Consider the following 56,418-nt stretch of genomic DNA (forward strand, 5'->3'; position numbering starts at 1 on the left):
GACCAGCATGATCGTGGACGGGCAGGCCATCGCGATCGACGAAGCCGTGATGCGCATGACCGGCATTTCCGGTGAAAGCACAGTGACCGGCACCGATCTGCGCACATCAGCCCAGACCATGACCGCAGCGGCGCTGGACTATGTGCTGGACATGGCCAACCCCGAGGATCCCACGGGCCGCATTTCGCTGACCGGCGGCCTGAAGAACATCGGCTTCGACGGCACCCTCAGCGTGCCGGCCGAAGCGGATATGAACGATCTGCCCGCAGCCATGCGCGCGGGCTTTGCCGTGGACGGCGGCTACACCTACGAGGGCGGCTCCTCAGACATTTCCGTCACCGGACAGGGCCAGACATTCGAAGCCAACACCAGCTCCGACGCGGGTCGCCTGACCGTGAAGATGGACGGAACCCAGATTGCCTATTCCGGCGAAGCAACTGGCGTCGCCATGAACTATTCCGGGTCCGAAATCCCGCTGCCGATCACGCTGGGCATGGGCAAGGCCGGGTTCAACATGCTCTTCCCCATAAGCCAGACCGAAGAGCCCACCGATTTCGGCCTCGGCCTGACGCTGGCCGATGTCACGGTGTCCGATGCGATCTGGGGCATGGTCGATCCCGCCGGGCAACTGCCGCGCGATCCGGCCACCATCGACATCAACCTCACCGGCAAGGCCCGCGTGACGCAGGACATCATGGATGAACAGGCGATGATGGCCGCAACCACACCGCCCGGAGAATTGCACGCCCTGACGGTCAACGTGCTCACGCTGGCCATTGCCGGGGCGCGGCTGACCGGGCAGGGCGATTTCACCTTCGACAACACCGACCTGACCACCTTCGACGGCATGCCCCGTCCCGAAGGCGCGCTTGATCTGGAACTGACAGGCGGCAATACCCTGCTCGACACGCTGGTCGCCATGGGCCTCCTGCCCGAGGAACAGGCCATGGGCGCGCGCATGATGCTGGGCCTCTTCGCCCGGCCCGGCACCGGCCCGGACAGCCTGACCTCGCGGATCGAGATCAACGGCGAGGGTCAGGTTCTGGCCAACGGTCAACGCCTGCGCTGATCCGACATCGCAATCCGACAAGACCGGGGCCGCAGGCATATCGCTGGCGGCCCCGGTTGCGTGTCAGCCAGACTGCGACGGCTGCGCCCTTGCGTATCCCGGCCCCTCGGCCTACCTCACACCCAGCAAGGAGACCCATTCATGACCACCGCCCCTCTGGAAACCCTGACCGCCGCCCTGCTGGATGCGGCGCGCCGCGCAGGGGCCGATGCCGCCGATGCGATGGCGGTGCAGGGCACCTCGGTCGCCATCGACATCCGCGGCGGTGTGCTGGAACAGGCCGAACGCGCCGAAGGGATCGACCTTGGGCTGCGCGTCATGGTGGGACAGCGGCAGGCCAATGTCTCGGCCTCGGACACCAACCCTGCCACGCTGGCCGCCATGGCGGAACGCGCCGTGGCGATGGCGCGCGAGGCACCGCTTGATCCCACGATCGGACTGGCCGAACCGTCACAGCTCGCCCGCGACTGGAACATCGCCGCGCTGGAAATGTGCGACCCCACGCCTGAACCCGACCCCGCCACGCTGCAAGAAGACGCCGCCCGCGCCGAAGCGGCCGCCCTGTCCGTGCAAGGCGTCAGCAAGGTGGATTCCGCCAGTGCCGCCTACGGTCTGCGTCATGTGCATCTGGCCGCCACCAACGGCTTCTCGGCAGGCTATTCCCGCTCGGACAGGGCCATAAGCTGTGTCGCCATCACCGGCAGCGGCACCGGAATGGAACGCGACTATGATGGCGACATGCGGATCTTCCAGTCCGATCTGCGCAGCCCCGAGGATGTGGGACAGACCGCCGGACAACGCGCCGTGGAACGTATCGGGTCGCGCCGCCCCAAGACAGGCACCTATCCGGTGATCTTTGACGAGCGGATCTCCTCGTCCCTCATCGGGCATCTGCTGGCCGCGATCAACGGCAATTCCATCGCGCGCGGCGCGTCATGGCTGCTGAATGCTTTGGGCCAGCCCGTCCTGCCCGACCATCTGTCGCTGATCGAGGATCCGCTGCGCCCCCGCGCCACCGCCTCGCGTCCCTTCGATGCCGAAGGTCTGCCCACCCAGCGCCGCGCCATCGTTGAAAACGGCATCCTGACCGGCTGGACGCTGGATCTGGCCACCGCCCGCAAGCTGGGGATGCAATCCACCGCCAACGCCGCGCGCGGCACCTCCGCGCCGCCCTCGCCCTCGAACTGGAACGTGGCGCTGACACCGGGCAGCGCCAGTCGCGCCGATCTGATCCGCGACATGGGCACCGGGCTTCTGGTCACCTCGATGATCGGCTCGACGATCAACCCCAATACGGGCGACTATTCCCGCGGGGCCTCCGGCCTCTGGATCGAGAACGGGCAGATCGCCTATCCGGTCAACGAATGCACCATAGCGGGAAACCTGCGCGACATGCTGCGCCGGATCATCCCGGCCAATGACGCGCGAGCGCATCTCAGCCGCGTCGTGCCCTCGCTTCTGGTCGAAGGGATGACCCTTGCCGGCGACTGATCTCGATCTTCTGATCAGCGCCGCGCAAGATGCGGGCCGGCTTGCCACAAGCTACAGCGGCCCCACCGCCCAGCGCTGGGACAAGGCTGGCGAGGCTGGCCCCGTGACCGAGGCCGATCTGGCCGTCGACGCCATGCTGCGCGAACGCCTCACCTCCGCCCGCCCCGACTACGGCTGGCTGTCCGAGGAAACGCCCGACACCGCCGACCGCCTGACCCGCCGCCGCACCTTCATCGTGGACCCGATCGACGGCACCCGCAGCTTCATCGAAGGCGCCCCCACATGGGCCCATTCGCTGGCCGTGGCCGAAGATGGCGTGATCACCGCCGCCGTCGTGTTCCTGCCGCTCAAGCACAAGCTCTACAGCGCCGCCGCAGGCATGGGTGCCCATCTCAACGACAGCCCGATCCGCGTGTCGGATCAGCAGACCCTGGCAGGGGCCACCGTGCTGGCCACCAAGCCTGTCTACGATCCCGTAAACTGGCGCGGCCGCGACGTGCCGCATCTGGTGCGCCATCACCGTCCCTCGCTGGCCTACCGCCTGTCTCTGGTGGCCGAGGGCCGCTTCGACGCGATGGTCACCCTGCGGCCCAGCTGGGAATGGGACATCGCCGCAGGCGCCCTGATCCTGTCCGAGGCCGGGGCCCACACCACCGACCGCACCGGCACCGCCCTGCGTTTCAACAACCCGCACCCGCAGGTCAACGGCGTGCTGGCAGCAGGTGCCGCGCTGCACAAGGCCCTCTCCGGCCGCCTCGCGCCCTGGCCCGTCTAGCCGCCCGCAGCACAGGCGGACAGCGGCGTCGCGGCTTGCGGCCATGGGGCAGACACCTTACCTTGCGCGCAAACCCCGAAGGGAGAAACCGATGACCCAACGCCTGCATCTTGTCTTTGGCGGAGAGCTGACCCATTCCGGCTCGACCGAATTCCGTGACACCGCCAACCTGCATATCGTCGGCATCTTCGCCGACTACGCCAGCGCCTACCGCGCCTGGAAGGCCGAAGCGCAGCGCACCGTCGATGACGCCCATATGCGCTATTTCATCACCCATCTGCACCGGATGCTGGACGAGCAATCCGAAACCTCGCCGACGCGGGAGATCGGCTAGGACCCCATGCCGCGCTCTGTCAGCCTTTCTGCCTACCTGACCCTGGCCCGCAGCGCGCCGGGCCAAAGCCGCGCCGCCACACCCGTGGCGCGCACAGCGCCCCCCCGCCCGGAGGGAGAGCTGATCTGGGGCCACGCCACCACCGAAAGCCGCGCCGCCGCCTTGATCCAGATCACCACCCGCCTGCGCGCCCATCGCCCCGATCTGCATCTGCTCCTGACCCTTCCGCCCGATCTGCCCGCACCCGACGCAGTCAAACCCTTCATCATCCCGGTCACCGCCCCCGACGAAACGCCCCCGCTGATCGCGGCCTTTCTGGACCACTGGTCACCGGACCTCTGCCTCTGGGCCGGCGGACAACTGCGCCACGCGCTGATCAACGCCGCCGCAGACCGCAAGATGCCGATGTATCTGATCGACGCCGATGAATCAGGCTTCGACACCAGCCGCTGGCGCTGGCTGCCCGACCTGACCAAGGTCACGCTGCGCCGGTTCGACAAGGTTCTGGCCAGCACCGGCAACGCCGCCAATCGCCTGCTGAAGCTGGGGGTTGCGGCGGCGGACATCACGATCACCGGCCCCCTGATGGAAGGCTGCGCCGCGCTGCCCTGCAATGACAAGGCCCGCGACAGGATGGCGCAAATGCTGGATGGGCGCCCGGTCTGGCTGGCCGCCATGGTGCAACCCGCCGAGGTGCCGATCGTGGTCGCCGCCCACCGCGCCGCCCTGCGCAGCGCGCATCGCCGCCTGCTGATCCTCGTGCCGGACGATCCCGCCGAAGGCACGCCAATGACCGACGCCCTCCGGGCCGAGGGCTGGCGCGTGGCGCAATGGTCCAGGGACGAGACCCCGGACGAAGCCTGCCAGATCCTTGTCGCGGACACGCAGGGCGACATGGGGCTCTGGTATCGGCTGGCCTCGATCACCTTCATGGCCAGTTCGCTGGTCGCCGGGCATGGTGGCCAGGACCCGTTCGAACCCGCCGGGCTTGGCTCTGCCATCCTCTATGGCCCGAATGTCAGCCGCCACATGATCACCTATACACGCCTGTCCAGCGCCGGCGCCGCCCGCCTCGTGCGCGATGCCGACACGATGGCCGCGGCCGTGACCCTGCTCACCGCCCCCGATCAGGCCGCCGCAATGGCCCATGCCGCATGGGACGTGACCACCGCCGGGGCCGAAGTCACCGACCGCGTGCTGGAACTGATTCAGGACACACTCGACCTCAAGGCCGCGTCGTGATGCGCGCGCCCGGTTTCTGGTTCACCCCGCCCCAGCGGCCCGCGCTGGCCGCCCGGCTGCTGGCCCCCTTGGGCGCGCTCTATGCGCGCGGCACGGCGCGGCGTCTGGCGCAGGGCCACCCGGCGCGACTGTCCGTGCCGGTGATCTGTGTCGGCAACCTGAACGCTGGCGGCACCGGCAAGACCCCCACGGTGATCGCCCTGATCCAACTGCTGCGCGACCTGCATCTGGAACCGCATGTCGTCTCGCGCGGCTATGGGGGCAGTCTCGATGGCCCGGTCGAGGTGGACCCAAGACGGCACAGGGCCGCGCAAACCGGGGACGAGCCGCTTCTGCTCGCCGCCTTTGCCCATACATGGATCGCCCGCGACCGCGTGGCCGGCGCACAGGCCGCAGCGGTGGCGGGCGCGGATGTGATCCTGCTGGATGACGGGTTTCAGGACCCGTCCCTGCACAAGGATCTGTCGATCATCGTGGTCGATGCTGCCCGTGGTTTCGGCAATGGCCGCTGCCTGCCCGCAGGTCCGCTGCGCGAACCCGTCGCTGTGGGCATGGCCCGCGCCGATCTGGTGCTGTCCATCGGCACCATGCCCGCCCAAACAGCCTTCGCCGCCACCTGGGGCAACGCGATCACGGTCCCCCACCTGACCGGCGAACTGGCGCCCCTGCAAACCGGCATGACATGGACGGACACGCCCTTTCTGGCCTTCGCAGGCATCGGCCATCCCGAGAAATTCTTCACCACCCTGCGCGGCCTTGGCGCGACCCTCGTCCGGGCCGAGGCGCTCGAGGATCATCAACCCCTCACCACCGCCCTGATGACCCGGCTCGAGAACGAGGCCAAACTGCGCGGCGCCCAACTTGTCACCACCGAAAAAGACGCCGTCCGCCTTCCTCCCGCCTTCCGCGCGAAAGTCATCACCCTGCCGGTGCGCCTGACACTCGACCAGCCCGACACGCTGCGGGACCGACTTCGATCCTTGCAGACCTCATCCGGGTAGAGGGCACTCCGATGCCAGCAGACCCTGACGATACAGACCATACCGATCATTGGGCCGCCCTTGTGCCGGAACTCTTGGTCACCGACCTTGACCGCTCCCTTGCCTTTTATGTGGATCTCTGCGGCTTTCGCATCCGCATCTCCCGCCCCGGGGATGGCTTTGCCTATCTCGAACACGGGCAGGCCCAGATCATGCTGGAAGAACTGTCAGACGAGGCGTGGCAAACCGCCGACCTATCCGCGCCCTTTGGCCGTGGCATCAATCTGCAGATCGAAGTCACCGATGTCACAGCCCTGCATGCCCGCGTGACCCAAGCCGAATGGCCGCTCTTCCAACCCCTGACGACACAGTGGTACCGCGACGGCGCTATCAAACACGGCCAGACCGAATTTCTGCTGCAAGACCCCGACGGCTACCTGCTGCGCTTCATGCAGCATCTGGGACAACGCCCTTCGCCCCCCTGAACCACCCACCGCATTCATCTTGCCAAAAATACTCAAACCATAGCCTGAAACGATCAGGCTCGACCCAAACGGACGCCATGCCCCTCAGACCAGCCACGCTCGCGGACGCCTCCAGCATCGCCGCGCTCTCGATTGAAACATGGCTCAACACCTATCTCAAACACGGCGTCAGCCCCTTCTTCGCGGATTACGTCTTGGACACATTCACCACGGCCAAGACCGAACAGCTTATCTCGGACCCGGCGCAATACATTCTGCTGTCTGAAAACGCCGATGGGCCGGACGGGTTCATCCGACTCACCTTAGGTGCCGCAGCACCCGTCGCGGGTTGCTCCGACACGGAAATCGCAACGCTCTATGTGCAGCCCCGCCACCATGGCAAAGGGATTGGCAAGGCCCTGCTGCAAGCCGCCGTCGATCACGCCCGCGCAAGGGGGATTGCGTCCCTGTGGCTGACCACGAATGCCGAAAACCTGCCCGCCATCGCCTTTTATCGCGCCCAAGGCTTCACCCATATCGGTGACACCCATTTTCGCATCGGCGCGCAGGGCTATCTCAACCACGTCTACGGCAAAAATCTGTGATCCCTCCGGGCCACCCTGCCGGGCAGGGCACAGGATCACCCTTCATCATCACCCTTCATCTTGCCAAAAATACTCAAAGTCCCGCGCTGAAATGCAGGCCACAAACAGCAGGCATAAAAGCCCACCCCGCCAGAAGTGGTTAAAATGTGGTAAACACGGGCGCGTAACCCATTGATATTCCACAGGGCAGAAAATGTCCCACGGTGGGACAACACCTCAGCACGCGTTATCCTGCCCCAGCTTGGGCGCGGGCCGGTCCAGCGCCAGCTCGGCCTCGGAAAAGCGGATCGGCCCCCGCACGCCCGGAATGCCGCCGGGTTCAATCCTCATCCCCCGCGCAATGACCTGCGGGTCGGCAAAGACCTCGGCCATGTCATTGATCGGCCCCGCCGGGATCCCGCTGGCCTCACAGCCCGCCAGCAGATCGGCCTTGCTACGCCGGGCGGTCTCGCCGCTCAGCAGCGCGATCATCTCGGGCCGGTTCGCCACCCGGTCGGCATTCTTCAGGAACTTCGGATCAGTCGCCATCCAGTCCAGCCCCAAAAGCTGGCACAGCCGCTGATACTGCCCGTCATTGCCCGTGGCGATGATGATATGCCCGTCCTTGCAATCAAACACCTGATAGGGCGTCAGGTTCGGATGATAATTCCCCGTCCGCCCCGGCGGCGTCCCGGTGGTCAGATAGTTCATCGCCTGATTGGCCGTGACCGACACGGCCACATCCATCAGCGCCATGTCGATCTGCTGCCCCCGCCCCGTCCGGCTGCGCTGGTAGAGCGCGGCAAGGATACCGGCCACGGAATAGACCCCCGTGAAGATATCCGTCACCGCCACGCCCACCCGCTGCGGCTGCCCGTCCGGCTCGCCTGTGATCGACATAAGCCCGGACATGCCCTGAATGATATAGTCATACCCCGCCCGGTGCGCGTAAGGGCCAGTCTGCCCGAACCCGGTGATCGAGCAATAAATGAGCCCCGGATTGATCGCCGACAGGCTGGCATAGTCCAGCCCGTATTTGACCAGACCGCCCAGCTTGAAATTCTCGATCAGGATATCGGCACCGCGCACCAGGTCGCGGACCTGCTCCTGCCCCTCGGGGGTGCGGAAATCCACCGTGACGCTGGATTTGCCCCTGTTGCAGGAATGAAAATACGAGGCGGACCTGTCCCCGTCCCGCTCGATGAAGGGTGGTCCCCATTGCCGGGTGTCATCGCCTTCGGGGGCTTCGACCTTGATCACCTCGGCCCCAAGATCGGCCAGCGTCTGACCGGCCCAGGGGCCAGCCAGAATACGGGCCAGTTCAACGACCTTCAGGCCGGCAAGCGGGGCTTCCATCATTCACCCAGTTTTTCGTCCAGAATGGCCTTGAGATCGGCATAGGGCATGTTGGAATGCTTTTCGCCGTCGATGATCAGGGTGGGGGTGGAGTTCACGTCATCCGCTTCGGCATTGGCCTGATACCATGCGACCATCGCCTGCGCGGTCTCGTTATCGGCGAGGCACGCCTCAAGCTGCTCATTCTCAAGCCCGGCGACGCGCCCGATGCGGCGCAGGTTCTCGGCGATCAGGGCGGGATCGCCGCCGCCTGCAATCCATTCGGACTGCTGCTCGTAAAGCAGGTCGGCGATACCGAAGAACTTGGACGGCTCGCAGCGCGCGACCATCGCGGCCCAGAGGCCGAAGCGGTCGAAATAGACATCACGGTAGATGAACCGCACCTTGCCTGTATCGACATACTCGGCCTTCAACTGCTTGAGCGGGCCTTTGTGGAAGGTCGCGCAATGCGGACAGGTGAAGGAGGCGTATTCGATCATCGTGATCGGCGCATCCTCGGACCCCATGACCATCTCGACGATGCCCGAGGTGTCGATCTCGGCGGTCTGTGCATTGGCCATGCCCAGATCCGGCATGGCTCCGGTCGAGGGCCGCGTCAGCGACCAGCCGCCAGCGGCGAGAGCAAGGGCGGAAATGCCGACAAGGGCGGTTCTGCGGTTCATGTGTCTTACCTTTCCTTCACGGCTGACACGGCACTGCGGCCGGGCAAACCTAATGTTTCGACTTGGATAGAACGTTCCGGGCCAGTGATTCAATCGCTGCCCGCAGTTTTTCGTCACCCACCCCTTCGGCCACGGCTGCGGCGCTGCGGGTGATCACAGGATCAGAGGCGGGGTCGTGGCGTGGTTTCGGCGCATGGCTGAAATCGGCCTGACCATCGGCAAAGCCGGTGGGCGCGGTCTGGGTGATGCGGATGCGCGCAATGGCGTTGTAGCCGTAGACGGCATTCACCTTCTCGCGCAGGCGTTCCTTCTGCATTTCCAGCATCGGCGCCTGCGCGCCGGTGGTCAGCACGGACAGCGTGGCCCCCATGCCCTGCCGCCCATAAGAGACGTCGATGGGCCGCGCGATGCGGGCGATATCCTCGCCCACGATTTCGGGCCAATGGGTCAGAAGGCGCGTGACAGCGAAACCGCGCGATTCCCCGGCACGCCGGATCTGGCCCTGAAGCAGGGTTGCCGCGCGGGTGAACTGATATGCTGTCGGTCGCCGGGCGGCCATGTCTTGCATCCTTGAAGCTTGCCCTATTCTAGTAGGCATATGGCCCGATGCCAGCCAATAAGCGGATCAAGGGGGATAAAGATTGCGTGACGCGACTCAGCCGGATGCAACGGACGGACACCTGCCGGCCAGCCTGCTGGATTGGTATGATCGCCATGCCCGCGCCCTGCCGTGGCGTGTACCACCCGAAGACAGCCGTGCCGGTGTCCGCCCCGATCCCTATCGCATCTGGTTGTCCGAGGTGATGTTGCAGCAAACCACCGTCGCGGCGGTGAAGGCCTATTTCCACCGTTTCACCACACGCTGGCCGACAGTCGCCGATCTGGCGGCAGCCGACGATGGCGAGGTCATGGGAGAATGGGCGGGGCTTGGGTATTATGCCCGCGCCCGCAACCTTCTGAAATGCGCGCGCGCGGTTGTCGCGGATCATGGCGGCCAGTTTCCTGCCACACGCGATGGGTTGCTGACCCTGCCGGGCATCGGGCCCTATACGGCTTCTGCCATTGCGTCGATTGCCTTTGGGCGGGCGGAAACCGTGGTCGATGGCAATGTGGAACGCGTCATGGCACGACTGCATGACATCCACACGCCCTTGCCCGCCGCGAAGCCCGCATTGACCGCCGCCGCCGCTGCGTTGACCCCGGCGGCGCGACCGGGCGATTACGCGCAGGCGGTGATGGACCTTGGCGCCACGATCTGCACCCCGCGCAATCCGGCCTGCGGGATATGCCCATGGCGTGGTCCCTGCCGCGCGCGGGCCGCAGGCACCGCCGCAGACCTGCCGCGCAAGACACCGAAAAAGACGCAACCTGTGCGGCGCGGCATCGCTTATGTCGCGCGGCGGACCGATGGGGCGTGGCTGCTGGAGCGCCGCCCGGATCGGGGGCTTCTTGGGGGGATGCTGGGTTGGCCCGGTAGCGACTGGATCGAAGGGACGCCCTCTGCGATTCCGCCGATGGTGGCGGACTGGACCACGCTTGATGCCGAGGCGCGGCATACCTTCACTCATTTCCATCTGCTGCTGGAGATCAGGATCGCGACCGTCGGGACAGGCAGTGACCCTGAAACCGGTGAATTCCTTGATCCTGCCGCCTTTCGGCCTTCCGATCTACCGACGGTCATGCGAAAGGTCTTTGACCTTGCACGACCCGCCTTCGACGCTGTTATGTAACCCGTGAATGTTTTGACAGAGCCGCCCATGTCCCAGTTCATCCCCGCCGATCATGTCACCCGCATCAGCCGCGCGCTGCCCTTCTGGTTGTCGCTGGGATTGATTCCGGTCGCATGGCTGGGCGCGGTGCAGGGTGGCTGGACGGTTATCCTGCTGCCAATCCTGACATGGTATTTCTTCACGCTGCTGGATGCTGTGCTGGGGTTGAACACCGAGAACGCCGACCCGGCGACCGAAGAGAGCAGGCTGACTTGGTATCGCGCCATCACGCTGATCTGGGCACCGGTGCAGTTTGTCACGCTGTTCGGCCTGATCTGGTACGTGAGCCATACCGGGCATCTGTCCAGTCTGGAAAAGATTGTGCTGTTCTTTGGCGTGGGGGTCATTACCGGCACGATCGGCATCAATTACAGCCACGAGCTGATGCACCAGAAGAACAACACCGAACGCAGGCTGGCCGATCTGCTGCTGGCGATGGTGATGTATTCGCATTTCCGGTCCGAACATCTGCTGGTGCATCACCGTCATGTCGGCACCCCGCGCGATCCGGTCACGGCGCGCTATAACGAGGGGTTCCATCGGTTTTTCCCGCGCGTGCTACGGCAATCGCTTGTCTCGGCCTTCGTGGCGGAAAGGGACATGCTGGCGCGGCGGAATCTGCCGTGGACGCATCTGTCCAACCCGTTTTTCCGCTATTGGGCGTTGCAGGGCGCAATGCTGCTTTTGGCTTTTGTTCTGGGCGGGTGGGCCGGGCTGGCGCTGTTCCTGTGGCAGGCATGGATCGCGATCTGGCAGCTTGAATTGGTGAACTACATCGAACATTACGGATTGACCCGGAAGCATCTGGGCGATGGCAAGTATGAGCATGTCAAACCGCAGCATTCCTGGAATGCCGCGCAGAAGGCGTCCAACTGGTTGTTGATCAATCTGCAACGCCATTCGGATCATCATTACAAACCCGACAGGCGATTTCCCCTGCTGCAAAACTATACGGATGCAGAGGCGCCGCAGCTTCCTTATGGCTATCCCCTGATGACGATGGCGGCGATGATGCCGCCGGTCTGGCGGCGCGTGATGAACCCGCGCGTGCAGCGTTGGCGCGAGATGTATTACCCCGAGGTCACCGACTGGAAACCCTATAACAAGGCGCTGAACCCACCGCCGCGATGACGGCAGAAGGGTCGGCGTGAAAGGCAAAAAAGCTCCGCCGAAATATGGCGGAGCAGTGTGGTGTTCATGATGTCAGGCCATGAACACCGGCGGTGTTCGGGTAAGCCTTTGGATCAACTGGGGCCGTTTTCCATCTCGGCGCGGATCTGCTGGCGCAGAAGGTCGATCGGGATGGTCTGACCATCGCGACGGAAGCACCAATAGGTCCAGCCATTGCAGCTGGGTGCGCCTTCCAGATGGGCGCCGACCTGATGGATCGAGCCTTTGATATCGTCCCCGATCAGCGTGCCATCGGCACGAACCTTGACCTTGAAGCGGCCATTCATGGACCACAACTCTTCGCCCGGTCGCAGCATGCCGCGCTCGACCAGCTGGCCAAAGGGGATGCGCGGTTCGGCGCGTTTCGAGGTCGAGACCTGCAATGCCTCGCGGTCGAACTTGCGGGTGTTCGACAGGCGCTTTTCGGCGACGCGGCGATACGCCTCTTCGCGTTCGATCCCGATATACTCGCGGCCCAGCATCTTGGCGACAGCCCCGGTCGTGCCTGTGCCGAAGAACGGGTCCAGCACCACATCGCCCGGATTGGTCGAACCGACGATCACGCGGTGCAACAGGCTTTCGGGTTTCTGCGTCGGATGGGCCTTGTCGCCGTTGTCGTCCTTGAGCCGCTCATGCCCGGTGCAGATCGGCAGGACCCAGTCGCTGCGCATCTGCACGCCGTCATTGAGAGATTTCAGCGCCTCGTAATTGAAGGTGTATTTTGCACCTTCCGACTTGCTGGCCCAGATCATCGTCTCATGCGCGTTGGTAAATCGCTTGCCGCGGAAATTGGGCATCGGGTTCGACTTGCGCCAGACCACATCGTTCAGCAACCAGAACCCGGCGTTCTGCATCGCGGCCCCGACGCGGAAGATGTTGTGATAGGACCCGATCACCCAGATCGCGCCATTCGGCTTGAGCAGGCGACGCGCCACTGTCAGCCAGTCGCGGGTGAACTTGTCATAAGCAGCAAAGCTGTCGAACTGGTCCCAGTGATCGTCCACCGCATCAACCAGCGAGTTGTCAGGCCGATGCAGGTCGCCCTTGAGTTGCAGGTTATAGGGGGGATCCGCGAAGATCAGATCCACCGAGCCTTCGGGAAGGCTGTTCATCACCTCGATGCAATCACCGCCAAGGATCGTGTTAAGGGGCAGCGTGGCTGCACCCTTCGCGTCTGTTTTTATCGTCATTCTCTGCCTCTGCCCCGGCGCTTTTTGCGCTCTGTGGTTGAGGTCAAAGATGAGTCAAAGGCGATTCGCGGTCAATTTCTTTTTTGAATCAGTCACTTATATTTTTATGTTGATACAAGATATTGTGCACGGGTTTGAACGAACGCCTATGGTGAGGGGTCAGCCCAAGATCTTGCAACGCCAACCTGTGACTTTTTGATGGATAGCCCGCGTTCGTCTCCCAGCCATAGCCGGGGAACTGTTGCGCCAAATCCCACATGATCTTGTCGCGGGTGATTTTCGCCACGATCGACGCGGCGGCAATCGACAGGCTGCGCGCGTCGCCCTTGACGATGGCTGTCGCGGGCAACTGCAGACCGCGCGGGATCAGGTTACCGTCGATCAGCACATGATCGGGCTGGCGGGGCAGACCGGCGACGGCACGTTCCATGGCCAGATGGCTGGCGCGCAGGATGTTCAGGCTGTCGATTTCCTCGACGCTGGCATGTGCGACCGAGACCGCAGCGCTGTCAATGATCGCCTGCAACAGCCCTTCGCGTCGCTTGGGGCTGAGTGCCTTTGAGTCGTTCAGCCCTTCGGGCAGGCGCGCGGGATCAAGCACGACCGCTGCCGCCGTGACCGGCCCCGCCAGCGGGCCGCGACCGACCTCATCCACGCCTGCGATGCAGGACAGGTCTTGCGCCAGCAGCGCGGCTTCGAAACTGAAATCAGGCATGGTCATGACCAGCCAGAAACCGCAGATCGCCTCTGTTGGCAATGGAAAAGGGGGCCGCTTGCGCTGCCCCCTGTCCGGTGCCGGGAGCGTTGCCCGGACCCTCTGCTCGCCTCAGTAGCGGGCGATGCTGTAGCCTGCGCGGGACAGGCAATTGGCGTCATAGGCGCTGCGCCAGCCCCGGTTCGACCGGATGTCCACTGCGCAGGACTGCGGCAGGTTGCGGGCGCCACGGAAGTTGTTTTCAAGGCAGCGCTGGCCAAGGATGTTGACCGCACGCCCACGCCTGTCCTCGACCGTTTGCAGGCAGGCTGCCGGCAGCGCCCTGCGCGCCACACGGTCAGGCAGGGGGCGCGGTTTCACGAAATGCTGGCCGCCATAGCCATACTGTTGCTCACCATAGCCATATTGCGGAACATTGCGCTGAGGAGCCAGGATCTGACCCAGTGTGTTCCGACTGGAATAGGTCTCTGTATTGCGGTCGCGCTGCTTGTTGAGCTGATTGGCGATGATCGCCACGGCCGCGATGCCGGCGGCGGCTCCGGCCAGATCGCGGATATCCGTGGCCTGCGCCGGGGCTGCGTTGAGGCCGGTGACAATGACGGCGGCCGTCAGAATTGAAGCGATGAATTTCCGGGCCATGCTGTTTCCTTTCCGGATGTGACATGTGGTTGAACGGGACTAAGGCATCCACCCGTCGGCGGGTGGTCTGCCCAAGACTGTCGGCACCAATGCGAGACAGGCAATATCGCCGCCCGGTTATCCGATAACAGAGGGGCCAAACCCCCATGGATATTGAATAGCTCTGCAGGGCGGCGCATTCTTGCCGACATGAAACACATGCGCCCCTTGCTGGTGACAGCCATGCTTCTCTGCCTTGCCTCGACGGCAAGCGCTGCCGAGTGTTTTGCCGACTACAAGGCAAAGCGCGACAATCCGCTGCGGTTGCACTATGGTGTGGTGCAGGTCGCCGGTCCCTGCAATGCTGCCGACGCGCGCGCCGAGATCGCGGCGCGCCTGGAACGGAATGGCTGGACCCTTCTGAACGTTGTATCCCTGTTCGACAGATCCGGGCTTGAGGAAAGACAGCGCAGTGCAGGACAATATTTCCTCCGCTTCTGAGGCGCGGCGCGCGGGCAACCGGATCGTCACGCTGGGGCTGGCCGGGATCGTTGCGATCCTTGCGGTCACGGCCGTGTTGTTGTTCCGGAACCTTCCAGATGCCAATGCCTTCAACATGAAGGTTGAGCGGTTGTTCGTAGAGAATGACGACCTGACCACAGAGGCCGAGATCAAGCTGCTTGAGATACTGGCGCAGAGCGGGACCGCCTTTTCGGAAACGCTCGCCTCATACCGTGTTGCGATTTTCGTGCTGCTGGTCTTTGCCAGTGCGCTTTTGGTGGCGGCGCTGCTGCTACTGGCCATGCTGGTGGGTCTGAACCGCCGCATGGCGCAGATCGAGAGTTCGGGAATACAGGTCTCGTCCTTGCTGATCAGCCGCGAAGAGAACACCGTCTATCTGAACAACATGGGCTTCAAACTGACGGATGCCGCGATGGAAACCCTCTCGGTTCTGGCCGAGGCGCGGCTTGATGACGATGTGCTGTCGGGCGCCGAGATCGAGGCGATCGTGTCGGGCCGCAGTGCCGCCGACTGTGACGAGGCGGCGGGCGCCACCCGGATCAAGCGTCTGCGTGACACGCTGGGCAACCAGATGGTGAGCGAGCTTCTGGTCAAGAACATCGCGCGGCGCGGCTATATGCTGGCGGTGGACAAGGACGTGATCAAGGTGCTGTGATCGGCCCTGCTTCTCCTTGCCATAAATATCCAAAAGCTGACACCGCCACATCGCAGGGCGTCAGATCGCATCGCGCCGCCACCCGGGCAACCACTCGACCCGGTCGCATCCGGCGAAACGGGCGATGCGCTGCAGTTCCGCCTCAAGCCGGGCCTGACGGCCCTTGCCCCATCCCACCCCTGCTTCGGGCCACAGGGCCGTGACGCGCAGAACACCCTCGTTGCGATGGGCCTTCATGTCGATCCGTCCCACCAGACGCGCGCCCTCCAGCAAAGGAAAGACATAGTATCCGAACTGTCGCTTTGCGGCCGGGGTGAACACTTCGATCCGGTAGCGAAAGCCGAACAGTCGCTCGGCCCGGTTACGATCCCTGATCGCGGGGTCGAAGGGGCTGAGGACACGCAGTCGCCCGGTCGGCTCGGGCGCGGCGGTCGCGGCCTCAAGCACATCGGGCCGGGCAAAGGCGTGGCGATGGCTATCATCCGCGCCCTGGACCGCCACTTCGACCAGACGACCCGCGCGCGCCTCGTCATGGCACCAAGCGCGCGCTTCGGCGGGGGTGATCGTCGCCCAGAAGGCGGCCAATTCGCCCGGTGTGGCAAAGCCCAGCCGGTCAAGGGCTGCCGTGCAGCACCAATCGACGGTCTGGGCCGGATCAGGCTGCATCGCCCGCTGGGCATCGGGGATCACACGCTCGGCCAGATCGTAGAATTTCTGAAACCCTTCCCGTTTGGTCACCGCCAGATCCCCGCAGCGCCAGAGGTACTCGAGCGCGGTCTTGTCCGGGTGCCAATCCCACCAACCGCCCGCCTTGCGCGGCGTATCCCCGCGCAGGTCGGCGGAACAGACCGGGCCATGGCGCGCGATGTGATCGCGCACCGCCGTGGTCCGCTGCAGAAAATCATGCCGCTGCCAGCGTTGCCACGGCCCGCGCAGGTTCTGCGCATCGCGGGCGAAGCGCAGTTTCCAATGCGGATAGAAGTCCATCGGGATCACGGCGGCATCATGGGTCCAATGCTCGAAGAGTGCCCGTTTGCGTTCCAGCAGATGATCCAGATTGGCAGGCCGGTAGGAGGGGCGCCGTGCGAACAGGATCATGTGATGCGCCCGTTCGACCGTGGCGATACTGTCCAGTTGCACGAATCCCAGCCGGGTGATCAGTGCGGCAAGCCCCTCGCTGCCGGGGGCAGAGGCGGTGCCACTCAGGGCATGGCGCTCAAGAAAAACACGGCGCGCCAATGCGTTGGACAGAAGGGGAACGCTCATCCGTCAGGGTTGGCGCAGGGTGTCGCCATGGCTGATCTGGGGCTTCAGCACCACGGAGGTCTCAACCATCTCACCGCGCGTGCGTGCGACGATGATCTCGGCCGCACGGCGACCGATCTCGGCCCGGCAGGCATCCATCGTGGCCAGTCGGCGCGGCAAGCCCTGCAAAAGCTCGACCCCGTTGAACCCGGCCAGACCGATGCGGTTGGGGATGTCGTAGCCCTGCTCCAGCAGCCACAAAAGGCCACCTGCCCCGATCATATCATTGGAATAATACAGGAAATCCAGATCAGGGCTGCGCGCCATCATGGCCTGAGTCATCTCGCGTCCCTTGGCGAGGGCCGAGCCGCCGGAATAGAATTCATGATCCGCCATCTCGACTCCGCCCTTGGCCAAAGCCTGGGTGAAGCCTTCAAAGCGCTTGCGTGCGCGGTGATCCAGCGGCATCTGCGTGCCCAGAAAGCCGATCCGGCGATAGCCGCCGGCGAGGATCGCCTCGCCCATCTCGCGCCCGGCGCGACGGTGCGAGATGCCGACCATCGCATCGACCGGCGTGCCGTCGGTATCCATGATCTCGACCACCGGAATACCCGAGGCGCGCAGCATCGCACGCGAGGCGTCGGAATGTTCCAACCCCGCGATGATCACACCCGAGGGCCGCCACGACAGCATCTCGTAGAGGACTTTCTCCTCTTTCTCGGGCAGGTAATCGGTGACACCCACGACGGGTTGCAAGTCAGTATCTTCCAGCACGCGGCTGATCCCGGTCATGACCTCGGGAAAGACCATGTTCGACAGCGAGGGGATGATCACCGCGACCAGATTGACCCGCTGGCTGGCCAGCGCACCGGCAATCTTGTTGGGCACATAGCCCAGCGCCTTGGCCGCGCGAAGCACTCTGTCTCTCGTCGCATCCGAGACATCGCCACGGTTGCGCAGCACCCGGCTGACGGTCATTTCAGAGACGCCCGACGCCTCGGAAACATCGCGAAGGGTCAACGGGCGGTGGTCTGTGCGGCTCAAGTGAGAGGTTCCTGAAGGGTCTGTTCTCACAACCTTGCGCCAAGCGCCGGACTTGTTCAAGCACGCAAGCCGGAGTAAGACGCTTTTGCGTGACCTCGTGGCTCAACTGGATAGAGCAGCCCCCTCCTAAGGGGCAGGTTGCAGGTTCAAGTCCTGCCGGGGTCACCAAAAAGCCCGATAGAGTATGACGTTTTTTTGGGGCTTGCGAAAGCGGCCGCGGGAACGTCCGTTCGTCTTTCCGCAAGTTGAAGGCTTCAGACGGATTTATGGACTAACCTGTGCAGATTGAGCGGCGGCAGAAAGTTCTGAGTGGCCTACCCAAAGGATCACCGGCGCCGGAAAGTTGTGCATGTCGAAGGATCGCAGACGTCGTGACAGAGGGCAAGGTCTCCGACCGCAGCCAAGCGCTGTTCACGTTGCTTCACCGACAATTCGTTCTCTGCACTTTCAGACTTGGCATTAAGGCGCAAAGTCAAAAAGTCATTCAGCTTGCAGAAATAACTTATCTTCACCTTCTGTTTCGAAAGAAAAGATCAGTTCAGGCACAAACAAAGGATGTTTCATGGAACTGGCAAACCGCGCCCTTCAGCTTTATTGACACTCCCGCACCGTCCACTCGGTGACAAGATCTTTTAGCAGCGGAAAATACTTTACAACCTCGTCTGGTGAAACCGGATCTTCCTGATAGCGTCCGCGGCTGTCATTATCGTCGTGCAGTGCCCGAATATAGTAAGGCGTTCTTGAATAAATCACGCGTGTTGGACGTTCTCTTGGCACATTGTTATGCGAAATGTCGAACAAATTGTATCGAGAGTTTGATGGGGCAACGATAGCCAAACCAAGGTTAATCGCAGGTTTGCTCAGGCGGTGCATTTCCAGAGTGCCACCCCGAAAAATTGCCGTAAGACCGTTGGCAAATGAAATGCAACCGAACTTTTCGCCGCGTGATCTGAGATTTACAACCGCCTCCGCCTCTGCCTTGAGCCTTTCGTTGAAATCAATTGCCAAGGCGTCGTCATCATCCAGAACGACCTGTGTGCACCAAGGCTCGGCGCTGTGATGCCCCCAGAGATAGGTCCGAAAGTGCACGCGCGCAGGGGCGTCAGATGATCCGAAAACAATGTGGGCGCGCTCCCCCAGAACATCCTTGCATGCCTCGGTCAGGCGGCGTGCAAACGGGGCAGGCATATCCTCGGACGCGAGAACATTCAGAACAAAGTCCGGATCGCTCTGATCGGCCAGTGACCGGAGTGTGACTTTCTCAAAGAAATAGGAGCGTCGCTCCAACCTGGCTGCGTCAAACAAAAGATCTTTCTCTTTACTTGCCGTCGACCGCCAGCCAGGAGATGGATGAAAGAAAGAATACCGGGTCTGATAGATTGTCTGCATTACATACGGCCTCAGAACTTCCTGACTGTCGGGAGTTTTACAACGCTTTCAGCGGGTTCGTAGGGCGTTCCAACCATTTGGTCACTACTGTTGCACAAAAGCTATGAGGCGTCTCTTCGGCATTGATCCTGGGCGTGGCGTCGTCTTGCGCACTCTTCCCTTCTGGGTGTAAAAATCGAGCCCTGAACAGCGTAGTTATTGCAGCCTTTTTGGAAAACCCATGCAAAATCATAAAAAGAACATAGTTTTAATCAGTTTGGATGATGCATTTTCCTTTTGGCACTACAAGGAATTGTTCGGCATCCGCTTGCAGACACCAAATCTGGATAGAATTTGTGCAGTCTCTACCGCTTTCCATGCCGCGTATTGCCAATCTCCGTTGTGCGGTCCGTCGCGGGCCAGTTTCATGTCTGGCAAGCCCCCGCCCCAGACTGGCGTGTATGGCAATCGGACCAAAGCTTTTGAGATTCTGGAACCCCGCAGCATGTGGCAGTGCCGCCTCAAGGATGACGGATACTTCTGTTCATCGGGCGGGAAGGTGCATCACGGATTTAAGCCCCTGCCAAAGGAAGTCCATGACATTCTATACTCTGACCAACCCAAACGATTTCCCATTGATTTGAAATTGCGCCAAGAGATCGCTCAGTCCAGCAATGGAGGGAATGGCGGCGGGACCTACAACACTGACCCGAAGGACGACGTCAGCTACTATGACGCGCACAGTTCAAAGTCGTTTTCCGATTTCATTCAAAACTACGACCGCGACGAGCCATTCTATCGTGAGGTTGGATTCTTTAGTCCCCATAGTCCATTCATCACTCCGCAGCGATTCAAGCAAATGTATAATTTTACGGATTTTCATTACCCGCCTGCGTGGGAAAACGAATTTCAGCGTAGCGACACTGCCCAAAAGACTGTCAGCAAGAACTTCAAGACCGGAAACAGGCGCAACTGGCGCAAAAGCGTTCGCAACTATTTCTCGGCGTTCAGCCATGGGGACTACCACCTGGGCACTGTCTGGGATGCACTTATGGCCTCCCCGCATGCCGACAACACAGTTGTTATTGTGCTGACCGACCACGGTCACCATCTGGGCGAGAACGGGCGGTTTGGCAAATCGACGCTCTATGAACAGTGCGCGCTTGTCCCGCTGATCATATACGATCCCGAGAACCCCGAGCCCCGGGTTGTGCATCAGCCCGTCGCACTTTTGGATGTTGGCCCAACCGTTCTGGATTACGCGGGTCTACCGCCGCAGCCGGATCTTCTCGGCCGGTCGTTGCGACCCGTCATAAACGGAAAGGACGCCGATCATAACCGTGCTGTCGGCACCTTCAATACGCATGGCTCTTCCATCCGCAAGGGCAAGTACCGTTTTGTCCGTTACAATGACGGCACGACAGAATTGTACAATCTTGACGACGATTGGTGGCAACAGGAAAACCTTGGTCCCGCGCATCCTGAATTTGCGGGCATGGAACAGGCCCATGCCGAACTCTGCCGCTCACACGGGCTTGAACTGAGTTAGCCATAGGGTTCATCGGTCTCTGCCTGACGGCTTGATTTCGGATTCAAGTCCTGCCGGCGTTGCCAGAGCGAACCCGATCGTTGCAGGTTGGACCTTGCGACAGATCAAACTGTCTTGCTGGTGTTCATGCTAATCTTAGCGGATGACACCGGCCCCAACAGCGCGACTGCCGATCCTGACGACAGAGGAGGTGACCAAGGTCTACCGCACGGGGGCTTTGGCCGTCCATGCTCTGGCCGGGGTGTCGCTGACGCTCTATCAGTCGGAAATCGTGGTTCTCTTGGGGGCGTCGGGCTCGGGAAAATCCACGCTGCTGAACATTCTTGGCGGGCTGGATCAGCCCACGTCGGGGCGCGTGATGTTCCGCGATCAGGATCTGACGGCACTCGGGGATGCGGGTTTGACGGCCTTTCGTCGCGCCCATGTAGGCTTTGTCTTTCAGTTCTACAATCTGGTGCCCAGCCTGACCGCGCGCGAGAATGTGGCGCTGGTGACGGAAATTGCGGATCACCCCATGCGGCCCGAAGAAGCGTTGGAGCGTGTGGGGCTGGCGGCGCGACTGGATCATTTCCCGTCCGAGCTGTCAGGTGGCGAACAGCAGCGGGTCGCCATCGCCCGTGCCATCGCCAAACGGCCCGAGATCCTGCTGTGTGACGAACCCACTGGCGCTCTGGACAGCAAGACAGGTGTGACCGTGCTTGAGGCCTTGGTCGAGGTGAACCGCGATCTGGGCACAACGACGGCGCTGATCACCCATAATGCCGAGATCCGCCGCATTGCGCATCGCGTGATCTATATGGCCGATGGCCGGATTGCGCGGGTCGAGGAGAACACTTCCCCGATGGCACCGGCCGAGGTCAGTTGGTGATGCGGGCGCTGGATCGCAAGGTGCTGCGTGACCTGCGCACGATCTGGGCCCAAGCGCTTGCCATTGCGCTGGTGCTGGCCTGTGGGGTGATGGTGTTGGTCCTGTCCACCGGCACGCAACGTTCCCTCACCGAAACGCGCGACGCCTATTACGAGCGGCATCGCTTTGCGGATGTCTTTGCCAGTGCCACGCGCGCTCCGCTGGGTTTGCTGCCCCGGATCGCCGCGATTGACGGGGTGGCGCAGGTCGAGGCGCGGATCGTCTTTACCGCCATGCTGGATCTGGAAGGCATGGCAGAACCGGCTTCGGCCCGCGTGATCTCGTTGCCGGCCTTGGGTGAGCCGGCGCTGAACTTGCCGCTGTTGCGCTCGGGACGGCTGCCAGATCCTTTGCAACCCGACGAGGTGGCACTGTCCGAGCCTTTCGCGCAGGCCAACGGTTTGCAGCCCGGTGACAGGTTTCGCGCGGTGCTGAACGGGCGGTTGCGAACGCTGGTGGTGACTGGGCATCTGCTGACGCCCGAGTATATCTACACGATCGGCCCCGGCGCGATGATGCCGGATGACACTCACTTCGGACTGATCTGGATGCGGGAGCCGGCGGCGGCGGCGGCCTCTGACCTGGACGGCGCGTTCAATGATCTGACACTGAGCCTGTCGCGCGGAGCGCATACCGAGTCGGTGATCGCGGAACTGGACAGGATACTGGCCCCCTATGGCGGGACCGGGGCCCATGGTCGCGACCGGCAGATGTCGCATGTCTTCATCGAAGGTGAGTTGACCCAGTTGGGGGCGATGGCACGGGTGCTGCCGCCGGTGTTTCTGATCGTGTCGGCTTTTCTGGTGAATATGGTGCTGGGTCGCCTGATCGCGCTGGAGCGGCAACAGATCGGCCTGTTCAAGGCCATCGGCTATGCCACGGCAGAGATCGTGTTGCATTACCTGAAGATGACCATCGGGATCGGCGTGCTGGGCGTGCTGATCGGTTGGGGCATGGGGTGGTGGCTGGGGCATGCAATGACGACGCTTTATACCGAGTATTTCCGTTTCCCGTGGCTGGACTATCGTCCCGGTGCCGCGCCTTTGGTTGTCTCGGGCTTGCTGGCTTTGGCGGCGGTTGTGATCGGTGCTGTGCGTGCCGTGGCAGCGGCTGTGCGTCTTGCACCGGCAGTGGCGATGTCACCCCCTGCGCCGCCTGTGTTCCGGCGCGGTTGGGTGGGCGATCTGGGGGCGGCTCTTGCTCTGCGCCAGACGACGATGATGATCCTGCGGTCGCTGAGCCGTTGGCCGGGTCGCGCGGCGGTGACCCTGTTCGGGGTGGCGGGGTCGGTCGCGGTGCTGGTCGCATCCTTCGTGACCTTCGACATCATCGACGTGGTGATGGAGGATATCTTCGACAAGGCGAACCGGCAGGATGCAACGCTTCTGCTGCACCGCGCGGTGGGTGAGCGGGCAGAGCTGGACGCCCTGTCCCTGCCCGGCGTTTTGCTGGCAGAGGGAGTCTATGCCGTCCCGATCCGCCTTGGCCATGGTTCCAGATCCAAGCTGGTGAGCCTGATGGCCCGAGACCCCGCAGCGCGGCTGACCCGTGTTCTGGATGATGACGGCAGACCGATCCCCTTGCCAGACAGTGGCGTGACGCTGCCCGAGGCTCTGGCCGATGGTCTGGGCCTGCGCCTTGGCGACAGGGTGCGGATCGAACTGCTGGCACCGCCGCGCGCACCGTGGGACGTGACTGTGACGGGCATCATCCGGCAAAGCATGGGGCAGGATGTGCAGATGAACCGCAGCGCGCTTTTTGCGCTGATGAATGAGGCACCTCAGGTGAACATGCTGAATCTGGCGATCGACATGGCGTCCCTGTCCGCTCTGCAGGCGCAGATCAAAGAGACCCCCGCAGCCGCTGGTTTTACCCTGTGGGCGGACGTGCGCGGTGCGATGGAGGCGACGATGAACGAAAGCCTGATCACCATGACGCTGATCTTTTCGGCCTTGGGCATGCTGATCACCATTGGCGTGGTGTATAATGCAGCGCGCATCCAATTGGCGGAGCGCGCGCATGAACTGGCGAGTTTGCGTGTGCTGGGCTTTCGTCGTGCAGAGGTTGGCTATGTTCTGGTGGCCGAACAGATGCTGCTGACGGTTGTCGCGGTTCCGGTCGGATGGGTGGCGGGATACGGGTTCGCCCGGTTGATGACGCAAGGTTTCTCGACCGACATCATCAGCCTGCCGTTGGTGATCTCTCAGGCGACCTATGCGCAATCGGCGCTGACCGTGCTGGCAGCCGCGCTTGCCTCGGTCCTGTTGGTGCGGCGCAGGCTGGACCGGATCGACATCGTCACCGCGTTGAAGCAGAAGGAATGACCATGGGCCGATATGTCAGAATGATCCTTGCCGGAATGGTGGGTCTGGCGCTGATCGCAGCACTGGTCTGGGCCTTGCTGCCACAGCCCGTCGCAGTCGATCTTGTCGCGGCACGCGTCGCCCCGATGGAGGTGACGGTGACTGCCGAAGGGATCACCCGCGTTCGCGACCCATGGCAGGTGACCGCGCCGGTGACCGGCAACACAACACGCTCTCCGGTTGAGGTGGGAGATAGGGTCGTGGACGGCGAAACGGTCATCGCCGTGATCCAACCGGCCGAGCCCGCCTTTCTGGATGCCCGCGCCCGGCGTCTCGCCGAAGCCGCCGTGACCGAGGCCGAGGCCGCCGTTCGCCTGGCCGAGGCGCAACTGTCCCGCGCAGAGGTGGAACTGGAGCATTTCGAGGCGGATTTTGACCGGAACCGCACGCTGGCGGCGCGCGGCACGGTATCGGTTACAATGCTGGAAAACAGCGCGCAGGCCGCCGCATCCGCCCGTGCCGCGCGTGAGGCGGCACAAGCCGAGCTTGAGTTGACGCGCGCCACACTGGAGCGTGCGCGCGCGCAACTGATGGGCCCCGAAGCGCAGGACCCCGACCGGACCCCTGCGGATTGCTGCATTCGTATCACCGCCCCCTTGTCCGGCACCGTGCTGGAGGTGGCTGATCTGAACGCGCGACTGGTGCAGGCTGGCAGCCCTCTGGTGAGTATCGGTAATCTGGACGATCTGGAGATCGAGGTGGATCTTCTGTCGGCTGACACGATCGGCATCGCACCCGGGACCCGCGCCCATGTCGAACGCTGGGGCGGCGAGGGCGTGATCGAGGCCGAAGTGCGCCGGATCGACCCATCCGCCTTCACGCGCGTGTCGGCCTTGGGGATCGAGGAACAGCGTGTGCGTCTTGCGCTGGACATCCTGACCCCGCCTGAGGCGCGCATCGGTCTGGGCGACCGTTACCGTGTCTATGTCCGCCTTGTCGTCTGGTCGGACCCGGCGGTGTTACAGGTGCCTCGGTCGGCGCTGTTCCGGCAGGATGGGCAATGGGCCGTCTTCGTGGCGCAGGACGGGCGCGCGGAATTGCAGACGGTAGAGACTGGCCGCATGACCGCAGATTGGGTGCAGGTCTTGTCCGGTATCACCGAAGGGCAATCCGTTGTCGCCTATCCCGGCGCGCGTGTCGCCGAAGGAGTCAGGCTGACGGCGCGGACCTCGGGGGGCGACAATTAGGCCGCCGCCTCGGGCTCGTTCCATGTGCTGGCCATCCGTGCGGCAATCTCGACCACCAGTTCGACGGCAAGGGTGTCGGGGCTTTCCAGCCAACTGGCGCAGAAGGACAGCGGCGGCATCGTGACTTCGGTCTGGATCCGCTCCAGCTTGCCGTCACGCAGTTCCGCCTCGACCAGCTCATGCGGGATCACGGCGATCCCGATACCTTCGGTCGCCAGATGCACGACTGTCGCCATGGACGCACTTGCATGCAGGTTGATCGGGGGCAGATAGGGGCGGTTAAACAGGGATTTCACCTGCTCATAGGGCTGTGTCTTGCGCGCGAAGGTGATCAGCGGAAACCGCGCCAGATCGCGCACATCCGCCGGGTTCGGCACCTTGAGGGCGGGGCTTGCGATGAAACCAACGGGGTATTCGCACAGCAGCCGGTTGCGCAGCAAGGGCGCGGACAAGGGCCCCAGCAGAAAGGCGATATCCACCTCCTGCGCCAGCAGGCGGGCGCGGAGGGATGGCGAGATATCCACCTCGATCTCGATCGACAGATTGGGATAGATGCGATGCACTTCCTTGATGAAATCAGGAAGCCATGTGTGCACGATGGTTTCGGCCACACCCAGCCGGATCACACCGCGCACCGCCTCGGCGTCGCGCAGGCTGGCCAGCATCTCGGCCCGCATGGCAAGGATCTTTTCGGCATAGACCAGTAGTTGCCGCCCGCGCAGTGTGGGGGCAACGTTGCGGCTTTCGCGGCTGAGAAGCTTCGCGCCAACCTCGGCCTCAAGCTGCGCGATGCGGTGCGAGATGGCGGGCTGCGTCGTGTTCAGCTTCTGCGCGGCCCCCCGAAAGCTGCCAAGGGCCGCCACCCAGAGGAATGTCTCAAGCCCCTTGAAATCTACCATGGCTCCGGTCCGTTCAGGGATATGCAGCATGCAGCCAGCATCGCTCGGCGGGCCATGTCAAGTCTGCCCTGTCCGCGCACGCCCGGCCAGCAGTGTCATCACAAGCGTAGCGAGGACCGATGCGGAAAGCGCCAGCAGGAAGGCAGGCCCCGCAGGCAGGTGCCGCAGCAGAAGCGCAAGGCACAGGCAGAAGGTGGCAAGACTGCTCAGCCCCGTCAGGCCGGCAAAGGCGGTCTGACCGGCGAAAGCGCCGCCATGATCCAGATGCAGCGAAATCGCGATGACGGTGAAACCGATGGGGAAAGCCATGATCGCACCTGCGAATCCTGCGCCCAGCACCGACGACCCCAGTGTGACGCCGCCCACCAACAGGCCCGCCAGCAGACCGCGCAGGATCAAAAGCCCCCATTTCGTTCCGGCCGCCTTGGCATTCTGTCCCGCGACCCAGCGTCGCCCGATCCTGCGTGCCGCCAGCGTCACCGCCGCAAAGAGCGCTGCGCCAATCAGCGGGGGATGCGGCACGACACCCAAGGGCAGTGCCAACACCAGCCATGCCAGCGCGCCACCCGCGACCGAGAAGAACGGCCCGGTCCTGCCCGACAGGATCACGAAGGCCAGAAGAAACGCTTGCGTCGCTGACAGGGAAAACAAGGCACCCGCCGCCGCGTCAGCCACAAAAGCGGGGGGCTGATCCAGCAGCATGAAGCCCAGCCCCGGCGCCAGAACGATGGGCAGCCCCACCACGACACCGCCGATGGCCGGTCCCAGACGGACGGCAATCCATGAAATCGCGATGACGACAAAAGCCGTGCCCGCCATGCGGATGGCGAATTCACCCAAGATCAAGGGATCGGTCACGAGTCCAGCAGTGCCTCGATCCGCTGCGCCATGTGAAGGATGTTCCAGTCTTGACCACCGGGAGCGAAGAGCATCAACCCGGTCGCCAAGCGTTGTGCGCGCTGCATCGGCACTGTCGCCGCGCAACCGTCAAGGAAATTGATTGCCGATGGATTGCGCAGCATCAGCGCATTGAGCCGGTCGAAATCGGCCTCGACCTCGGCAATCAGAGGGGCCACGGTCGGGATGGTCGGCAGGATGAAAGCATCAATACCATCCGCTAGTGTATGGAACGCGGCGACAGCACGGGCGCGATGAGCCAGTTTGTCGGTGTAATCGGAGGGGCGAAAATCCTTGGCGGCAAGGATGCGGCGCAGCACGCGGGGGTCGCCTTCGACATGCAGGCCGTCAAGGTGATGGGCGTGGATGGCATGCGCCTCGGTCGCGACGACGATCCGGTTGACGTCTCCGAATCCGTCCAGTTCGGGCAATTCCTTCTCAACAATCTCGTGCCCGGCGGTCCGCAGCGCCACCAGTGCCGCGTCGAAATCCGCGGTGACCTGAGCGTCCATGCCCTGCATCAGCGGACCTTGGAGGATGGCGAGCCTGAGGGGGCGATCCTGCGGTGCGGCGGGAACTTCTGTGCCGGAGAGCACGGCGTGGACGGCGGCGCAGGTGGCGATGCGCGGGGCCAGCGGGCCGATGCTGTCGAAGGTTGGGGACAGGGGGAACGCGCCGTCCAGCGGCACGGTGGATTGCGAGGGTTTGAAGCCCGCCAGACCGTTGAGAGCGGCAGGGATACGGACCGAACCTCCGGTATCGGTGCCCAAGGCGACATCAGCCAAGCCAAATGCCACCGAAACCGCCGCGCCCGAACTGGACCCGCCCGAGATACGCGACGGATCGCGGGCATTTCCGGGGTTGCCGGTATGCGGGTTCAGCCCCACGCCGGAATAGGCGAATTCGGACATGGCCGTGCGCCCACAGGGCACCGCTCCCGCCGCCTTGAGCCGGGCGACCACAGGCGCGTCTGCCTTGGCTTCCTGCGCGCGGCGCAGGATGGCAGAGCCCGCAGCCGTGACCTGACCCGCCTCGTCGAACAGGTCCTTGATCGAGACCATCAGACCGGCCAGCGGACCGGTGCGGCGCGTGGCATCCGTATCCAGCGCCTGCGCCGCCTGCATGATGCGTTTTGCATCGAATTGCGTATAAATGCGCGACATCATCGCATGCGGCATGTCCATGGCGCGGTCGATCACATGGCGGGCACGATCCTCGGCGCGAAAAGTGATGCGGCCGCAGGGCGAGGTCAGGGGGGATTGGGTCATGTGGGTCCTTGGTTTCAGGCGATGACGGGAAGGCTGACCATAGTGTAGACATGTTCGATGCGGCGGCCCAGACGGTCGTCGATCATTTCCATGCGGAATTCTTCTGCTGCGCGCACCCCGCCCGAGAGCACGGCGAAGGTGCCGCACATCATGGCAGTGCCGGGTTGAAGACGGGTGCCACCCTTTGTCATCGGAGAGCCGGCCACCAGTTCGGCCAGCGGGCGGATCGACCCGATTGTGCCATCCTGATAAGGCACCCAATCGCCACCTTCGCGGATGAAGGAGCGGATGCGGATATCATCCAGATGCCCCGCCACCTCGTCGAAATCCCACAAAACGGGGGCGATGGGTTTGGGGCAGATCTGCTTGGAATGGGCCACGGAATAGGCCTCAAGCTTGCGATCGGTGTGATCGGAGCCAAGCCCCAGATAAAGCCGCGTGCCGTCGTCGATCAGCGTGGGTTCCGCCTCGCCCGAGGAGGTGTCGTCTAGGCACTGGATCACGGGCGCTGTCGTGAACATCAGGTCCGAGGCGCGGTAATACAGCGGCACGGTCGAGGGCGCGGGCACGCCGATGGCCGCCAGTTCCTCGATGTGGTGGTTGACCGCATCGGCATTGCGCCCGGTCCAGCCAGCGATGACACCGTGCGTGATCTCGATCTCGACTGGCCCGTGGCCTGCCCGTTCAAACGTTAACCGATTGCCCATTGGAATGGTCTGCTCCTTCTTGCATTGATCTTGAACGACGGGTCAGGCTGGTGCGAACAGCAGCGCGATGGACGGGAAAGCGATCAGCAGCCCCACCATCACCAGCATGACGAAGACGAAAGGAATGGCCCCCACCATCACATCGCTGAGCCGCCCTTCCTTGCGCGCGCCTTGCACCACATAGAGGTTGAGGCCGACGGGGGGCGTGATCAGGGCCATCTCGATCAGCACGATCAGGAGGATGCCGAACCATACCTTGTCGAAGCCAAGTCCGATCACGATGGGCACGACAATGGGAATGGTGGCGATCATCAGGGCGAGCGTTTCGATGAAGAAACCCAGCACGATATACATCAACACAATGATCATCAGCATCCCGTAGGGACCAAGACCGAAGCTTTCCAGAAAGCCCGAGAGCGCGCGGTTCAGGCCGGTGGCCCCCAGCGCGAAGTTCAGGAAATAGGCCCCCACAATCACGAACATCACCATGGATGTGGTGCGGATTGTGCCCAGCAGCGCGGCGCGCATGTTTTGCCAAGTCACGGCCCCATACCAAGCCGCGATACCCAGTGCCATGACCACACCGATGGCGGCGGCTTCGGTCGGGGTGGCCCATCCGGTATAGATCGACCCGATGATGATGGCGAAGACCATCAGCACGGGGATCAGATGCGGCAGGCCCGCCATACGCTCGGCCCAGGTGAAGCTGCGGCTGGGGCCGCCCCATTCCGGTTTGATGGTGCAGATGATGGCCGTGATGATCATGAAACCCAGCGCCATCAGAAGGCCCGGCACGATCCCGGCCATGAAAAGTTGCGGGACGGATGTCTGGGTCAGAAAGCCATAGACGATCAGGTTGATCGAGGGTGGCAGAAGGATACCGAGCGCGCCGCCCGCCGCAATCGCCCCGGCAAAGAGCCGCTGGTCATAGCCCTGTTTGCGCGCCTGCGGCATGGCGACTGTCGCCACGGTGGCCGCAGTGGCCACGGATGACCCAGAAGTGGCCGAGAACATCGTGGCTGTGCCGATATTGGCATGGACCAACCCGCCCGGCAGCCATGAAAACCACGTATCCAGCGTGGCATAGGTCCGCTCGGCGATACCGGCCCGGACAAGGATTTCGCCCAGCAGCACGAACAACGGAATGGCGATCAACAGGAAACTGTCCGAGGAGGAATAGACCATCTGCCCCAGACCGCGCATCAACGGCATCGCGGAGAAGAACTGGTCCAACCCGAACCCGAGGATGAACAACGCCGCGCCGACGGGCACCGATAGTGCCAGAAGGACCGCCAGACCGATCGAGACATACCAGATCATTCGACTTCTCCTGTCTCGACCGGGATCGAGGCGATCTGCTCGACCATTTCAAAACGACGCAGCACGGTCAGGACAACGGTCAACGCCAACAGCAGGCTTGTGGTCACGACCATCCACGCCCAACCGCCGAACCAGACAATCTGCGGCATCCACAGAGGCACGCCCAACGGCGTGTTCGAGCGTGACCCGCGGGCCAGCGACTTGGCCAGCACGTCATAGGCATGCCATGCGACCAGAACCGCCACCAGCAGCACGCTTGCCAGTGCGATGATGTCCAGCACCGCGCGTCCCATGACGGGCAGACGGTTATGGATCAGGTCAATTCGCACATGCGCGCGTTCCACAAGGGCGTAGGAAAACCCCCATGTGGCAATCGCGGCCATCACATAGCCCGAGAGTTCATCCGCACCACCAACCCGCATCGCGGGAAACTGGCGGCCCAGCACTTCGGTCATGATCAGGGCGACGGCCCCCAGAAGTACTATGCCACAGAGCAGGGCAATCCATCGGTTAGCGGTCCTGAGGGACCCGGCGATCTGCATCGCCGTGCCGGCCAGTCTGTCCGAACCTGTCATGTTGCCCTGCTCCTTTTCACTTTGTCACGGATCGTGATCAGTTCGCGATGCTGACACCCAGTGCGGCACCAACGGTTTCGTTCCAGCGGGTCGCCCAATCGCCACCAGCCCGTTCGGCCCAGTCGGGCAGGATCGAGGATTCCAGCACCTCGATCGCGCGAGCCTTGTCGGCATCCGACAGTTCCACAAGCGTCATTGACGCAGGCGCCCCGGCGGTGCATTCGCCCGATCCGGTGAGGCAGGCGATGTCACGCGCCAGCGCACCGGCAGCGTCTTCCCATGCGGGATCCTCGAACCCGGTCTTGACCTGCTCGGTCAGGAAGGCTTGCACCGCAGGGTCCAGACCTTCCCAGACATCAAGGTTCACGGCGGTGATGACGGGGTCCCAGCCACCCAGCGGCAGGTTGACCAGATGGGTCGAGGATTCGAACCAGCCCGAGGCATATCCCGAACCCGCGCCGGTTACGGCACAATCAATAACGCCCCGCTCCAGTGCGCCCGGCACTTCGGAGAAAGCCATTGTGATGCCTTCGGCGCCCAGCTCTTCGAGGAACAGGGTGGTCATGCGGCCCGAGCCGCGGATTTTCTTGCCGGCCAGATCGTCGAGGCTGGCCACTTCTGCGTTGCAGAACACGATCTGCGGCGGATAGGGCGCAATGGCCAGCATATGCGCATTGAAGCGGTCGCGCATGATGTCGGCGACCATGGGCTTGGCGGCCTCGACCATCTGGCGGGCGCTTTCGGCATCGGTCGCGAGCAAGGGCACGTCCAGGCCTTCAAGTTCGGTTGCATCCGCCACCGTATAGTCACCAACAGTCATGCCCACGTCAAAGACGCCATCGCCCAGCATGCGGAATACGTCGCCGCCGGCCACGCCCATCTGGTTGAAGGTGGTCATGCTGACGGTGATCTTGCCACCCGAGGCTTCGGGCACGGTTTCTTCCCAGAATTTCCGCTCGAAGTTCTGATAGAGGGGCAGGTTGCTCCAGCTGCCGACAACAGACAGTTCTGTTTCAGGCAGGTCTTGCGCCGAGGCGGCTATCGCCAGCGGCACCAGCGCCACTGAAGCCAGCAGAGTACGAAGAACAGGTTTCATGAGTGGTCTCCTTGTTGAGGTCGGTTATTGGTCTTGGAACGCACAGGGCCGCGTGGCCATCACGCGTCGGTCGGAAGGTCCGTCACCAGCATGTGACCGGGTTCGTGCATGATCGCGATGGCCGGTCTGGCCTTGCGGATCGCCGATTGCGGGGTCACGCCGCAGGCCCAGAACACGGGCACGTCACCGTCTTCGAGGATCGGCGCATCGCCGAACTCGGGCGCGTGGATATCCTTGATACCGATGGCGGCAGGATCGCCAAAATGCACCGGCGCGCCGTGCGCCTGTGGCATCTGCGCCGACAGCACCATAGCGCGGATCGCGTCGGTTGTCGAAAAGCCGCGCATCGAGACGACCATCGGTCCGCCGAAAGGTCCGGCGGCGTGGGTCTGGATGTTCGTGATATACATCGGCACGTTGCGCCCGGCTGCGATGTGGCGGACCGGAATACGCGCCTGAAGCAGCGCCGTTTCAAACGAGAACGAGCAGCCAATGACGAAGCTGACGAAATCGTCCCGCCACAGATCGCTGATGTCGGTCAGTTGTTCGGCAGGCTGACCATCGCGAAACACACGGTAGCGCGGCACATCGGTGCGGATGTCGATGCCGTCACCCAGCATCGGCAAGGACGGATCTCCGGGTTCGGACACGCCCAGAATGGGGGCGGGCTTTGGGTTGACCACGCAGAAGCGCAGGAAATCCGCGGCAAGATCGCGCGGGAGGATGACAACATTGCCTTGCTGATGGCCTTTGGCCTGGCCACTGGTCGGCGCCGCAAAGCGTCCTTCGCGACAGGCCAACCGCAATGCTGTTGCGGTGTCGAAATGAGTGGTGGCGTTGGGCGGTGTGTCCAGCATGGTCGCGTGATCCTCGGAAGTCGCTGCGGGCCGCCAGCAGTTCGGCCCGCACACTTAGTAAGCCCGAGATACGAAAATTAGTCGAATTTTATGTTTTCATCGCTTTCGATCAATTTCATTTATCGGTTTTTGACGTTCAGAAGATGTTCGACCGTTCGTATTGCACCGGCCAAATCACATTCTGGGCCTTGAGCGCCGCCGCGGCCTTGAGCGGCCAGTGCGGATCGGCCAGCAACCCGCGCCCGAGAAGAACCAGATCGGCATCTCCGTTGGCGACGATGGATTCCGCCAGATCCGGCGCATTGATCAGGCCGACCGCACCTGTCGCCAACCCAGTGTCGGCCCGGATGCGACGCGCCAGAGGCACCTGATACCCGGGATGGATCGGGATTTGCTGGCGCGGATCGTTGCCACCCGAGGAGCAGTCGATCAGATCCACATCGCCGCGAGTCTTGAGGATCTGGCACAGGCGCACGCTGTCTTCGACCGACCAGCCCCCCTCGACCCAATCGGTGACGCTCAGCCTCACGAAAAGCGGCAGGTCATCCGGCCATTCGCTGCGCATCGCCTCCAGCGACTCGATCAGGAAACGGATGCGGTTGTCAAAACTGCCGCCATAGGCATCGGTCCGATCGTTGCTGAGTGGTGAATAGAACTGATGGATCAGATAGCCATGCGCCGCATGCAGCTCGACGATCCGGAAACCCGCCTCTCGCGCGCGGCGGGTTGCTTGGGCCAACGCGTCCAACTCGGCCTGGATCCCGTTCTGATCCAGCGCGGCAGGCGTAGGCCACCCATCCGCATAGGCGCGGGCAGAGGGTCCGACCGTGCTCCACCCGCCCTCAGACTCGGGCACGGGAATGCTTCCTTCCCAGGGGCGCCCGACCGACGCCTTGCGGCCCGCATGACCCAACTGGATCGCAGGCACCGCACCTTGGGCCGTAATGAACCCGGCGATCCGGGCGAGCGCATCGCGTTGCGCGTCATTCCACAGACCAAGATCATGGGGCGTGATCCGCGCGCGCGGCGCCACATGCACGGCTTCGGTGCAGACGATCCCTGCACCCCCCGTTGCCCGGGCACCAAGATGCGTGAAATGCCAGTCATTCGGCATCCCATCCTGCGCGGAATACTGGCACATGGGCGAAAGCATGATCCGGTTGCGGGCCGTGACCGAGCGAAAGCTGATCGGACGGAAAAGATGCGGGTTCGGATCTCGGCGCAGGATGCGGCGGGCGTTTTCGCCGGTCACGCGGGAATCAGTAGACTTGGATGAGTCGGTCATCATCTCTCCTTTGGGGACGGGCCGCGACATGCGGTCGGGCATGGCAGATCGACGGGGGCCATGATCAGCCGAATGGTTAACTCGGAGGAGGTTCATAAGTCGAATTTTAAAAATTTATCCGTTCTGATCAGTCCTGCTGATCAAACACCGGATCAAAGCAGCATCGGCGAGAGCGGATACCGGATCGGACATTCTGCCCCGGTGTCGGTCACGATCACCATCTGGCCCAGCGCGGCGCCACCGATACCGGGGAGGAACAGATTGGGATGCAGTTCCAGAACCATGCCGGCGTCAAGAATACCGCCCGCTCCACCGGCGGGCTGCATCGTCGTTGCTGTCCCAAAACTTTGCACGAAAGCATCCGTCAGGATCGGATCTTCATAGGACAGACCCAACCCGTGCCCAAAGCGGAAACGTTGCGCGCTGCCAAGGTCCATCTCATTGGTGCCCGCAACAAATACTGCCTCCATGGCGTCGGCCAGATCCTTCACCGCTATACCGGGACGCGCCATAGCCATCCCTGCACGCAGGCAATCGGCGACAAGATCCATCAGCCGGGTGTGGGCAGGCTGCATCGGCCCAATCGCGCCCATACGGATACCATGAGCCCAATGCCCATCCACCGTCAGCGCGATCCCCATCAACACCTGATCACCCTCTGAGACAAGATCCGAGGTTTCCTCGGGCCAATACCGTGGCCGATCCGCTTTGGTCCGTGCCGTCAACCATGTCCGGCAGTAGTCCGCACCTTGCGACAGGGCCAGGGCCTCCAACGCGCGTTGCGCCTGTCCTGCGGAATGACCCGGACGCAGAACCGTGGGCAGATGGGCAAAAACAGTGTCGCAAATCGCGGCCCCCGCCCGGTGCAGATCCAAGGCTGGCGGTTCTTTGATCAGGCGCATCAAGTCCAGCGCATCCGACGCCTCGGGATCGGGGCCGATACGCGGCCCGAAACCCCGCGCCACGGACAGAGGCATCTCTTCAAAGCCGATTACGCCAATCTGTCCCATCGGTAGCAGGTCGCGCACCAGATCGGGCCATGCAGCGACCGGCGCAAAAACAGGGTCCAGTTCCGGGAGGGTTTCAGCGGCCAGAGGTTGCATGAAAGGGCTGGCGAGGATCAGCCTGTCCTTGTCCTGCCCCAGCACCAGCAGGGATACAGACTCGTGCCCGTCCCACCCCGTGAGGTAGCGCAGCGCGCCATGTGACATGCTGCCCGCCCCACCCGCGCTGCCCATCCCGAAGATCAACAGCGGACGTGCGATCCGTGCGCGCAACGCTGCGCGTCTGTGCCTGTGCAATGCGGGATCGGCATTACGCAAACGTCGGGTCACAGCGACACATCCTTACCGCACCTGCGCGAGGTGCCGCATCTAGCGTAACCTGTTGGGACAGGACAGCAGTTGCGCATCATACATCACCGCGCGGTCCTGTACCGTTCCCGCGATCCGCACCAGCCAGCTTTTCGCGTTATAGGACCCACGGGCGAACCCGGTATGACCTTCGTGATAGGCCAGATACTGGTTGCGCGCGTCGGTCAACGCGATGCCGTTTCTTTCGCGCGAGCGGTTCATGTACCAGCCCATGAAATCGGTCGCGTCATCAATCCGGTCGCGCCGCGCGCTCATCCTGCGCTGATCAACCTGATACTCGCGCCATGTGGCGTCCAGCGCCTGACTGTATCCATAGGCCGAGCTTTGACGGCCCATCGGAATGACACCCAGCGTGTACTGGAACGGCGTGCGCGCGTTGCCGATGAATTTGCTTTCCTGATAGATCGTGGCCATCTGCACGGCCACGGGAATGCCCCAGCGCCGCTCGGTGGCGCGCAAGGCTCTTGCGTAGTTTGGGCGCTCGCTGAGGATGGCACAGGCGTTGTCCAGATTACGCGGCGCCGAAAACTCGGGGCTGCCACAGGATGCAAGAACCATCAACAGGATCAAGGCGCGAAGATATCTGCTCATCTGCCTCTCGTTTCACGAAACGATTTATTATGTTTTATTGCACTTTAGCGGAAAGGCCCGGCAGAGGAAATCACAATTCCTGCGTCACCGCCGAACCCGGCAGGGTGACGCCGACCTGACGGCATCACCGGTACATGGTGAAAAAGTGACGCAATGCCGGGCATTTATGGCACTGTCATGACAGCGACCACACACTGTTTCCCTGGACCTGCGCCCTAACATTGGACAAATACCCCTTGAAAGGGCTAATCAGACCGCATAGGGGCCGCATCGCTATGCTGAAGACACGCGCAAAATATCATCTGGGCCAGGTCGTCCGCCACAAGAAGCACCCGTTCAGAGGGGTTGTCTTTGACGTAGACCCGCAATTCAACAACACCGAGGAATGGTATGATGCCATTCCCGAAGACAGCCGCCCCGTGAAGGAACAGCCGTTTTACCATCTTCTGGCCGAGAACGATCAAAGCTATTATGTCGCCTATGTGTCCGAGCAGAACCTGATCGCCGATTATTCGGGCGAACCAGTGGATCACCCGGATATTCCTGATCTTTTCGGACCGTTTCAGGATGGTCACTATCCGCTGCATTTCCAGTTGAACTGACCAGCTCGACGTGGATCGGACATGAAAAGGGCAGGCCGTTGGCCCGCCCTTTCAATGATATGATGATCAATATCCCAGCGCGCAGCCATCCTTGCGCGGGTCTGAGGCGCCTTCGAGAACACCATCCTCGCGGATCAGGATCGACTGGGCACCACCGATGGGGCTATCGGCAAGGCTGACATCATGCCCCATTTCGGCCAACTTGGCGCGGACGGCGTCTGGATAGCCACTTTCGACCTTGAGCAGGTTGCCTTCCGCAAAGGCGCGCGGCGCGTCAATGGCAGCCTGCGCCTCCATCCCGAAATCGACCATGTTCGACACGAAACGGGCATGACCCGTGCACTGATAGGCCCCGCCCATCACACCGAAGGGCATGGTCACACGTCCGTCCACGCGCAACATGCCGGGAATGATGGTGTGCATAGGACGCTTGCCGGGTGCCATTTCGTTGGCGTGGCCCTCTTCCAGTGTGAAGCCCGCGCCGCGGTTCTGGAGCAGGATGCCGAATTTCTCGGACGCGATACCCGAGCCAAAAGGGTGGAACAGCGAATAGATCAGCGACACGGCCATGCGGTCACGGTCCACCACTGTGATATAGACCGTGTCCTTGTGGATCGCCTCGCTCGCCTCGTGGGCCGAGGCCATGGCCCGCTTGGGGTCGATTAGCCCAGCCAAGCGCCGGGCGGTTTCGGGGGCCAGCATGTGATCCAGCCGGGTTGTGTGGTCCGGGTCCGCGATAAATCGGTTGCGGGCATCATAGGCTAGTCTTGTCGCCTCAGCCTCGATATGCAGACGTTCCACGCCAAGCGGGTCCATGCTGGCGATATCGAAGTGCGACAGGATGTTCAGCAACAGAATGGCGGTCGCGCCCTGCCCGTTCGGCGCGTGCTCAACAAGTTCCGTCCCCTTGTAGAGGCCGCTCACCGGATCGTTGTAGTTGCAGCGCTGCGTGGCGAAATCGGACAGTTCATGCACGCCCCCCGCAGCTTTTAACGCGGCGACCAGATCCTCGGCCACCTCACCTTCGTAAAACCCAGCGCGTCCATTACGCGCGATGCGGCGCAGCGCCTCGGCCTGCGCGGGCAGGCGAAAAAGTTGCCCCTTCACGGGCACCTGTCCATTCGGCAGATAGTATTGCGGTGCATGACCCTGCAGCGCCTTGGACGCGCCAGGCCAGTCCATCGCCACGCGCGGACCGACGGGAACACCCTCTTCAGCGTAACGGATCGCAGGGGCCAGAAGGGCGTCAATTCCCAGCTTTCCATGATCTTCGGACAGGGTGCAGAATGCATCAATTGCACCGGGAATGGTCACGGCCTCGGGCCCGCGCAGAGGCACGGTTGTCTGCCCACGGTCCCGCAGCGCGGCCGCGTTCGCGCCCGCGGGGGCACGACCCGACCCGTTCAGCGCCACGATATCGGGCTGGCCCGGCTGCGAGATCAAGACGAAGCAGTCACCGCCGATGCCGCACATATGCGGCTCGCAAATTCCCAGAAGCACAGCGCCGGCAATGGCGGCATCCATGGCCGTTCCTCCACGCTCCAGCGTCTCGATGGCGACCTTGGCCGCCAGAGGATGCGATGTGGCACACATCCCGTTGGTGGCCATCACCGTGGACCGACCCGGACTCTGGAAATCTCTCATGGGGAACCCTCCTATTGTTCTAGTGGCACAGTAGGAGGCTTGCGCCTGAATGCAACTGTCTGAACAAGGCGGAAGGCAAGGTCCCGACATCGCGCACTGGGTGGGGGCTATTAAACGCGCGACGCCGGGAGAAGCCATGCAGCTACAACCTTCCTTATGCGCAGCGAATCTGGCGCTATTCGGGTTGGATTGCGGCATTTCTACGAAACCTTTGGCGCTTGCCGATTGATCATCAGTTTCAAAGGTCACGGATGCGCTGTTTCAGATAGAAAGGCCGATTTCCATGAGATTGGCACCATGGTCCCGCCCCCCGCGCGCGCCTTCGCGTATCAGTCTTTTCCAGGATTGCGCGGCACCAGAAAGCTTAAACGGTTTCCAAAAGCCTCGTGCTTGCAGGCCAGATCGTGGGTCAGCAGGCGTATCAAGTGCCAGCCGAAACCACCTTCCGGCAGGTCGGCCAGATCAAGATTGCCGGGCATAGGTCGCATATCGCCCGATAAAGCCAGCAGGTCCTGGGGCAAAGGGCGGCATCGATCCGTGATCACGACCCGCAGACCTGCCTGGCAAAGGTCGCAGCGCAGGCTGATCCAGCCCGTTTGCCCATGAGGGCGACCGTGTTCGGTGATGTTGTTGAGAGCCTCTGCCAGAACGATCTCGGCGCGTCCGGTCAGGTCGGTGCACATGCCGGCCGTCCTCATGGCGCGACGACAGTGCAACAGGCCCGCGCGCACAGCATCTTCGGTGGCCGGAAACATCAGGCGCAACGTAGCGCGGGGCCTTGCGTCCGAAGGATCAAGGGCGCGCATCCGCTCAGCGATCATCCGGGTGATCCGGTGAAGAGTCCGTGGCGTCTGCGACAGTGGCATGGATCGGGAAGATGCTGTCCATCCGCGTCAAACGAAAGACCCGGTCCACGTTCGGCTGCAAATCGGCAAGGTGCAGTCGCCGCTCGCGTCCAAGATGCTTCATCACGGCAACGATGGATCCAAGGCCACTGGAATCGATGAAATCCACGCGGCCGAGATCAAGGATAACTGGCCCTGTGCCACCATCGGTCGCATGCCGTATCGCTTCCTTGAAGGCTATGGCGGCAACCGCGTCGATGCGGTCTTCCATGACCGTCACAACTGTCCATCCCCCCAGTTCCCGCGAGGTGAGTTGCATCTTCATGAGTCCCTTTTGCATTTCGACCTCGCAAGGCTAGACGCGATTCCTTACCATCCGGTATGCAGAGGCCAGACATCAAAGGGAGACCACGCATGAAGACCGTTGTGATTGCAGGAGCCGCACGCACGCCGATGGGCGGCTTTCAAGGTGTATTCGACGGGATCGAAGCCTCTGTTCTGGGTGGGGCGGCGATCAAGGCGGCTCTGGCCGATGCGGGGACATCCACGGTGGACGAGGTTCTGATGGGTTGCGTCCTGCCCGCCGGTCAGGGTCAGGCCCCTGCGCGGCAAGCAGGATTCGCCGGGGGGCTGGGTGAAGAGGTTCCTGCGACCACACTGAACAAGATGTGCGGATCCGGCATGAAGGCCGCGATGATCGCCTATGACCAGATCGCGCTTGGCCATGCCGAAACGATGATCGCCGGCGGCATGGAGAGCATGTCCAACGCCCCCTACCTTTTGCCCGCCATGCGCGGGGGGGCACGAATCGGGCATGGGCAAGTGATCGACCACATGTTCCTTGACGGGCTGGAAGACGCCTATGACAAAGGCCGCCTGATGGGCACCTTTGCCGAGGACTGCGCCGAAACTTTCCAATTTACCCGCGAGGCGCAGGACGCATATGCGCTGGCTTCCTTGTCCAATGCACTGGATGCGCAGAGGACCGGAGCCTTCGCCCGTGAGATCACGCCGGTGGCCTTGGCCACAAGGACCGGGCAGATCATGGTTGAATCGGATGAGCAGCCCGCCAAGGCCAAGCCGGAAAAGATCCCTCAGTTGAAGCCCGCTTTCCGCAAGGATGGCACGGTCACGGCGGCCAACTCTTCCTCGATTTCAGACGGAGCTGCCGCGCTTGTGCTGGCATCCGAGGATGCGGCGCGTGCGCAGGGTTTGAACATCCGCGCCCGGATCATGGGGCACGCCAGCCACGCGCAGGCACCGGGCCTGTTCACGACAGCCCCCGTCCCGGCTGCGCAGAAACTGCTCAAACGGCTGGGCTGGAGCGTGGATGACGTGGATCTGTGGGAGGTGAACGAGGCGTTCGCAGTGGTCCCCATGGCCTTCATGCAGGAAATGGGCATCCCCCGCGACAAGCTGAACGTGAATGGCGGCGCCTGCGCGCTGGGCCATCCCATCGGTGCCTCTGGCGCGCGGATCATGGTCACACTGCTGAACGCGCTTGAAACGCGCGGCCTGAAACGCGGCGTGGCGGCCATCTGCATCGGCGGCGGCGAGGGCACGGCCATCGCCATCGAACGGGTCTGATCCCGGTTTCTTCTTGCCCGAAATATCCTCGGGGGCGTCGAACGCAGTTCGACGGTGGGGGCGGAAGCCCCCATTCCCTGCACCAGAAAGTCACGTCATGCACGTCAATTACACCGACCTTGCCGCCACGATCAAAGCCCTGACCGAGGGTGAGAGCGACACCGTCGCCCTCATGGCCACCGTAGCCTGCGAGGTGCATCACAGCGACGACCGTTTCGACTGGACCGGGTTCTACCGTGTCACGGCCCCTGAGCTGTTGAAGATCGGCCCCTATCAGGGTGGACATGGCTGTCTTGTGATCCCGTTCTCGCGTGGCGTCTGCGGTGCCGCGGCGCGCACGGGGCAGGTGCAGATTGTCCCGGATGTCGAGGCGTTTCCGGGCCATATTGCCTGTTCCTCTTCAACCCGGTCGGAATTGGTGCTGCCGGTGTTCAGCGGCGCGGGCAAGTTGCTGGGGGTGTTCGACATCGACAGCGATCAGCCGGATGCGTTTACCGAGGGTGACGCACAGGCGATTCAATCCATTCTAGCGGATGTTTTCAGGGATGCAGAGTGATGTCCTTCTGACCGCGCTGCTTGCATGAGCCTTGAAGCTTGGGCCGTTTTTGCCCTGTTCTGGGTGGTCTTTGTCACCACGCCCGGACCGAACGCGGTAAATTGCATCACCAACGGCATGACCCACGGGTTCACCCGCAGCCTTTGGGGCGTGCTGGGCATCCTGACGCAGGCGACACTGTTCCTGACCCTATCCGCACTGGGGGTTACGGCCCTGATCGCGGCCTCACCGCAGGCCTTCGGTATCGCCAAGCTGGCAGGGGCGGCGGTGCTGATCTGGCTGGGCCTGCGCGGCTGGATCAATGCGGCCAAGCCAGCGCCTGTGGTCGCACCGCACGCGGGCTCGATCTACACGCGGGCCTTCATGATCGCCACGGTCAATCCCAAGAGCGTGGCTGGCTACCTTGCTGCTTTCAGCCAATTCGTGCAGCCGGATGTCCCCATTTGGACGCAGATGTGGGTGATCTTTCCCACCGCGCTTTTGATCACGGCGGGCAGCTACTGCACCTATACCGCACTTGGCGCAGCCTTGGGTCGCGCTGCTCTGGGTGCCGTGTTCAACGTCTGGCTCAGGCGCGGCATGGCGCTGTGCTTCATCCTTTACGGTGTGCTTCTTGGCGTATCGGCGCCGCCCGCAGCGCCATCCGGGGCTTGAACAAGCCCCACCGATGCGCCACTTGGGGCGGATGGATAATGCCTATGACCCTCCGACCGATCCCCTGAGCATCCTGCACGAAGATCACGAGATCATCGTTCTGGACAAGCCTGCCGGACTGTTGTCCGTGCCGGGGCGTGGGCCGGAGCTGGCCGATTGCCTGATCACGCGGTTGCAGGTGATTCACCCGCAGGCGCTGCTGGTGCATCGGCTGGACCGTGACACATCGGGCGTGATCGTTTTTGCGCTGACCCCCCACGCCCAGCGCAACCTTTCCCTGCAGTTCGAGGAAAAGCGAACGAAAAAGACCTATCAGGCGCGTCTGGAGGGTTTGCTGGAACCGCGCGAAGGCACCGTCGATCTGCCCTTGATCGTGGATTGGGAAAATAGGCCCCGCCAAATGGTCTGCCACACCACAGGTCGCCCGGCACAAACGGACTGGCGTGTGTTACGGCACGAAGGCGACACGACTCGGGTGCGGCTGTTCCCGCGCACGGGGCGCACCCATCAGCTGCGGGTGCATATGCTGGCTCTGGGGCATGTGATCCTTGGCGACACGATCTATGCCAGTGGTCAGGCGGTGGATCACCCGCGCCTGATGCTTCATGCCGAGGAATTGCGCCTGAGCCATCCCGACACCGGGCGCGGCATGAGTTTCCGCGCGCCTGTGCCGTTCTGAGGGGTCAGGGGATCAGACCAGGCCGGCCTGTTTGAATAGCGTCTTCAGATCCGCTTCGGGGCGCGCGCCGAAATGGCCAATGACCTCGGCCGCTGCCACACAGCCCATACGGCCCGACACTTCAAGGTCCTGCCCGGTCGCCATGCCATAGATGAATCCGGCCGCGAATTGGTCGCCTGCGCCTGTGGCATCGACGGGCACGATTTCGGTCACCGGAACGGTCACGGTCTGTTCGCCCTGCACCAGCACCACGTCGTGGCCCGACCGCGTGCAGACGATCAAGCCGGACTCGGACGCGGCTTGTTCCAAGGCTGTGCCCAGATCATCCGTCTCGTAGAGCGATTTCCATTCATGCTCGTTGCCGATCACATAATCCAGTGACCGGACAAGCCGCCGGAAATCGGTGCGGTGACGATCGACGCAGAAGGGGTCGGAGAGCGCGATCCCGGCCTTGCCGCCACCTTTGCGGCACGCGGCGGCGGCGGCCTCAAAAGCCTCTTTCCCCTTGGGTTTGTCGTAGAGATAGCCTTCAAGAAACAGGATCTTTGCCTTGCCCGCCACATCGGCAGGCACGTCATCGGGGCCGAGTTCGGCGGAAATGCCGAGATAGGTGTTCATCGACCGCTCGCCATCGGGCGAGACAAAGATCATGCTGCGCGACGTGGGCAACTCGCCGCCCTTGACCGGATCATTCACGAAGTCCGTGCCCCCCTTGGCCATTTCATCCGCATAGAAACGGCCCAGCGCATCATCGTGCACGCGGCCGATAAAGGCCGTTTCAAGCCCAAGATTGCCAAGACCTGCCAGCGTATTGGCCACCGAGCCGCCGGGTGCCTGACGGCGGTTCTCCATCGCGCCATAAAGAAGTTCGCCGCGTTCACGCTCGACAAGCTGCATGATGCCTTTCTGAATACCCATCAGGTCCAGAAAACTGTCGTCGGACTGGCTGATGACATCGACGATGGCGTTGCCGATACCGACAACCTGATAGGTCTTCATGGGGTCTTCTCCTCAAACGGGCACAGATCACGGATCAGGCAAGCGTTACATTTGGGTTTGCGCGCAACACAGGTATAGCGACCATGCAGGATCAGCCAGTGATGCGCGTGATGCTGGAAATCAGCGGGGATATTGTCCTCGATCGCGCGTTCTACGGCGGTCACGTCCTTGCCGGGGCAGATCCCGGTGCGGTTGCCAACGCGGAAGATATGGGTGTCCACCGCCTGCGTGGGCATGCCCCACCACATGTTCAGCACGACATTGGCGGTTTTGCGCCCCACGCCAGGCAGGGATTCAAGGGCTGCGCGGGAATTGGGCACCTCCCCGCCATAGTCGTCCACAAGGATACGGCTGAGTTTGATGACGTTCTTGGCCTTGTTGCGGAAGAGGCCGATGGTCTTGATATGCTGGATCAGACCTTCCTCGCCAAGATCCAGCATTTTCTGCGGCGTATCGGCGATCTTGAACAATTCCCGCGTTGCCTTGTTCACGCCGATATCGGTGGCCTGCGCGCTGAGCGCGACGGCGACCACGAGCGTATAGGCATTCACATGCTCCAACTCTCCCTTGGGTTCGGGATCAGCCGCCTGAAAGCGGGTGAAGATCGCACGCAGCGTATGGTAATCGAGTTGTCTGACCATGTCCGGTCTATGCCCTGACCGGCCCATCCGGGCAAGGGCCAAGGCATCGCATCCGCCCAGCTTGCGCGAAAGCGCAACATTCGGGTCGCGATAGCCGCCAAAGCTGCGTTAGGATCGACCCGACACATCAGGATAGATGCAGATGACACGCGAAACCACAGCCTCCCTTTCCATCACGGACAAAGATGCCGACGGCTATCATTATCACGTCATGCGCCGCGCCATCGAGATCATCGATGCGGCGGACAGCCCTTTGGCATTGGATGATCTGGCCGCGCGGATGGGGATGAGTGCGGCGCATTTCCAGCGGCTTTTTTCCGCGTGGGTCGGGGTCTCGCCCAAGCGGTATCAACAGTATCTGGCGCTGGATCATGCCAAGCGGTTGCTGACCGACCGTATGACGACACTGGAGGCCGCTGAAACGGCGGGGCTGTCGGGCACCGGACGGTTGCATGATCTTTTCCTGCGGTGGGAGGCCATGAGCCCCGGTGAATTCGCCAAGCGGGGCGAGGGGTTGCAGATCAATTATGGCTGGTTCACGAGTCCTTTTGGCGAGGTTCTGGCGATGGGCACCGAGCGCGGCCTCTGCGGTCTGGCCTTTACCGAAGAGACAGGTCGGGATGCCGCAATGGCCGATATGACTGCGCGTTGGCCCGCAGCCGGTTATCACCATGCGCCGGATGCCGTGGCCCCTTGGGTCACTGCGGCCTTTGGTGGCGGCGGCGAGTCGGCGCTGCATTTGATCGGCGCCCCTTTCCAGATCAAGGTTTGGGAGGCGCTGCTGTCCATCCCGTCAGGTCATGTCACCACATATTCCGACATCGCCGGAGCCATCGGCCATCCCCGGGCGGTTCGCGCCGTGGGCACGGCCGTGGGGCGCAATCCGGTCAGTTGGCTGATCCCTTGTCATAGGGCGCTGCGAAAATCGGGGGGGCTGGGTGGCTATCACTGGGGCCTTCCGGTCAAACGCGCGATGCTGGCCTATGAATCCGCGCGGGTGGACGCCTGACGATGTAAGGGCTGGATTGATCACGATTGCGGGACAATGGGCGATTTTCTGCCAAGTCCGATATTTCCTTGGGTTGGGAGGGAACGAAGCTTGGGTTATAAGCGTTACAGATCTGAACATTCAGACGTAACCAAGAGGCATCACATGACCCGAGCTCAAAAACCCCTTCTGCTGCTGGCTGGCCTTTCGCTGGTAGCCGTGACCGCTTGCACCGAACCGACCGGCACAGGTGACCCGAACGACCCGAACCGCAACACCCGTCAGGGTGCCGTCGTTGGCGGGATGCTGGGCGCGGCCACAGGCGCGCTGGTAAGTGACAACCGTGCACGTGGTGCCGTGATCGGCGGTATTCTGGGTGCAGGCACCGGTGCCATCGTCGGCAACAACCTGGACAAGCAGGAAGCCGAACTGCGCCGGGATCTGGGCAACCAGGCGCGCATCACCAATACAGGCGACCGCCTGATCGTGTCGATGCCGCAGGACATCCTGTTCGCCACGGACAGCGCCACGCTGCGTTCGGATCTGCAGGGTGATCTGCGCACCATCGCCAGCAGCCTGAACAGCTATCCCGACACCACGATTCAGGTGGTGGGCCACACCGACAACACGGGTGCTGCCTCCTATAATCAGCAGCTTTCCGAGCGTCGTGCCAATGCAGTTGCAGGCGTGCTGATCAGCAGCGGAGTGTCGGGCGGTCGGATCCGCACCTTCGGCGCGGGCGAAGATCAGCCCATCGCGTCGAACCTGACACCAGAAGGTCGCGCGCAGAACCGCCGCGTCGAGATCGTGATTGTTCCCAACGGCTGATCCGCCGGAACTGGTCAACGAAATAGAACGCCCCGCCTGATTGGCGGGGCGTTTTCTATTCTGCCGGATCAAGAATGCACTTCAACAGAGCAGCGTGCAGTCGATCACAGCGCCTGTGCGCCTGCATGACTTGTCCACGCGGTCCGATGGGTTAGGTGTGACCTATCCTGTTCAACAGTTTTGAAGGTGCCCTAAATGTCGCAACCCGTTCTTCTGGGCCTGTCCGGATCGCTACGCGCCGGATCGTTCAACCGTAAACTTCTGGCCGAGGCAGCGCGACTGTTCGGTGAGGCAGAGTTTATGGAGGGCGATCTGAACCTGCCGCTCTACAACGGTGATCTGGAGGATGCAGAAGGCATCCCCGCCGCGGTTCAAAAGCTGGCAGACCAGATTGCCGCTGCCGATGCTGTCGTAATTTCAACGCCCGAATACAACAAGGGCATTTCCGGAGTGATGAAAAATGCGCTGGATTGGGTCAGCCGCACCAAGGGGTCGCCCTGGTCGGGCAAGCCGGTGGCAATTCTGTCCGCCACCGCTGGCCGCGCGGGAGGGGAGCGCGCGCAGGTGATGCTGCGCAACTGCATGGTCGCGTTTCGTCCCCGCATCCTGCAGGGGCCCGAGATGTTGCTGGCGCAGACCTCGGAGCAATTCGACGAGAACGGTCACCTGAAGGGCGAGATCTACATCAAGACCCTGACGGATCTGATGGCCGCCCTACGAGCGGAAATTGCGCGCGGCTGATATGGTCTTCGGAAGGCGGGTTCAGCGCCCGCCTTCACCACGCCGATCCGCTTCGGCCCCGATATCAAACATCCGTGCGGCGATGGACTGGCCAAGACGCAGATCGCCCAGCACTACTGTTGTGCTGTTTCCCGCATCGTCATTGATGACCCACTGGCGCAACTGGATCGGGTTGCCGGTAAAGACCATCTGGATATTGCCATACTCGGGATGTTGCGGGTCCTGTGCCGTCACGGTCGTCGCGGTGCCATCGTAGCTGTGCCCCGTCACCATGCGGGCTTGTCCAAGGTTCACCCGCTCGGCAAGGATGATCGACAAAGGCGTGCGTGCCAGTGGATATGTCTCGGGTCCGGTGTTGGACTTGGGATCAAAAATCGCAACTGTGCCGGCGCTGGCCAGAACCAGCGTCTGATCGGGCGGGGCATATTCAAAGCGGATCCGCCCCGGTCGGTTTATATAGATCGTGCCGGTGGAAATGGTGCCATCCGCGTTGATCTGCGTGAAGTCGCCGGACGCGGTCCGCATGTCGTTCAGATAACTGGATATTTCAGCAAGCGGCAGTTTCTCTGCCGCCGCCGGAAGGGCCAACGCCATCGCAAGGACAGGTCCGAGCAGGGGGGCCAGAAGAAAGCGCATCATGTTCATGCTCTCCATATATGCCGCTTTTGTTCGCTCTGCACCTTGCCTGGCGTCACAAAAGCGAGACACCGCCGAGAGCCGTGCGTGAAGTGATGGTGCCTCAGTGTTCCGGCACCAGCACTTCGCGCTTGCCCACGTGGTTGGCGGGGCTGACGACGCCCTGTTCCTCCATCTGTTCGACCAGACGCGCGGCCTTGTTGTAGCCGATGGCCAGTTTGCGCTGGATATAGGAGGTGGAGCATTTGCGATCCTTGACGACAATCGCCACGGCGGTGTCGTACAGCGCATCCTCCAGATCGGTATTGCCGCCGCTGGCCAGACCCAGAACTGCGTCGATATCGGCCTCGCGATCCTCGTCCGGGCCATCCAGAACCGAGTTCATGTATTTCGGCGGACCGAAGGCCTTGAGGTGGTTGACGATCTCCTCGACTTCTTCATCGCTGACGAAGGGGCCATGGCACCGGATGATCTTGGCGCCGCCCGCCATGTAGAGCATGTCGCCCATGCCCAAAAGCTGCTCGGCGCCCATTTCGCCCAGAATGGTGCGGCTGTCGATCTTGGACGTCACCTGGAACGAGATCCGGGTCGGGAAGTTTGCCTTGATCGTGCCGGTGATGACATCCACTGACGGGCGCTGAGTCGCCATGATCAGATGTATACCAGAGGCCCGCGCCATCTGCGCCAAGCGCTGTATGCAGGCTTCGATCTCCTTGCCGGCGACCATCATCAGATCCGCCATCTCGTCGACGATGACGACGATATAGGGCATCTTTTCGGGCATCAGTTCTTCGGTTTCGAACACCGGCTCGCCAGTCTCATCGTCAAAGCCGGTCTGGACCGTGCGGCTGAACATCTCGCCCTTGGCCAGCGCATCGGCCACGCGGCTATTATAGCCATCGATGTTGCGCACGCCCATCTTGGACATCTTGCGATAGCGCTCTTCCATCTCGCCCACGACCCACTTTAGGGCGACGACCGCCTTTTTCGGGTCGGTCACAACGGGCGAGAGCAGATGCGGGATGCCGTCATAGACGGACAGTTCCAGCATCTTGGGGTCGATCATGATCAACCGGCATTCTTCCGGCGTCAGGCGGTAGAGCAGCGACAGGATCATCGTGTTGATCGCCACCGATTTACCCGACCCCGTAGTTCCGGCAATCAGCAGGTGAGGCATCTTGGCGAGGTTCGCGACGATGGGATCGCCGCCGATGTCCTTGCCCAGCGCCAGCGGCAGTTTCATGTTGCTGTCGCCATAATCGCGCGCCGAAAGGATCTCGCGCAGGACCACTTTTTCGCGGTTCTCGTTCGGCAGTTCGATCCCGATGACGGTGCGGCCAGGCACGGTGGAGACGCGCGCCGACAGGGCCGACATGGACCGGGCGATGTCATCTGCCAGACCGATCACGCGGCTGGCCTTGAGGCCCGGCGCGGGTTCCAGCTCATACATGGTCACGACGGGGCCGGGGCGGACCGAAACGATGTCGCCCTTGACACCATAATCATCCAGCACGGATTCGAGCATCCGCGCGTTCTGCTCCAGCGCCTCATCGCTGAGGTGGTGTCGCTGGATCAGCGCGGGGTTCGACAACAGCGCCAGTGGGGGCAGTTCATAAACGGCCTCTTCCGGGTCGAATTTCAGCGCGGGCTGGGCCTCGGCCTTGGCGCGGGTCGAGGGCTGAACAGGCTTGCGCGGCGGGTGTTGCACCACGCTGCGGGGTTGCGCCACCGGGATCTGCATAGGCTCGGGCTGGAGGGTGTAGGGCTGATCGGCCTGATAGGCAAAGGCATCGTAATCATCCTGATCCGCATCATCCACCTGATCAAACGGCGCATCATAGGCGTTGTCATAGGAGTCGTCGAAAATGTTGTCATCATGCGACCCGGCGGCATAGGCCACAGGCGTCGCAGCGGCAGCGATAGACGCGACCGGAGTCATGGCGGCGGAAGCAGCCGCAGCCACCACGCCTTTGTGGGCCGCGGTCAGCGGCGGTTCGGCCTTGATCGCGGTTCGGGTCGGATTGAAGACAAGCGGGTCCGGCCCACGCCCACGTCCGCGGGTCAAAGGGGCGTGTTGCGCCGGGGCCATGGGCGGCACAGGACGCACGCGTGACTTGATGACATCTGCGATCTTGGCCCGGATACGGTCGTCACCGGGGGCCAGATCATGCTGGGCAAAAGCGGCGGCCGGAAATTGTTCGACCAGTTCCGGCTCGGGCATGGCTTCGACGCGGCGGCCGAAACCGGGAACACGGGCCAGCAGACCAGATTTGATCTTGCCGATGGGACCCGGATCAGGTTCGTGCTGCCATGCAGCCTCGTCCTGCCATTGTTCGTCTTCTTCCCAGTTCATCGACGGAGGCGCCGGGGGAAGGTCGTTGCGTCGCGCCACCAATGGGGCGCGTTCAGACTGTGCCATCAAGGGCGCACGACGCGGGTCTGCCATCAGTGCTGAGCTCGCCTGCATGGATTGCGTTGCAGCCCAGGCTGCAGCCTCTTCGGCCTCGCGCGTGCGGATCAACCGCCTCTCGGCAGCGCGAGCCTGCAAGCCCTGCGCCATCTGGACCGTGCCGGATGCGCCGCGTCCCATCATCTGCATCAGCCGCGCATAAGACAGAATGAGTCCGACAAGAAGAAAGCGTCCGATCCGCTTCAATTCGATGCGGGTGAAGCCCAGCACAAAGGATCCCAATGCCAGCATCGCCAGCGCCAGAACCAGCGATGCCAGTTTGATCCCCACGGCAGAACCCAGTGGAACGGTAGTCAACACCATCCCCATGATCATGTCGCCGAAGACGCCGCCCAGACCGAAATGATGCGTCTCGCGCCAGACATCTCCGGGATTGAGTGTTGCGGCATATACCGAGCACAGCGCCACGGCGATGGGCGCAAAGATCAGCCGCCCCATGGCGCGTTCTTCGCCCCTGTGCAGCGCAAAGCGCACGCCCCAAGCAAACAGCACAATGGCGATGGCCCAACTGCCCCAGCCTGCGATCATGAACAGAGGGGCCGCGATGGTCGCACCCATCCGGCCCATCCAGTTCTGCACCGGCGCATCGGTGGCCGACAGGAAAGACGGATCTTCGGGATTGTAGGAGATGACCATCGCCGCCGCCGCGCAGCCCAGAACGATCAGCACCAGCCCCAACAGTTCCTTGCCGCGCTTTTCAATCGCTGCCTGAACGTCGCTGTCGAACAGCGGATCGCGCCCACGGGTCTGATATGCCATGCCTGCCCTCGTCCTCTTACCCATAGATGCAGTCGCGCAGGGCGATCAGCCCGGCCTGCATCTCGTTGATTGGGGCCACCATTGCGACCCGGATATAGCCTTTGCCGGGGTTGTCCCCGTTCACGTCGCGGCTCAGATAGGCACCGGGCAGAACCCGCACGCCTGTCTGCTGCCAGAGTTTCAATGCCGCTGACTCGCCATCCTCGACGGGCAGCCACAGAAAGAACCCGGCGTCAGGTCCCTTGTAGCTGTTCACACCCGCGAAGACCGCATCGGCGGCCTGATATTTCTCGCCATAGAGACGACGGTTCTCGATCACATGATCCTCGTCGGCCCACACCGTTTCCGAGGCCCGCTGCAACGGTAGGGGGATCGGTGCACCGGCATAGGCGCGCAGCTGACGCGCCCGTGCGATGCTTTGCGGACCGCCCGCCATGAAACCTGACCGCAGGCCCGGCAGATTGGAGCGTTTGGACAGCGAGTGAAAAATGACCACGCGCTCGGGATCCGCACCCATCTCGGCGGCCACCTCAAGCGCGCCGACGGGCGGCGCGTCACGATAGATCTCGGAATAGCACTCATCGGCGAAGATCTTGAAATCATAGCGCTCTGCCAGCGCTATCAGATTGCGCCAATACTCCCGGCTTGCCACAGATCCCTGCGGGTTGGCGGGCGAGCAGATATAGGCCGCTGCTGTCCGGTTCAGCACCTCGACGGGCATGGACGTGTAATCGGGCAGGTAGCCTCCGTCACGGGTGGCGGGCACGAAGACAGGCTCTGCCGCCACCGAAATCGCGCCGATCATGTAGACCTGATAGAAGGGGTTCGGCATCAGGATCGCGGGCTTGGCCCCGGCTTTCTGTTCCGGGACCAGCGCCATACAGGCGTTATAGAGCCCCTCGCGCGTGCCGTTCAGCGTCATCACCTGCTTTTGTGCATCAAGGCTTACGCCATAGCGCCGCGCGATCCACGCACCGATCGTATCCAGCAGTTCGGGCGTTCCCTCGTTGGGCGGATAGCGACCGAAATCGGCGATATTCTCGGCGATCACGCGGCCGACCCAATCGGGAAAAGCGTGTTTCGGCTCTCCGATCGTCATATGCACGACTGGTCCGCCGGGCGCGTGCGCGTCCAGAAGTTCCCGCAAGCGCGGAAACGCATAGGCCGGTAGGTTCGAGAACCGCTCGGGGAACATGTTTAAACTGCCTCAATCATCGGGATCATGACGCCCCGTTTGGTTGCAAACTATCGAACCGCGCGGCTTGCGTCCAGAAAAAGCAGCGGGATTCCGGCCTCTTGTGGCATTTCAGCAAAAGAGGTGCTGCAAAGATGCCCTGGGTCGGCTGTTCCGCTTAACCGAGCGCGGTTTCGGCCGCCGCAGACAGGCGCAACAGCCGCTCTTCGGCCATAGGCGCCCCCATCAGCATGATCCCGCAACCGGGCGTGCCTGTGGGCAGGGTCGTGGCGCAAAGGCCCATCAGATTCCCTGCGCGCGTATTGCGCAGGGTCAGCAGGTTTTCGGTCACATAGTAGTCGTGATCCGACATCAGCCGCTCCAGATTTGGCGGCGTATTGGGCGCGGTCGGGCAGATCACCGCGTCAAAACCGGCCATGCGGGCGTGCCATGCCTGCCGCCCCGCATCAAGGGTGCGCCATGCGGCCACGTAGTCAGCAGCCTTGAAGGCCGCTCCGCCCCGGAAGCGTTCAAGAATCTGGTCGAACATCAGATGGGGGGCTGCTTCGATCACCTCGCGCCAGATGCCGTATGCCTCTGCGGTGAACAGGATAGGAGCCAGCTTCATTGCCTCTGCCAGTTCAGGGGCTTCGACCTCTTCGATGGTGGCGCCTGCGGCCTCAAGCCGCTGGACAGCCTTGGCAAAAGCCGTGGCGGGCGCATCGCGCAGATCGTCCATCACGACGGTCTTCAGGATCGCCAGACGCCGCCCTGACAGGCTTGCCCCGCGCAAATCTGCGGGCTTACCCCCTTCAAGTGCGGCCAGAAGAAGCGCCGCGTCCTCGACCGAGCGTGTCAGAGGTCCGACCGTATCGAACCGCTCGCACAGCGGAACAACACCGGCGCAGGACACCCGCCCTGCCGTGGTCTTGAGGCCGACAAGGTCGTTCCAGCCTGCCGGAATCCGCACCGACCCGCCCGTGTCTGTGCCAATCCCCGCCGAAGCCAGCCCAAAGGCCACGGAAGTCGCAGCACCCGAGCTGGACCCGCCCGGAACAGCGGCGTGGTCATTCACGTTCGGCGGGGTGGCGGTCACGGGATTCAGGCCCAGCCCACTGAAAGCAAGTTCACTGGTATGGGTCTTGCCCAGACAGATCAGTCCCGCGGCCGTGGCGTTGCGCAACACGTCGGCATCGCGGTCCGGCACGCGCCCTTTCAGCAGGGCAGAGCCCGCCTCGGTCAGCACCCCGGCGGTATCGAAAAGGTCTTTCCAACTGATGGGCACACCGTCGAGAGGCGACAGGCGCAGTCCGGCCCGCGCGCGCGCCCGCGCAGCCCCGGCTTCGGACAAGGCGCGGTCCGGCATGGTCCGGGCATAGATGCGGTCTGTCATCGGATGCGCGGCGATGGCGTCCAGATAGGCCTGTGTCAGATCGACCGGGTCCAGTTTTCCCGCGCCGATGGCTCGTCCTTGATCCGCCGCTGTGCGGCCCAGCCAATCCTGCATCCCCAACCCCTCCCGATACCGATATGTCGCAGACGGTAGCGTCAGTCAGGCGCATGGACAATCCCATCCATTCCCCCATATTTGCGCCATGACATATGACAGCGATATCCTGATTGTGGGCGGTGGGCTGAATGGCCCTGTTCTGGCACTCGCCCTTGCCCGGTCGGGCCTGACTTCGACTGTGATCGACGCACAGCCTGCGGACTCGCTTGCGGCGGACGGGTTCGACGGGCGCTCATACGCGTTGGCGTTGGCCTCGGTCCGCCTGCTACGGCGGCTTGGGCTGTGGGAGGCGCTGGCGGATGACGCGCAGCCGATGCTGGAGATCAAGGTCAGCGACGGCCGCGCCGGCGAGGGGCCGCTTTCGCCCTTCCATCTGCATTTTGACCATGCCGAGATCGAAGAAGGCCCGATGGGCCACATGGTCGAGGACCGCCATCTGCGCCAGGCGGTACTTGAGGCGATCACTGACAACCCTTTGATTACAAGGCTGAACGGCGAAACCGTCATTGCGCAGGATGCTGGCGCGCAGGGGATCACGGTCACCCTCGCCTCTGGCCGGATCTTGACTGGGCGAGTGCTGGTGGGTGCCGATGGACGCCGATCCGGCACGGCAGAGCGGGCAGGAATCAGCCGGACAGGATGGGATTACGGACAAACCGCGTTGGTCTGCGCCATCGCGCATGACCTTCCGCATCACGGCATCGCACATCAGTTCTTCATGCCGCCGGGACCTCTGGCGATCCTGCCGCTGAAGGGCAATCGCAGTTCCATCGTCTGGTCGGAAACGCATGCCAATGCCGCGGCGTTCAATGCCTTGTCGGATGAGGACTACCTGACCATGCTGCGTCCGCGTTTCGGCGATTTTCTGGGCGAGATCCGGCTGGCCGGGGCGCGCTACACCTATCCGTTGAACCTGACCCTCGCCAACAGCTTTATAGCACCTCGTCTTGCGCTGGTGGGAGATGCCGCGCATGGCGTGCATCCGATCGCTGGACAGGGCCTTAACGCAGGTCTGCGCGATATCGCGGCACTGACGCAGGTGATGACGGATGCAAGACACCGCGGCGAGGATATCGCCTCGGATTCGGTGCTGGAACGCTATCAGCAATGGCGGCGGTTCGACACCGCGACACTGGCGCTGGCGACGGACCTGACGAACAGGATCTTTGCAAGCGACAACCCTTTGTTACGGCTGGGCCGCGATATCGGCATGGGTGTCGTCAATGCCATCCCGGGCCTGCGTCGCGGGTTTATCCGTGAGGCCGCCGGGCTGACAGGCGACCTGCCAGAGTTGATGCGGGGCTGACCGCCTCAATCACCCAGCTTTGCGTGCACCTCGTCCAGATCGATCTCGCCCACCGGCATCTTGTTGGCAGGGTTTTCGAAATCGTATTTGAACAGGTCGAAGTCGCGCTTGTAGATCTCATAAACCAGATGCATCGACAGATCGTCGAAGTAATCTTCGACAGGATGCAGACGCTTGGGCCCGTGCCCCTCGGATTCATTGAAACGCGGGATCGTCGCCAGATCCACCTTGTGGGGCGTTTCGATCGCGTCCAGCACGGCCTGCATCCCGTCATTGAACGCCTCGGTCCAGAAGATGCTGTCGTAGCGACCGCCATTGACGATGAAGGTCGAGACATGCCCCGACATCGCCGACCAATGGATATCCGGCTCCATCGGGCGGCGCCAGCGGATGGTGTCGCGTGCGAACAGAAGAAAACGGCGGAAACTGCGGATCTGGTCGAATTCGGCTGTGCCATCCTCGCCTCCAACCTCGATCCCGTATTTCTGGGTCAGCATGGGCACCAGATTGCCGCGATAGCGACGCCCGTTCCGCTGGATGCCACAGATCTTGTCAAAGAATGACGACAGGATGCGGGTATAGGGATTGCGCACGCAGGTGAAGGCATAGGAGGCATGCTCCTTCACATTCTTCTCGATCAGGACCTGACTTTCAGGCTGTGCCCATTTGTGCAGGCCAGCGGTGGAATCATGGATGTCACCGTCGAAGAACGCGCCATGATCCGAGTAAAAGAGGATCTGTCCGATGGTCGAGCAGGCGCATTTCGGCACCACGCGATAGACCACGCTCTCGCTTTCCGTCATCCAAGTGCCCGGAAACCCCATCTGCTCTGCCTCCAAACCACGCGTCTTTTTTATGCGACGCTATATACCAACTTTGCAAAATCGAAAGAAAGCCTGTTTATTCATTCCTCTGGGATCGGTATCACTCTTCCTCATATCTGTAACCAAAGGCTTGTGGTTTCCTGAATGGCGAGAATTGCATTCATTCTTCTGTGCCACAAGGACCCCGAAGCGATCATCGCGCAGGCACAGCGTCTGACGGCTGTGGGCGACTTCATGGCCATCCATTTCGATGGGCGCGCCAGTGACGCCCATTATCGCAAGATACGGGATGCGCTGCGGAACAATCCCAATGTCACCTTCGCCAAGCGGCGGGTCAAATGCGGCTGGGGTGAATGGTCTTTGGTCAGGGCAACCTTGGCGGCTGTTCATGCGGCGGTGGACGCTTTTCCCCGCGCCACGCATTTCTACATGCTGTCGGGTGACTGCATGGCCATCAAGTCGGCAGAATACGCCCATGCCTTCCTTGACTCCGCAGACATGGACTACATCGAAAGCTTCGACTTCTTCGAAAGTGACTGGATCAAGACCGGGATGAAGGAAGACCGGCTGATCTACAGGCACTTCTTCAACGAACGGAACAACAAGCGCCTGTTCTATGCTGCTTTCAACCTTCAGAAACGTCTCGGTCTGAAGCGAGATATCCCGCAGGACCTTCAGATCCAGATCGGCAGCCAATGGTGGTGCCTGCGCCGCCGCACGATCGAACAGATCCTCGATTTCACCCGCCGCCGTCCCGATGTGATGCGCTTCTTCAGCACCACATGGATCCCGGATGAGACATTCTTTCAGACCCTCGTCCGCCACCTGATCCCCGAGGCCGAGATCAA

At 62.5% G+C, this 56,418-nt stretch carries 56 protein-coding genes and 1 tRNA gene (2 of these 57 only partly in view); 27 read left to right on the forward strand and 30 right to left on the reverse strand.

Annotated elements, in window-relative coordinates; translation table 11 throughout:
• From PVW27_RS04600 to PVW27_RS04635, 8 genes are all read left to right on the forward strand, one after another.
• Positions 1-1,069, forward strand: partial view of a DUF2125 domain-containing protein gene (locus tag PVW27_RS04600; RefSeq protein WP_274555540.1) — the 3' portion only. The gene continues 452 nt to the left of window position 1, outside the view; 1,069 of the gene's 1,521 nt are visible here — the last part of the coding sequence; its start codon lies off the left edge, out of view; it ends in the stop codon at positions 1,067-1,069.
• 141 nt (positions 1,070-1,210) lie between these two features.
• Positions 1,211-2,560: a TldD/PmbA family protein gene (locus PVW27_RS04605; protein ID WP_274555542.1), complete on the forward strand. Its 1,350-nt coding sequence runs from the start codon at positions 1,211-1,213 to the stop codon at positions 2,558-2,560.
• Positions 2,547-3,335, forward strand: a complete 789-nt coding sequence (locus PVW27_RS04610; RefSeq protein WP_274555544.1) for an inositol monophosphatase family protein — start codon at positions 2,547-2,549, stop codon at positions 3,333-3,335. Before PVW27_RS04605 ends, PVW27_RS04610 begins: the two co-directional genes overlap by 14 nt.
• A gap of 91 nt (positions 3,336-3,426) precedes the next feature.
• Positions 3,427-3,669, forward strand: a complete 243-nt coding sequence (locus PVW27_RS04615; protein WP_274555546.1) for a DUF4170 domain-containing protein — start codon at positions 3,427-3,429, stop codon at positions 3,667-3,669.
• A 6-nt stretch (positions 3,670-3,675) separates the two neighbouring features.
• Positions 3,676-4,911: a 3-deoxy-D-manno-octulosonic acid transferase gene (locus tag PVW27_RS04620; protein ID WP_274555548.1), complete on the forward strand. Its 1,236-nt coding sequence runs from the start codon at positions 3,676-3,678 to the stop codon at positions 4,909-4,911.
• The gene (lpxK, locus tag PVW27_RS04625; protein ID WP_274555549.1) at positions 4,911-5,912 is read left to right on the forward strand and encodes a tetraacyldisaccharide 4'-kinase; all 1,002 of its coding nucleotides are present in this window, start codon (positions 4,911-4,913) and stop codon (positions 5,910-5,912) included. Before PVW27_RS04620 ends, lpxK begins: the two co-directional genes overlap by 1 nt.
• Positions 5,913-5,923: 11 nt before the next feature.
• The gene (locus tag PVW27_RS04630) at positions 5,924-6,376 is read left to right on the forward strand and encodes a bleomycin resistance protein (RefSeq protein WP_274555550.1); all 453 of its coding nucleotides are present in this window, start codon (positions 5,924-5,926) and stop codon (positions 6,374-6,376) included.
• Positions 6,377-6,453: 77 nt separating this feature from the next.
• Positions 6,454-6,960, forward strand: a complete 507-nt coding sequence (locus tag PVW27_RS04635) for a GNAT family N-acetyltransferase (protein WP_274555552.1) — start codon at positions 6,454-6,456, stop codon at positions 6,958-6,960.
• Positions 6,961-7,176: 216 nt separating this feature from the next.
• On the opposite strand, the gene PVW27_RS04640 is transcribed toward PVW27_RS04635, so the two are convergent.
• From PVW27_RS04640 to PVW27_RS04650, 3 genes are read right to left on the reverse strand one after another with little or no spacing between them, the layout of a single operon-like run.
• The gene (locus tag PVW27_RS04640; RefSeq protein ID WP_274555804.1) at positions 7,177-8,295 is read right to left on the reverse strand and encodes a CaiB/BaiF CoA transferase family protein; all 1,119 of its coding nucleotides are present in this window, start codon (positions 8,293-8,295) and stop codon (positions 7,177-7,179) included.
• Positions 8,295-8,957: a DsbA family protein gene (locus PVW27_RS04645; protein WP_274555554.1), complete on the reverse strand. Its 663-nt coding sequence runs from the start codon at positions 8,955-8,957 to the stop codon at positions 8,295-8,297. The genes PVW27_RS04640 and PVW27_RS04645 overlap by 1 nt, the downstream gene beginning before the upstream one ends.
• 49 nt (positions 8,958-9,006) lie before the next feature.
• Positions 9,007-9,516: a DUF721 domain-containing protein gene (locus PVW27_RS04650; RefSeq protein ID WP_274555556.1), complete on the reverse strand. Its 510-nt coding sequence runs from the start codon at positions 9,514-9,516 to the stop codon at positions 9,007-9,009.
• A gap of 82 nt (positions 9,517-9,598) precedes the next feature.
• On the opposite strand from PVW27_RS04650, the gene mutY reads away from it, so the two are divergent.
• Positions 9,599-10,687 (forward strand): A/G-specific adenine glycosylase, encoded by a 1,089-nt coding sequence (mutY, locus tag PVW27_RS04655; RefSeq protein ID WP_274555558.1) that lies wholly within the window; start codon positions 9,599-9,601, stop codon positions 10,685-10,687.
• A gap of 27 nt (positions 10,688-10,714) precedes the next feature.
• Complete coding sequence (locus PVW27_RS04660; RefSeq protein WP_274555560.1) at positions 10,715-11,857, forward strand: alkane 1-monooxygenase; 1,143 nt, start codon at positions 10,715-10,717, stop codon at positions 11,855-11,857.
• Positions 11,858-11,970: 113 nt separating this feature from the next.
• On the opposite strand, the gene PVW27_RS04665 is transcribed toward PVW27_RS04660, so the two are convergent.
• The 3 genes from PVW27_RS04665 to PVW27_RS04675 form a co-directional block, all read right to left on the reverse strand.
• Positions 11,971-13,086 (reverse strand): site-specific DNA-methyltransferase, encoded by a 1,116-nt coding sequence (locus PVW27_RS04665; RefSeq protein WP_274555561.1) that lies wholly within the window; start codon positions 13,084-13,086, stop codon positions 11,971-11,973.
• A gap of 88 nt (positions 13,087-13,174) precedes the next feature.
• A complete protein-coding gene (locus PVW27_RS04670; RefSeq protein ID WP_274555563.1) occupies positions 13,175-13,807 on the reverse strand; it encodes a ribonuclease HII in 633 nt (210 codons plus the stop codon).
• 105 nt (positions 13,808-13,912) lie between these two features.
• Positions 13,913-14,440 carry a hypothetical protein gene (locus PVW27_RS04675; protein ID WP_274555565.1) on the reverse strand — a complete coding sequence of 176 codons (528 nt, stop codon included), beginning with the start codon at positions 14,438-14,440 and terminating at the stop codon, positions 13,913-13,915.
• Positions 14,441-14,629: 189 nt separating this feature from the next.
• Between PVW27_RS04675 and PVW27_RS04680 the strand changes: the two genes are divergently transcribed.
• Together PVW27_RS04680 and PVW27_RS04685 are read left to right on the forward strand one after the other, a co-directional pair.
• Entirely contained in the window at positions 14,630-14,920 is a 291-nt protein-coding gene (locus PVW27_RS04680; protein ID WP_274555567.1) for a hypothetical protein, read from the forward strand.
• Positions 14,892-15,596, forward strand: a complete 705-nt coding sequence (locus PVW27_RS04685; protein ID WP_274555568.1) for a winged helix-turn-helix domain-containing protein — start codon at positions 14,892-14,894, stop codon at positions 15,594-15,596. Before PVW27_RS04680 ends, PVW27_RS04685 begins: the two co-directional genes overlap by 29 nt.
• Positions 15,597-15,656: 60 nt before the next feature.
• Here the strand turns inward: PVW27_RS04685 and PVW27_RS04690 are convergent, their stop codons facing one another.
• Complete coding sequence (locus tag PVW27_RS04690) at positions 15,657-16,862, reverse strand: winged helix-turn-helix domain-containing protein (protein ID WP_274555570.1); 1,206 nt, start codon at positions 16,860-16,862, stop codon at positions 15,657-15,659.
• A gap of 3 nt (positions 16,863-16,865) precedes the next feature.
• Entirely contained in the window at positions 16,866-17,885 is a 1,020-nt protein-coding gene (locus PVW27_RS04695) for a LacI family DNA-binding transcriptional regulator (RefSeq protein ID WP_274555572.1), read from the reverse strand.
• Positions 17,886-17,976: 91 nt separating this feature from the next.
• On the opposite strand from PVW27_RS04695, the gene PVW27_RS04700 reads away from it, so the two are divergent.
• Positions 17,977-18,053, forward strand: a tRNA-Arg gene (locus PVW27_RS04700).
• A gap of 423 nt (positions 18,054-18,476) precedes the next feature.
• Here PVW27_RS04700 and PVW27_RS04705 read toward each other — a convergent pair.
• Positions 18,477-19,274, reverse strand: coding sequence for a glycosyltransferase (locus tag PVW27_RS04705; protein ID WP_274555574.1), 798 nt, complete (start codon positions 19,272-19,274; stop codon positions 18,477-18,479).
• 220 nt (positions 19,275-19,494) lie between these two features.
• Between PVW27_RS04705 and PVW27_RS04710 the strand changes: the two genes are divergently transcribed.
• The 4 genes from PVW27_RS04710 to PVW27_RS04725 all read left to right on the forward strand — a co-directional run bounded on the left by PVW27_RS04710 (position 19,495) and on the right by PVW27_RS04725 (position 25,259).
• Positions 19,495-20,802, forward strand: a complete 1,308-nt coding sequence (locus PVW27_RS04710; protein WP_274555575.1) for a sulfatase-like hydrolase/transferase — start codon at positions 19,495-19,497, stop codon at positions 20,800-20,802.
• A 142-nt stretch (positions 20,803-20,944) separates the two neighbouring features.
• Positions 20,945-21,670: an ABC transporter ATP-binding protein gene (locus PVW27_RS04715; protein WP_274555576.1), complete on the forward strand. Its 726-nt coding sequence runs from the start codon at positions 20,945-20,947 to the stop codon at positions 21,668-21,670.
• Complete coding sequence (locus PVW27_RS04720) at positions 21,670-24,033, forward strand: ABC transporter permease (protein ID WP_274555577.1); 2,364 nt, start codon at positions 21,670-21,672, stop codon at positions 24,031-24,033. The genes PVW27_RS04715 and PVW27_RS04720 overlap by 1 nt, the downstream gene beginning before the upstream one ends.
• Before the next feature lie 2 nt (positions 24,034-24,035).
• Positions 24,036-25,259, forward strand: a complete 1,224-nt coding sequence (locus PVW27_RS04725) for an efflux RND transporter periplasmic adaptor subunit (protein WP_274555579.1) — start codon at positions 24,036-24,038, stop codon at positions 25,257-25,259.
• Here PVW27_RS04725 and PVW27_RS04730 read toward each other — a convergent pair.
• From PVW27_RS04730 to PVW27_RS04780, 11 genes are all read right to left on the reverse strand, one after another.
• Complete coding sequence (locus PVW27_RS04730) at positions 25,256-26,158, reverse strand: LysR family transcriptional regulator (protein WP_274555580.1); 903 nt, start codon at positions 26,156-26,158, stop codon at positions 25,256-25,258. The two genes, PVW27_RS04725 and PVW27_RS04730, sit on opposite strands and share 4 nt — an antisense overlap.
• Positions 26,159-26,215: 57 nt before the next feature.
• Positions 26,216-27,016: a hypothetical protein gene (locus tag PVW27_RS04735; protein WP_274555581.1), complete on the reverse strand. Its 801-nt coding sequence runs from the start codon at positions 27,014-27,016 to the stop codon at positions 26,216-26,218.
• Complete coding sequence (locus PVW27_RS04740; RefSeq protein WP_274555582.1) at positions 27,013-28,323, reverse strand: amidase family protein; 1,311 nt, start codon at positions 28,321-28,323, stop codon at positions 27,013-27,015. The genes PVW27_RS04735 and PVW27_RS04740 overlap by 4 nt, the downstream gene beginning before the upstream one ends.
• A gap of 14 nt (positions 28,324-28,337) precedes the next feature.
• On the reverse strand, positions 28,338-29,030 hold the full coding sequence (locus PVW27_RS04745) for a DUF2848 domain-containing protein (RefSeq protein WP_274555583.1): 693 nt from the start codon (positions 29,028-29,030) through the stop codon (positions 28,338-28,340).
• 42 nt (positions 29,031-29,072) lie between these two features.
• Positions 29,073-30,350, reverse strand: a complete 1,278-nt coding sequence (locus PVW27_RS04750; RefSeq protein WP_274555584.1) for a TRAP transporter large permease — start codon at positions 30,348-30,350, stop codon at positions 29,073-29,075.
• Complete coding sequence (locus PVW27_RS04755) at positions 30,347-30,925, reverse strand: TRAP transporter small permease subunit (RefSeq protein ID WP_274555585.1); 579 nt, start codon at positions 30,923-30,925, stop codon at positions 30,347-30,349. Before PVW27_RS04755 ends, PVW27_RS04750 begins: the two co-directional genes overlap by 4 nt.
• Before the next feature lie 37 nt (positions 30,926-30,962).
• Positions 30,963-32,021 carry a TRAP transporter substrate-binding protein gene (locus PVW27_RS04760; RefSeq protein WP_274555586.1) on the reverse strand — a complete coding sequence of 353 codons (1,059 nt, stop codon included), beginning with the start codon at positions 32,019-32,021 and terminating at the stop codon, positions 30,963-30,965.
• A 59-nt stretch (positions 32,022-32,080) separates the two neighbouring features.
• A complete protein-coding gene (locus tag PVW27_RS04765; RefSeq protein ID WP_274555588.1) occupies positions 32,081-32,878 on the reverse strand; it encodes a putative hydro-lyase in 798 nt (265 codons plus the stop codon).
• A gap of 136 nt (positions 32,879-33,014) precedes the next feature.
• A complete protein-coding gene (locus PVW27_RS04770) occupies positions 33,015-34,163 on the reverse strand; it encodes an NADH:flavin oxidoreductase/NADH oxidase (protein WP_274555590.1) in 1,149 nt (382 codons plus the stop codon).
• Positions 34,164-34,315: 152 nt separating this feature from the next.
• A complete protein-coding gene (locus tag PVW27_RS04775) occupies positions 34,316-35,497 on the reverse strand; it encodes a M24 family metallopeptidase (RefSeq protein ID WP_274555592.1) in 1,182 nt (393 codons plus the stop codon).
• A gap of 39 nt (positions 35,498-35,536) precedes the next feature.
• A complete protein-coding gene (locus PVW27_RS04780; RefSeq protein WP_274555594.1) occupies positions 35,537-36,127 on the reverse strand; it encodes a transglycosylase SLT domain-containing protein in 591 nt (196 codons plus the stop codon).
• Between the two features lie 275 nt (positions 36,128-36,402).
• On the opposite strand from PVW27_RS04780, the gene hspQ reads away from it, so the two are divergent.
• Complete coding sequence (gene hspQ / locus PVW27_RS04785) at positions 36,403-36,729, forward strand: heat shock protein HspQ (RefSeq protein WP_230800984.1); 327 nt, start codon at positions 36,403-36,405, stop codon at positions 36,727-36,729.
• A gap of 66 nt (positions 36,730-36,795) precedes the next feature.
• On the opposite strand, the gene PVW27_RS04790 is transcribed toward hspQ, so the two are convergent.
• From PVW27_RS04790 to PVW27_RS04800, 3 genes are all read right to left on the reverse strand, one after another.
• A complete protein-coding gene (locus tag PVW27_RS04790; RefSeq protein ID WP_274555600.1) occupies positions 36,796-38,373 on the reverse strand; it encodes a gamma-glutamyltransferase family protein in 1,578 nt (525 codons plus the stop codon).
• A gap of 329 nt (positions 38,374-38,702) precedes the next feature.
• The gene (locus tag PVW27_RS04795) at positions 38,703-39,194 is read right to left on the reverse strand and encodes an ATP-binding protein (RefSeq protein WP_274555602.1); all 492 of its coding nucleotides are present in this window, start codon (positions 39,192-39,194) and stop codon (positions 38,703-38,705) included.
• Positions 39,184-39,537 (reverse strand): STAS domain-containing protein, encoded by a 354-nt coding sequence (locus tag PVW27_RS04800; protein ID WP_274555805.1) that lies wholly within the window; start codon positions 39,535-39,537, stop codon positions 39,184-39,186. The genes PVW27_RS04795 and PVW27_RS04800 overlap by 11 nt, the downstream gene beginning before the upstream one ends.
• Before the next feature lie 95 nt (positions 39,538-39,632).
• Here PVW27_RS04800 and PVW27_RS04805 point away from each other — a divergent pair, with 95 nt between their 5' ends.
• The 4 genes from PVW27_RS04805 to PVW27_RS04820 all read left to right on the forward strand — a co-directional run bounded on the left by PVW27_RS04805 (position 39,633) and on the right by PVW27_RS04820 (position 42,694).
• Positions 39,633-40,805 carry a thiolase family protein gene (locus PVW27_RS04805; RefSeq protein WP_274555605.1) on the forward strand — a complete coding sequence of 391 codons (1,173 nt, stop codon included), beginning with the start codon at positions 39,633-39,635 and terminating at the stop codon, positions 40,803-40,805.
• A 97-nt stretch (positions 40,806-40,902) separates the two neighbouring features.
• The gene (locus PVW27_RS04810) at positions 40,903-41,361 is read left to right on the forward strand and encodes a GAF domain-containing protein (protein ID WP_274555607.1); all 459 of its coding nucleotides are present in this window, start codon (positions 40,903-40,905) and stop codon (positions 41,359-41,361) included.
• Positions 41,362-41,385: 24 nt separating this feature from the next.
• Positions 41,386-42,015 carry a LysE family translocator gene (locus tag PVW27_RS04815; protein WP_274555609.1) on the forward strand — a complete coding sequence of 210 codons (630 nt, stop codon included), beginning with the start codon at positions 41,386-41,388 and terminating at the stop codon, positions 42,013-42,015.
• A 31-nt stretch (positions 42,016-42,046) separates the two neighbouring features.
• Positions 42,047-42,694, forward strand: a complete 648-nt coding sequence (locus tag PVW27_RS04820; RefSeq protein ID WP_274555806.1) for an RluA family pseudouridine synthase — start codon at positions 42,047-42,049, stop codon at positions 42,692-42,694.
• Between the two features lie 12 nt (positions 42,695-42,706).
• Here the strand turns inward: PVW27_RS04820 and PVW27_RS04825 are convergent, their stop codons facing one another.
• Both PVW27_RS04825 and nth read right to left on the reverse strand, forming a co-directional pair.
• A complete protein-coding gene (locus PVW27_RS04825) occupies positions 42,707-43,693 on the reverse strand; it encodes an adenosine kinase (protein ID WP_274555611.1) in 987 nt (328 codons plus the stop codon).
• A complete protein-coding gene (gene nth / locus PVW27_RS04830; RefSeq protein ID WP_274555613.1) occupies positions 43,690-44,334 on the reverse strand; it encodes an endonuclease III in 645 nt (214 codons plus the stop codon). The genes PVW27_RS04825 and nth overlap by 4 nt, the downstream gene beginning before the upstream one ends.
• A 142-nt stretch (positions 44,335-44,476) precedes the next feature.
• Here nth and PVW27_RS04835 point away from each other — a divergent pair, with 142 nt between their 5' ends.
• From PVW27_RS04835 to PVW27_RS04845, 3 genes are all read left to right on the forward strand, one after another.
• Positions 44,477-45,343 carry a bifunctional helix-turn-helix domain-containing protein/methylated-DNA--[protein]-cysteine S-methyltransferase gene (locus PVW27_RS04835; RefSeq protein ID WP_274555615.1) on the forward strand — a complete coding sequence of 289 codons (867 nt, stop codon included), beginning with the start codon at positions 44,477-44,479 and terminating at the stop codon, positions 45,341-45,343.
• 144 nt (positions 45,344-45,487) lie between these two features.
• Positions 45,488-46,150, forward strand: coding sequence for an OmpA family protein (locus tag PVW27_RS04840; RefSeq protein ID WP_274555617.1), 663 nt, complete (start codon positions 45,488-45,490; stop codon positions 46,148-46,150).
• Between the two features lie 195 nt (positions 46,151-46,345).
• Positions 46,346-46,891 carry an NADPH-dependent FMN reductase gene (locus tag PVW27_RS04845; protein WP_274555619.1) on the forward strand — a complete coding sequence of 182 codons (546 nt, stop codon included), beginning with the start codon at positions 46,346-46,348 and terminating at the stop codon, positions 46,889-46,891.
• 21 nt (positions 46,892-46,912) lie between these two features.
• On the opposite strand, the gene PVW27_RS04850 is transcribed toward PVW27_RS04845, so the two are convergent.
• The 4 genes from PVW27_RS04850 to PVW27_RS04865 form a co-directional block, all read right to left on the reverse strand.
• A complete protein-coding gene (locus PVW27_RS04850; protein ID WP_432762041.1) occupies positions 46,913-47,545 on the reverse strand; it encodes a LolA family protein in 633 nt (210 codons plus the stop codon).
• 85 nt (positions 47,546-47,630) lie between these two features.
• Positions 47,631-50,756: a DNA translocase FtsK gene (locus PVW27_RS04855; RefSeq protein ID WP_274555621.1), complete on the reverse strand. Its 3,126-nt coding sequence runs from the start codon at positions 50,754-50,756 to the stop codon at positions 47,631-47,633.
• Positions 50,757-50,772: 16 nt separating this feature from the next.
• Positions 50,773-51,951, reverse strand: coding sequence for an aminotransferase class I/II-fold pyridoxal phosphate-dependent enzyme (locus PVW27_RS04860; RefSeq protein WP_274555623.1), 1,179 nt, complete (start codon positions 51,949-51,951; stop codon positions 50,773-50,775).
• A gap of 157 nt (positions 51,952-52,108) precedes the next feature.
• The gene (locus PVW27_RS04865) at positions 52,109-53,437 is read right to left on the reverse strand and encodes an amidase (RefSeq protein ID WP_274555624.1); all 1,329 of its coding nucleotides are present in this window, start codon (positions 53,435-53,437) and stop codon (positions 52,109-52,111) included.
• An 88-nt stretch (positions 53,438-53,525) separates the two neighbouring features.
• Between PVW27_RS04865 and PVW27_RS04870 the strand changes: the two genes are divergently transcribed.
• A complete protein-coding gene (locus PVW27_RS04870) occupies positions 53,526-54,746 on the forward strand; it encodes a UbiH/UbiF/VisC/COQ6 family ubiquinone biosynthesis hydroxylase (protein ID WP_274555626.1) in 1,221 nt (406 codons plus the stop codon).
• A 5-nt stretch (positions 54,747-54,751) separates the two neighbouring features.
• On the opposite strand, the gene PVW27_RS04875 is transcribed toward PVW27_RS04870, so the two are convergent.
• Positions 54,752-55,570, reverse strand: a complete 819-nt coding sequence (locus PVW27_RS04875; RefSeq protein WP_274555809.1) for a sulfotransferase family protein — start codon at positions 55,568-55,570, stop codon at positions 54,752-54,754.
• A gap of 144 nt (positions 55,571-55,714) precedes the next feature.
• On the opposite strand from PVW27_RS04875, the gene PVW27_RS04880 reads away from it, so the two are divergent.
• Positions 55,715-56,418, forward strand: partial view of a DUF5928 domain-containing protein gene (locus PVW27_RS04880; RefSeq protein WP_274555627.1) — the 5' portion only. The gene runs 874 nt beyond the window's last position; only the first 704 of its 1,578 coding nucleotides appear in the window; the start codon lies at positions 55,715-55,717; the stop codon falls past the right edge of the window.

Origin of the sequence: Seohaeicola sp. 4SK31 (assembly GCF_028802875.1) — a bacterium.
In the GTDB taxonomy this organism is placed as follows: Bacteria; Pseudomonadota; Alphaproteobacteria; order Rhodobacterales; family Rhodobacteraceae; genus Seohaeicola.

Excerpts from the sequence above, each read along its gene's own strand:
- PVW27_RS04605 (WP_274555542.1), top strand. The coding sequence starts at position 1,211 with ATGACCACCGCCCCTCTGGAAACCCTGACCGCCGCCCTGCTGGATGCG.
- PVW27_RS04615 (WP_274555546.1), top strand. The coding sequence starts at position 3,427 with ATGACCCAACGCCTGCATCTTGTCTTTGGCGGAGAGCTGACCCATTCC.
- PVW27_RS04620 (WP_274555548.1), top strand. The coding sequence starts at position 3,676 with ATGCCGCGCTCTGTCAGCCTTTCTGCCTACCTGACCCTGGCCCGCAGC.
- lpxK (WP_274555549.1), top strand. The coding sequence starts at position 4,911 with ATGCGCGCGCCCGGTTTCTGGTTCACCCCGCCCCAGCGGCCCGCGCTG.
- PVW27_RS04630 (WP_274555550.1), top strand. The coding sequence starts at position 5,924 with ATGCCAGCAGACCCTGACGATACAGACCATACCGATCATTGGGCCGCC.
- PVW27_RS04635 (WP_274555552.1), top strand. The coding sequence starts at position 6,454 with ATGCCCCTCAGACCAGCCACGCTCGCGGACGCCTCCAGCATCGCCGCG.
- PVW27_RS04640 (WP_274555804.1), bottom strand. The coding sequence starts at position 8,295 with ATGGAAGCCCCGCTTGCCGGCCTGAAGGTCGTTGAACTGGCCCGTATT.
- PVW27_RS04645 (WP_274555554.1), bottom strand. The coding sequence starts at position 8,957 with ATGAACCGCAGAACCGCCCTTGTCGGCATTTCCGCCCTTGCTCTCGCC.
- PVW27_RS04650 (WP_274555556.1), bottom strand. The coding sequence starts at position 9,516 with ATGGCCGCCCGGCGACCGACAGCATATCAGTTCACCCGCGCGGCAACC.
- PVW27_RS04660 (WP_274555560.1), top strand. The coding sequence starts at position 10,715 with ATGTCCCAGTTCATCCCCGCCGATCATGTCACCCGCATCAGCCGCGCG.
- PVW27_RS04665 (WP_274555561.1), bottom strand. The coding sequence starts at position 13,086 with ATGACGATAAAAACAGACGCGAAGGGTGCAGCCACGCTGCCCCTTAAC.
- PVW27_RS04670 (WP_274555563.1), bottom strand. The coding sequence starts at position 13,807 with ATGACCATGCCTGATTTCAGTTTCGAAGCCGCGCTGCTGGCGCAAGAC.
- PVW27_RS04675 (WP_274555565.1), bottom strand. The coding sequence starts at position 14,440 with ATGGCCCGGAAATTCATCGCTTCAATTCTGACGGCCGCCGTCATTGTC.
- PVW27_RS04680 (WP_274555567.1), top strand. The coding sequence starts at position 14,630 with ATGAAACACATGCGCCCCTTGCTGGTGACAGCCATGCTTCTCTGCCTT.
- PVW27_RS04690 (WP_274555570.1), bottom strand. The coding sequence starts at position 16,862 with ATGAGCGTTCCCCTTCTGTCCAACGCATTGGCGCGCCGTGTTTTTCTT.
- PVW27_RS04705 (WP_274555574.1), bottom strand. The coding sequence starts at position 19,274 with ATGCAGACAATCTATCAGACCCGGTATTCTTTCTTTCATCCATCTCCT.
- PVW27_RS04710 (WP_274555575.1), top strand. The coding sequence starts at position 19,495 with ATGCAAAATCATAAAAAGAACATAGTTTTAATCAGTTTGGATGATGCA.
- PVW27_RS04715 (WP_274555576.1), top strand. The coding sequence starts at position 20,945 with ATGACACCGGCCCCAACAGCGCGACTGCCGATCCTGACGACAGAGGAG.
- PVW27_RS04720 (WP_274555577.1), top strand. The coding sequence starts at position 21,670 with ATGCGGGCGCTGGATCGCAAGGTGCTGCGTGACCTGCGCACGATCTGG.
- PVW27_RS04725 (WP_274555579.1), top strand. The coding sequence starts at position 24,036 with ATGGGCCGATATGTCAGAATGATCCTTGCCGGAATGGTGGGTCTGGCG.
- PVW27_RS04730 (WP_274555580.1), bottom strand. The coding sequence starts at position 26,158 with ATGGTAGATTTCAAGGGGCTTGAGACATTCCTCTGGGTGGCGGCCCTT.
- PVW27_RS04740 (WP_274555582.1), bottom strand. The coding sequence starts at position 28,323 with ATGACCCAATCCCCCCTGACCTCGCCCTGCGGCCGCATCACTTTTCGC.
- PVW27_RS04745 (WP_274555583.1), bottom strand. The coding sequence starts at position 29,030 with ATGGGCAATCGGTTAACGTTTGAACGGGCAGGCCACGGGCCAGTCGAG.
- PVW27_RS04750 (WP_274555584.1), bottom strand. The coding sequence starts at position 30,350 with ATGATCTGGTATGTCTCGATCGGTCTGGCGGTCCTTCTGGCACTATCG.
- PVW27_RS04755 (WP_274555585.1), bottom strand. The coding sequence starts at position 30,925 with ATGACAGGTTCGGACAGACTGGCCGGCACGGCGATGCAGATCGCCGGG.
- PVW27_RS04760 (WP_274555586.1), bottom strand. The coding sequence starts at position 32,021 with ATGAAACCTGTTCTTCGTACTCTGCTGGCTTCAGTGGCGCTGGTGCCG.
- PVW27_RS04765 (WP_274555588.1), bottom strand. The coding sequence starts at position 32,878 with ATGCTGGACACACCGCCCAACGCCACCACTCATTTCGACACCGCAACA.
- PVW27_RS04770 (WP_274555590.1), bottom strand. The coding sequence starts at position 34,163 with ATGACCGACTCATCCAAGTCTACTGATTCCCGCGTGACCGGCGAAAAC.
- PVW27_RS04780 (WP_274555594.1), bottom strand. The coding sequence starts at position 36,127 with ATGAGCAGATATCTTCGCGCCTTGATCCTGTTGATGGTTCTTGCATCC.
- hspQ (WP_230800984.1), top strand. The coding sequence starts at position 36,403 with ATGCTGAAGACACGCGCAAAATATCATCTGGGCCAGGTCGTCCGCCAC.
- PVW27_RS04790 (WP_274555600.1), bottom strand. The coding sequence starts at position 38,373 with ATGAGAGATTTCCAGAGTCCGGGTCGGTCCACGGTGATGGCCACCAAC.
- PVW27_RS04795 (WP_274555602.1), bottom strand. The coding sequence starts at position 39,194 with ATGATCGCTGAGCGGATGCGCGCCCTTGATCCTTCGGACGCAAGGCCC.
- PVW27_RS04800 (WP_274555805.1), bottom strand. The coding sequence starts at position 39,537 with ATGCAACTCACCTCGCGGGAACTGGGGGGATGGACAGTTGTGACGGTC.
- PVW27_RS04805 (WP_274555605.1), top strand. The coding sequence starts at position 39,633 with ATGAAGACCGTTGTGATTGCAGGAGCCGCACGCACGCCGATGGGCGGC.
- PVW27_RS04810 (WP_274555607.1), top strand. The coding sequence starts at position 40,903 with ATGCACGTCAATTACACCGACCTTGCCGCCACGATCAAAGCCCTGACC.
- PVW27_RS04815 (WP_274555609.1), top strand. The coding sequence starts at position 41,386 with ATGAGCCTTGAAGCTTGGGCCGTTTTTGCCCTGTTCTGGGTGGTCTTT.
- PVW27_RS04820 (WP_274555806.1), top strand. The coding sequence starts at position 42,047 with ATGGATAATGCCTATGACCCTCCGACCGATCCCCTGAGCATCCTGCAC.
- PVW27_RS04825 (WP_274555611.1), bottom strand. The coding sequence starts at position 43,693 with ATGAAGACCTATCAGGTTGTCGGTATCGGCAACGCCATCGTCGATGTC.
- nth (WP_274555613.1), bottom strand. The coding sequence starts at position 44,334 with ATGGTCAGACAACTCGATTACCATACGCTGCGTGCGATCTTCACCCGC.
- PVW27_RS04835 (WP_274555615.1), top strand. The coding sequence starts at position 44,477 with ATGACACGCGAAACCACAGCCTCCCTTTCCATCACGGACAAAGATGCC.
- PVW27_RS04840 (WP_274555617.1), top strand. The coding sequence starts at position 45,488 with ATGACCCGAGCTCAAAAACCCCTTCTGCTGCTGGCTGGCCTTTCGCTG.
- PVW27_RS04845 (WP_274555619.1), top strand. The coding sequence starts at position 46,346 with ATGTCGCAACCCGTTCTTCTGGGCCTGTCCGGATCGCTACGCGCCGGA.
- PVW27_RS04850 (WP_432762041.1), bottom strand. The coding sequence starts at position 47,545 with ATGGAGAGCATGAACATGATGCGCTTTCTTCTGGCCCCCCTGCTCGGA.
- PVW27_RS04855 (WP_274555621.1), bottom strand. The coding sequence starts at position 50,756 with ATGGCATATCAGACCCGTGGGCGCGATCCGCTGTTCGACAGCGACGTT.
- PVW27_RS04860 (WP_274555623.1), bottom strand. The coding sequence starts at position 51,951 with ATGTTCCCCGAGCGGTTCTCGAACCTACCGGCCTATGCGTTTCCGCGC.
- PVW27_RS04865 (WP_274555624.1), bottom strand. The coding sequence starts at position 53,437 with ATGCAGGATTGGCTGGGCCGCACAGCGGCGGATCAAGGACGAGCCATC.
- PVW27_RS04870 (WP_274555626.1), top strand. The coding sequence starts at position 53,526 with ATGACATATGACAGCGATATCCTGATTGTGGGCGGTGGGCTGAATGGC.
- PVW27_RS04875 (WP_274555809.1), bottom strand. The coding sequence starts at position 55,570 with ATGGGGTTTCCGGGCACTTGGATGACGGAAAGCGAGAGCGTGGTCTAT.